We start from the raw sequence: 57671 nt of genomic DNA on the forward strand, positions 1-57671 counted from the left end.
TCTCATCTTTGTGGTGACATGTGATTTATTCTCTTTAACTCTTTACTTGTTATTCATCTTGTGTATTTCCTTTTTTTTTTTTTTTGAGATGTGTATAAGAGACAGATTTAATGGATTCCATAGCAAATGTTGAAGTCACATTAGACAGTCCCTTTACACTATTAACTAAGCGCTTATAAAACTCGTCAAAACACTTCATATCTTTGACTAGCACTTTCATCATGTAGTCATACTCGCCGGCCATACGATAAAACTCCATCACCTCAGGGAAATCACTCACTGTTGTGACAAAGTGGTGATACCAATCTTCGGAGTGATCGATGGTTTTTAGCTGAACAAAAGCGATAAAAGACAGGTCGAGTTTTTCTGCACTCAGTAACGCCACGCGCTTTTCGATGTAGCCTTCTTCTTCCAACCTTTTCAAACGCTTCCAACATGGCGTCGTTGTCAGATTTACCTGCTCTGCTAACTCATTTAATGACAAGGTGCTGTCGGTTTGTAACAACGCAAGCAGCTGTTTATCGACCCGATCCAAACTCATCCTATAAAACCCACGAAGTGTAGAAAACTTTTCTATCAAAATAGTCATTACCGGCAACTATAGCAAAGTTTTTCTCTCGTATTATAGGTAAATTATTCCCATCTAATGCTTATCTATCGATTTCCAAGGAGAGACGCCATGTGTACTGACCACAACTGGATCAACAATGCAGTGCGTAAAATTGAAGCAGACTTTCAACGTTCTGCTGATACTCATTTATTTAAACTTGAACTGCCTTCTCTTGATGGTATCGATATCTACCTAAAAGATGAGAGCACGCATCCAACAGGCTCTCTGAAACACCGATTGGCACGCTCGTTGTTTCTTTATGCGATTTGTAACGGATGGATTGGTCCTGAAACCACAGTGATTGAAGCGTCCTCAGGCAGCACTGCCGTTTCAGAAGCGTATTTTGCTCGCTTGCTTGGCTTACCGTTCATTGCTGTTATGCCGAAAACCACCGCACGTAAAAAGATTGAACAAATTGAGTTTTACGGTGGTAAAGCGCATCTTGTAGAGCGCTCAGATCAGATTTATGACGAGTCTCGACGCTTGGCTCAAGAGTTAAATGGTCACTACATGGATCAGTTTACTTATGCTGAACGTGCGACTGACTGGCGCGGCAACAACAACATTGCGAACTCTATCTTTAGCCAAATGGAACTAGAAGATCACCCAATTCCTAATTGGGTAGTAATGAGCCCAGGAACTGGTGGTACATCCGCAACCATTGGCCGTTTTATTCGTTACCAAAAATACGACACCAAACTTTGTGTCGTAGACCCTGAAAACTCGGTGTTTTACGACGCTTTCCAGTCAGGTAATCACTCATTAAAAGGTGAGACCGGCAGCAAAATTGAAGGCATTGGTCGACCACGTGTCGAGCCAAGCTTTATTGCAGGTGTCATTGATGAAATGCGCAAAATTCCAGACGCTGCCAGTGTGGCAACTGCACATTGGGTTTCTCAGCTGATTGGGCGTAAAGTAGGCGCATCAACGGGGACGAACCTCTACGGTGTGCTTCAACTGGCCTGCGAAATGAAACAACGCGGTGAAACAGGCTCTATCGTGACACTTCTATGTGACTCTGGTGAGCGTTACTTAGATACGTATTACGACTTAGCATGGGTAAAAGAGAACATCGGAGATATTCAACCTTACCTCGCGCAACTTGAAGTCATTCAAGCGAAAGGCTGTGTTGAGCCGACATGTTGCGGTCCAATTACCGTTTAAGATGCAAATTCGAATGTAAAAAACAGCCCGCTTATTTACGGGCTGTTTTTTATTGATTGGGGTTACTTTTTCTGACGCGCTTCAAACGCCGCCAATTGTTCTGGCGTTGCCGCTGGCTGATGATTTTGTTTCCATTCATCGTAAGTCATGCCGTAAACACGTTCGCGAGCGTCATCAATATCTAAATCCACACCGAGATTTTCCGCTTCAGCTTTGTACCATTTGCTAAAGCAGTTGCGACAGAAGCCCGCAAGAATCATGAGGTCGATGTTCTGCACGTCTTTATTCGCGTCTAAATGCGCCAATAAACGACGAAATGTCGCCGCGTCTAACTTATCTTGTTCTTCTTGAGTCAGATTTTTATATTTGAATTCAGCCACTTTCCTTTCCTTCTCTCTTATTTGATTGACGTTAGTCACCATACCGAATAGTAAGTTCTCCAGCCTAGGAAGTCTGCTTTAGCGCAACAATTCCCAGTCTAAATGACTACCTTTGCGCAAAAGCTGATATGATAAACGCCACCTACCTTATTGATTAAATTAATATTAACACAACTCATTACAACGATATTTTACAAAGGTTATCGTCAAGTTATGAAAAACGCCATTCTATTATTGTCTGCCTTGACCATCAGTGTGCCGACTTTTGCTGCTCAAGAACAAACTCATCAATCTTATTTTTATCTGGGTACTGGTAACGTCGGTTTTGATACACCCTATTTTGGCTCAGACAGAGACAATGAGTGGTCCACACCACATATCACTGTTGGGTGGGGCTATCATGTTAATCAATACCTTGCGTTTGAAGGTGTGCTTCGCTATTCCCAAAACGAACTGAAGAACGACAAACTGAAAACAGATTTGGATTTGCACTATTACCAAGCGGGTATGTCAGCTGTATTGACCAGTGATAACCTTGGCGATACGCCACTTTCTTTGTTTGGCCGCGTGACCGCGTTAGGGACTCAGGCAGAAATGTACGTTCCAAACCAACAAAAAGTCACAGATGATTCAGGAGCACTATTCAACATCGGTGCTGGTGTCCATTGGGATATGAGCAAAGATATCTGGTTACGCGCAGAGTACATCTATAATGTCGCAGATATGGGCTTTGAAGATTTTTACGACAGCTACGAAGGTGTGCAAGTTAGCTTAGGGAAACGCTTCTAACATTAGGTAGCACCAAGTTACCAGAATTGAAATACAAACAAGCCGAGGTTTTTACCTCGGCTTGTTTTACAATCTACGGAGTGTCATCAGTTACTGAGCGGAGAACTTTTCTGTTGTCTCTTGATTCACATGGCTACTTGGTTGACCGGCATCGAGAGAGTGTAAAATGCCATCTTGACGATCTTTTAGTGCATTCGTTAACGTCGGAAGTGCAGTGGTCGCTAACAACGCCATAACACCCGCAACTAAAACCATTTCTACCATGTAACTACCACGTACTTTTTTCAAGAGAACACCTCAAATAATAATAGGTATATGCAGCTTTCCCGGCATGAAACCTAACAAGACCCGACATTCAGTCAATACGATGAGCGAGTCCTGTGCCCCTCGAAGAAGTGGCGAAATAATAAACAAAAATAATCGTTAGATCTATAAGTAATCACTCTCAATATAAAAAAACACCGAACAAAAGTTGTTCGGTGTTTTCAATCAAAGCTTTACGTACAGCGGCTAAGGATGAGCAATACGGCCTTTTGTATCGTGGCTGAGTGCTTTGTTCAATTCTGCTTCTACATGACCTGGCGCCTGTGTTTTCGCCGAAATCAATCGGTACATAGCCGGGATGACAAATAAGGTGACCAATGTCGCAAATCCCATCCCGAAAAAGATCACGGTACCCACGGCAATACGGCTCTCATAACCAGCCCCTGTCGAAACAATCAACGGGATGGCACCAGCAAGCGTGGTAAATGCTGTCATCAAGATCGGGCGTAGACGTCGCGCAGCCGCATCAATAACCGCTTTTTCGAATTCAACACCACGGTCACGTAACTGGTTGGCAAATTCGACAATCAAAATGCCGTTTTTAGTCACCATGCCGATCAACATGATCATGCCGATCTGGCTGTAAATGTTCATGCCTTGCCCCATCACAACCAAGCCAAGGAAGCCACCAAATACGCCCATCGGTACCGTAAACATCACCACTAACGGGTTCACGAAGCTTTCAAACTGAGCCGCCAACACGAGATACGCCACAAGCAATGCCAACGCAAACACGACAGCAACACTCGCTTGGTTCTCTTTAAAGTCTTTTGACTCGCCAGAATAACTCACCGAGATGTCACCTGGTAAGTTGTCTATCGCTTGTTGATCAAGGTAATTCAGCGCGTCTCCTAATGTGTAGCCTTCTGACAAGTTGGCTGTAATAGTGATGGATTTCTGTTTGTTGTAGTGAGATAGACGAATAGAAGCTGCCACTTCTTCAATTTTAGTGACCGCGTCTAACGTCACTAACTGCCCACTATTAGTTCGCAGATAAATCTGGCTTAAATCCGCTGCATTATTAAAGCTGTTTTCATCACCACGAAGATACACATCATACTCTTCGCCACGCTCAACATAAGTCGTTTCACTTTTACCACCAAGCATGATTTCTAGCGTATCAGAAATGTCTTTGACACTGACCCCTAGTTCTGCGGCACGCTGTCTGTCGACCGTAACCAATAGCTCTGGCGTTTTCTCTGAGTAATCGATCTCAGCGCCTTCCATTATTGGCGATTCTTCTGCTTTGTTTTTAAACATTTCAGCCCAGACGAGAAGTTCATCGTAATCAGAGCCACCTAATACAAACTGAACAGGCTCACTCGAACCACCTTGGAAACCAGGCATAAATGGGAACACTCGAACATCAGGTATGCCAGCCAGTGCGCCACGCACTTTGTTAAGCGCTTCCTGAGCTGTTACATCTCGCTCGTTCCAGTCTTCTAGAATCATGATAACAAAGCCGGTTTGATCGCCTGCCTGCCCACCAAACGCTGGCGTTTGGATACTAAACGACTTCAGATACCCTTGCCCGAGTAATGGCATCAATCGGTCTTCAACAATGTCCATATTGGCTGACATACGATTGTATGACGTAGCATCAGCCCCGCGTACAAACGCAAACATCACGCCGCGATCTTCTTGAGGGGTCAACTGGGCTGGCACTTGGTTCATCAAGAAGTAACTGCCGCCCAAACACGCCAAAATCACCAGCGGTGCAGCCCAACGCATTTTCAATGCGCCTTTCAATAATGAGCGGTAACCACTCTCAAGTTTGCTAAATAGGCGATCGACCACTTGATTAAATCGATTTGGTTTTACATTCGCCTTCAAAATCTGACTACCCAATACAGGAGTTAATGTTAGGGCGATCAAAGACGAGAAAATCACAGACATCGCCAACAAGACAGAAAACTCAGTAAATAGCAGACCTACCATGCCATCCATAAAGGAAATCGGCAGGAATACCATCACCAGCACTAGCGTTGTCGCGATAACGGCAAAACCTACTTCCCGCGTGCCTTTATAGGCCGCAAGCAAAGGTGATTCACCACGTTCTATATGGTGGAAGATGTTTTCAACAACCACAATCGCGTCATCCACTACCAATCCGATAGACAGGATCAACGCCATCAAGGTGATTAAATTGATAGAAAAGCCAAAGTAATAAGCGGCAATGAATGAGGAAATCAGCGATACAGGAACCGTAACAGCTGGGATCAAGGTTGCACGAGCTTGACCAATGAAGATGTACAACACCAAAATAACCAAACCGCCCGTAATAAATAGCGTGCTATATACCTCTTCTATCGAGCGCTCGATAAACACCGTCGCATCGTAGTCGATAGCAAGCCGCGTTCCTTCCGGCAAGAACTTCTGGATGTTATCAACTTCAGCTCGAACTAATTTTGCTACTTCTAACGGGTTCGCATCAGACTGAGGAACAACCCCCAAACTAACATTGACGACGCCATCGCTTTTAAAGGTCGAGTTTTCGTTCTCTGCACCGATAAAAACATCAGCGACATCTTTCAAATAGATAGGCGTGTTGTCGCTTGCCCTTTTAATCACGAGGTACTGAAAATCTTCCGGCGTGTTATAGCTACGCGCTGTCCGTACCGACATGACTGTCGAATCATTACGAACTTCACCACCCGGACTTTCTAAGTTTTCACTTCGCAGTGCCGATGTAATGTCCGAAGCCGTGACTGAGCGCCCCGCCATCAGCTCTGGCTTAAGCTTCACGTACATCACTTTGTACAAACCACCAGAAAGATCAATGGAGCTCACCCCAGAGATCAAGCTAAAGCGATCCATCAGTACACGTTCGGCATAATCCGTCAATTGAGTGCGGTCCATCTCTGCAGAGCTGAGGTTAATATAGAGGGAGGCCTGACCTGAACCGTTATTCTTGTAGACAATTGGATCGTCCGCTTCATCAGGTAGCGAACGTTGAGCGCGAGCCACCGCGTCGCGAACATCACTAACACCCGTATTGAGATCGTAACCTAGCTCAAAAGTGATCGTGATACGCGAACTGCTGTTTCGCGTCGTCGAACTGATCTCATCTATTCCGCTGATACCTGAAAGCTGATCTTCTAATACAGAAGTAATTTGACTCTCGATGATCGTCGCGGAAGCGCCCTCGTAACGCGTACTAATAGAAACGACCGGACTTTCAATGTCCGGCATTTCTCGCACCGCTAGTTTCGTAAAGGATACAAAGCCAAATACACACAGCAGCATACTCAATACCAACGCTGCGACTGGGCGTTTTACAGAAACGTCAGAAAGTAACATTAGTTTGCTTCCTTAGCCGCTTCGTCTTGCGTGCTTTGAACACCTTGATTACCAGTTGCGTTAGCTGTTTTTGACTTTCCTGGTGCGACAATTTCCTTAACTTCAACACCATCTCGCATATTAACGATGCCCTGTACAACAATTTTGTCGCCAACTTCAACGCCTGATTCAATAACGACTTCGTTATCGACACGAGCACCGAGAATGACTTCTTGTCGAGTCGCTTTATTGTTGTCATCGATGACGTATACGTAACGCTTGGTGCCAGAGTATTCTAGTGCTTGAACCGGGATAATTGGCGCTTCAATCGCAGGGAAGGCCAATGATGCATTCATTAACATGCCCGGCTTTAAGCGGTTTTCAGGGTTCTCAAACTCAATACGCACACGCAGGTTCAGCGTTTCTGAGCTAATCCGCGTATCAATGCCTGTGACTTGACCAGTAAACGTCTGTTCACCCCATGCACTGGTTTTGGCAATGACTTCCATACCAATAGAAAGCATCGATAAATAGCGCTCCGGTACTTGTAAATCCAGCTCCATGACGGAAAGGTCATCCAAGGTCAACAGCTCTGTACCCGCGCTAACCATTTTACCGCGACTAAAGTCAATGAAACCAACAGTGCCAGAGAATGGAGCCGTAATATGAAGATCGGCCAAATTTGCTTGAGCGGCGTCCAGCCTTGCTTGTGCGATTTCAACACTTGCTTTTTGTGCGTCGATCTCAGTTTGGGTGATAGCATTTCGCTTAACCAAACGTTGAAACTCTTTTAGCTTACGTTGTTCATCTTTAAGGTACGCCTTTGCCTCAATCAAAGCGGCTTGAGCCTTATCATCATCCAACTTGATTAACAGCTGACCTTGTTGGACATTTTGATTCGCTTTAACAGCGATTTGATTCACTTTGCCGGCGACTTCCGATGCAACAACCACAGACTCCGCCGCTTCTAATTTACCGATAAGCGATAAGGATTGATTGATCTCGTGCGTTTCTACTTGCTCAGTTACGACGGTAACTGCTGAGCCTCGCATAGCTGCGAAAGCTGATGGAGAACTCATTAATATAGAAAGCGTTAAAACAGATAACGATAACGTGGCTTTCATGCTCATGATATTGACTTCTAAACGAATAAACTTATGTCATTAAACTGCTTACATTTTATCAGTAGATACGTGGTTTAACGTCAAGTAGTGTAAATTCAAGTAAAAAGAGCGTTTCTCTTCTGTTCAAAGGACACACAAAACGCTGACTTTCTACCATCTTTGCCCAAAAAGACAGCATTCAACGTAAAAACGCAAGAAAAACGCTTTACAGCCTGAGCGAGTTTGCTATGATTCGCTCCGCACTTGGGAGATGAGTTGGGAAAACATCTTACTAAGTATAAAAATCCTCTGGAGGGGTTCCCGAGTGGCCAAAGGGAGCAGACTGTAAATCTGCCGGCACTGCCTTCGATGGTTCGAATCCGTCCCCCTCCACCATATTCTTTCTTGTGTTTTTCCTTTAAACATAAGAACAACTTGGAAGCTAGGTTGGGAAACTATCTTTTAAGTATAAAACACCCTGGAGGGGTTCCCGAGTGGCCAAAGGGAGCAGACTGTAAATCTGCCGGCACTGCCTTCGATGGTTCGAATCCGTCCCCCTCCACCATATTCTTTCTTGTGTTTTTCCTTTAAACATAAGAACAACTTGGAAGCTAGGTTGGGAAACTAATTTTCAAGTATAAAACACCCTGGAGGGGTTCCCGAGTGGCCAAAGGGAGCAGACTGTAAATCTGCCGGCACTGCCTTCGATGGTTCGAATCCGTCCCCCTCCACCATATTGAAAAAGCCAGCTCATTGAGCTGGCTTTTTTCGTTTCGGATTCTTGATAAAGTAACAAGACCTTCCTTATTTAACCCAACTTCTTCGCGGTTCTCCCTCTGTTGGATCCTACTTTAACAACTGGGCCAAAGCGAATCTCCTATGGCCAAAGTTCGGATCTGGTCGTTGTAATACAAACAATGTACTAGCACTTTGTCCTTGTTTTATCGCAATGACCATAATGTGAATGCTAAAAACATTCAGTAAAGCACTTGAGGAGTAGCTAGCAAAAAAGATATTCGGCAGAGTTAAGCGCGAGCTATGATGAAGACTCCACCTGGCAGGTTTTATAAAAATATCTTTCGTAGATACAAACGACAGATACAAAAAATCCCGCAGGGGGCGCGGGATTTTTATTAGTGACTAAATTGGTTTAAAGGTGACTAGCCTTGAATACCAACAATTAACCATGGTGCATTAGGCACAGTCAGGTCACGCTCTAGGTGCCAGATATCTTCGATTTCTTCTTCAACACCTTCTACTGTGTCACGGTAACGACCGCTAAACTGCAGGCTAAGCTGTGCTTTATTTGCATCGTAATCGGCACGGACGATCTCTGCATCAACGTACATTACATCAGTATGCTGCTCACCGTCGAGCTTCGCGCGCTCTGCTTTCAGATCTTCAAACAAGCTTGGAGAAACATATTCTTCAATGGTTTCCAGTTGATTGTGATTCCACGCTCCTTGCAGGATTCGGTAGTGTTCACGAGAGCCGTTAATGAACGCTGCTTGGTCAAAGCCCGGTGGGTAGTTATGTGGTACGTCCGTTTGAGCGCCGAAACCACCAAAGCCACCATTATTTGTGTTTGGCTGTTGCTCAAAGTTTTGCATGTTTGGTTGCTCAAACTTAGATGCGTTACCACCAAATGCAGGTTGCTGGCGATGCTGGTTCATACTGCCCTGCTTCGCACCTAGCATACCGCGCATTAATTTAAAGATGACAAAGGCAATCAAACCAATAATTAGGATATCCATAAATTGGATACCTTCAAAAGCACCGCCAAAGAATGCAGCAAGTAGACCACCAGCAAGAAGTCCGCCTAGCAGACCACCCATTAAGCCTTTTTTACTTGAAGACTTTGCCGTCTGATCTTTGCCGACCGTATTGGTGTTTTGTTGCTGTTGTTTTGGTGCTGGCGCTGTTTTGTAGCTCTTACCGAAAGACTTACTGCCACCAAACTTCTTCGCTTCCGCGATAGGCGTTACAGCAACGGTAAACATCAACAGAGCAACAATAGAAAATAAACGTTTCATCGTTATCCTTAAAGTTAGCTATCTAAGATTGTGCTCTATCAGACGAAACAACGATTGTTTCAAACAGTAGCACGCCAAAGATGATTGTTACGTCATCATACTCTGTATGCCTGTTGATGAAAACAGCTTACAGAAGCTGACATGTATCAGAATATTGCCAAAGGTACTGACTGCTCTCGGTTAACTTCGAGATACTTGGTTCGTTTAGAAATGCTTGGAATGAACTCGCTACTACTCGGGGATGTTTTACTTGAATTAGAATCAGTGACACAGCTCAGAATCCTGCACCTTGACGTCACTTGAGTATATTGCCTTGTTGACGGTTAATAGGTAGCTGACTATCATATTGAACGATGTTCAATAAAGCAGTTTGAGAGTATGGCGCGCAGAAACGATCACACCAGAGAAGAGTTAGTGAATTTGACTTTAACAACAGTCAAAAACTTTTTAGATGAGAATTCTTACCACGAACTCAGTCTTCGTAAAATCGCTAACATGATTGGTTACGTGCCAAGCACATTAGTCAACATTTTTGGCAACTATAACCTGTTACTTTTACACGTAGTCGCGCAAACTTTAGACGAACTATCCCAAGAAGCACTGAAGGCGACCAATAGCAGTAAAGACGCTCATCAAGCTCTATTTGAACTGGCTTATTGCTACCACGATTTCGCTCAAAAGCACCCTTACCGTTGGCAGTTAGTTTTCGAGCACAACATGAATGGTGCAGAGCTTCCAGAATGGCATGCCAAACGTATCGACGGGATGACAGGAATGCTGGAGTCACTATTGGCTCAAATCGCACCACATCGTACCGAGTCCGAAGTGATTCAAGCGAGTCGAGTGCTTTGGTCTGGCGTACACGGTATTACTTTACTCAGTGTTGACGATAAATTTTTCTCTAGTGAACCCATTGATGGTAAAGAATTAATCAGTAACCTGCTTTCTAACTACCTCACAAACTGGTAACAAAGGATTATCCATGTCGTCCGACAGACAGCCGTCCTTACTTACACAAAGAAAGTTCCTACCCTATTTCATTACTCAGTTTTTTGGCGCTTTCAACGACAATATTTTTAAAAACGTTTTGCTGCTGTTTGTCGCCTTCGCGGGATCCAGCGCACTACCTATTTCGAGCAACTTGTTCATCAATTTAGCGGCTGGCTTGTTCATTCTACCGTTCTTTCTATTCTCCGCTTCAGCTGGCGTATTAGCCGATAAATATGAAAAATCATGGTTTATTCGCAAGGTAAAGCTGTTTGAAATCGCCATCATGCTTTTGGGCGCCATTGGTTTTATAACCGAAAGTTATGGTGTGCTTTTGCTGCTACTGTTCTTAATGGGCACACAGTCAGCATTCTTTGGACCGGTTAAATATGCCCTTTTGCCCCAAAAATTAAACGCGAAAGAGTTAGTGCCAGGCAACGCCCTTGTTGAAGCTGGTACCTTTATCGCCATCCTTATTGGTACCCTAGGTGCTGGAATTATCGCCTCAGCAGACAACGCAAAATACCTTGCCGCATTTTGTGTCGTACTCTTTGCATTGTTAGGATATTTGTCGAGCCGCTCAATACCCTTTGCAGCCGCCAGCGCACCTAATCTTTCTTTTCGTTGGCAACCGTACAAACAAACTAAACACACGCTATCCATCGCAAAATCAGATCGTGTTGTTTTTCAATGTATTATGGCGATAAGCTGGTTCTGGTTTTTAGGCGCCGCCTATCTAACCCAGTTCCCGAATTTCACCAAGACTTACTTAAATGGCACCGAGAGTGCGGTGTCTTTCTTGCTTGCTCTGTTTTCCATTGGTATCGCGCTAGGGTCGCTACTTTGCAATTGGATCTCGAATCATCGTATCGAAGTCGGTATTGTGCCTATTGGCGCACTTGGCATTACGGTATTTGGGTACTTGATGGCAACCTCCATTCCAAGTGACCTACCTATCTTCCATAACTTTGTAGACTTCGTTAGATATGAGCCTTTTTGGCCATTATTTTTCTATCTATTGATGATTGGCGCCTCTGGCGGGCTTTTTATCGTACCGCTTTACGCATTAATGCAACATAGAGCAAAGGAAACCGAGCGCGCGCAAGTCATCGCAGGGCTCAATATCTTTAACTCTCTGTTTATGGTCGGCAGTGCTGTCTTAGGTATTGTGTGCCTAAGTGTAATCAAGATGACAATTCCTCAATTGTTTGCATTGTTAGCCATTTTGAATTTCTTGGTCGCCGCTTACATTTTTTTGCAAATACCGATATTCGTTGTCCGTTTTGTGGTTTGGATGCTAACTCATACTATTTATCGAGTGAAACATAAAAACCTACATAACTTGCCAGAACAAGGCGGTGCGTTGATCGTATGTAATCACGTGAGCTATATGGACGCCTTGCTACTTAGCGCAGTATGCCCAAGGTTGATTCGTTTTGTGATGGAGGAAGATTACGCCAACCTACCGCCACTAAGACGCTTTTTACGCAGAACTGGGGTAATTCCGATTTCAGCGAGTAACAGAAACTCCATCAGGCGTGCATTTAATGATGTAGAAACCGCATTAAGCGAAGGACATATCGTCTGTATTTTCCCAGAAGGGAAATTAACCTCAGACGGTGAAATGAATGAATTCATGCGTGGCATTGATATTATTCTGCGTCGCAGCCCAGTACCTGTCATACCCGTGGCACTCAAAGGCTTATGGGGAAGCTATTTCAGCCGCGCGAAAGGCCGCGCATGTTGTGGCTTACCGGCTCGATTTTGGTCAAAGCTAGAAATTGAAGCCGGACAGCCGGTTCCACCAAATGAAGCAACGGCAAAAACGATGTTCGATAGAGTGCATCAACTTAGAGGCGACTGGCGATAAAAATACATTTGAACACATGTTTAGAATAACTGAACATGTGTTCAAATCATTAAGACAAACTGACCACACTCAGTGCGATATACTCGCGCTTTCATTCACAACAGCGAATAAAAACCTTGAATAGAAACTACCTCTTGTTTGGATTGGCGTTACTCGTTTGCTTAACCCCTTTTGTCTCCTCTCCTATTGCCCTAGTTATTGGTTTTCTACTCGCAAGTTTTGGTTTTGTGCCTTCAGAACTGCCCATTGCTTCTTTTACTAAAAAGCTGCTGTCCTACTCGATTATTGGTTTAGGCTTTGGCATCAACTTTGAGCAAGCACTCTCTGTCACGTCGGATGGTATCGGTCTGATTATCGCCACGATTGCGGGCACACTGATCATAGGCACTATCATTGCCAGAATAATTAAGTTGGAGCGAGTAACCGCATACTTAATCTCGTCAGGTACAGCAATTTGTGGTGGTAGTGCAATTGCCGCGGTGGCACCAGCGATTAAAGCAAAAGACGAACAGATTGGATTAGCACTGGCAACGGTATTTGTCCTAAACTCCATCGCACTATTCGTGTTTCCTGTGGTTGGGCATGCTTTAGGGCTAGATCAACACACATTTGGTACATGGGCCGCGATTGCTATTCATGACACTTCTTCTGTTGTTGGGGCTGCCTCAGCCTACGGTGAAGAAGCGCTAACTACAGCAACAACGTTAAAACTCGCACGAGCTTTGTGGATCATCCCTGTCGCACTGATCAGTGCCGTGATCTTTTCGAGAGACCAGAAAGAGAATGGAACGAAAAAGTTAGTTATTCCTTATTTCATTTTTTGGTACTGCGCAGCCATCGTGTTTAGCGACTTCTTCCCTCAATTTGAAATGGTCTATCACGGTATTTTCGTTGGAGCGAAACAAGCTTTGGTGGTGTGTCTGTTCCTGATTGGTTGCAGCATTTCAATTTCGAAGCTGAGGTCTGCTGGAGCCAAGCCACTGTTGTTTGGTGTAACTCTGTGGGTGTTAATTTCAACCACTTCTCTAAGTTGGTTATTGTTTAGATATTAGTGGTCTTCTCATCGTGTTGAGGTGACGACGGCTCAAGTTTGCTGTTTTTGTATGTAACGACCAATGCGATAGCGATCAAAAAGGCCGTCAGCTCTGCAAGAGAGCGGGCGAGCCCTTCACTGCTTATTGCAATACCAATTTGTAGTGCTACCGCCGCAATTAATACTAGCTTTACCATCCTGAACCTTATGCCTTTTCTCTCTTCGAAGAAGCATAATTATGATTCAGAGTTATAAGGATACGAAATTCCCTTTCTGACTAATACATAGCAAAATTGACTAATGCTGAATTGATGGCAATAGCCACTCCTTCACTGCCTTCCGAGAAACTTTGATCCCACTTTCTAGTAGCACTTGTGGCATTAAATGGTATTCCACTGGCCATTTAAACTTCTCTAATTTGGATTGCAAATGCAGGTCATATTCCGCTTTGCTGCGCAAATCATTGGTCTGAATCACAGCAACAGGGCGATGACCAAATTCCGCATCTTCGACTGGAACCACTATGCTCTGCACCACGCCATCAATTTGGTTCAATGCTGCCTCAATCTCTTCACAATGAATGTTCTCACCACCAGAGATAAATTGATTGTCGGCACGGCCGATGATCTTTAACTCGTCACCTTGCCACTCACCGAGATCCTTGCTATCGAACCAGCCTTTCTCATCCAGAAACGGAGTAACATGACCTTGATGAAAATACCCTGCCGCTAATGTTTTACCACCGACAAAAATGCGTTGGCCAACCAACTTTATCTTACGATGATTCAATACGTGTCCAGCATTACTGGTACTGTCAATTCTCTTTGCGGTAACGGTAGAGGCTGCTTCCGTCATCCCATAACCTAACCACGCCTCAATCCCTCGTCCTGTTGCTCGCAACGCCAACTCGTGAGCAACGTGGCTGCCGCCCAATAAAACATGCGTCAATGACAAGTGAGCATCATCATCCAATAGCCGTTTGAGCTGCGTTGCAACCAAAGAGGCGTGTGACACGCCCTGAATATCTTCGACAAGTTTTCCTGTACCGATTTTCAATGTCGCTCCGACATATAGCCAACGATATACAATCGCCAATCCAGAGACGTGATAAAGCGGAAGCGACAATAACCAAGAATCTTGCTGAGTGAAAATGAACTCTTGCAGCAAGCCTTCTGCGGATGCAAGGTGTTGTCGATGTGTATGAACCACAGCTTTAGGCTCTCCTGTCGAGCCAGAGGTAAATACCACTGAAGCGAGCCTGTCATGGTGATAGGCATCTTCAATCACCGCATCACGCTCTTGTTGTGAAACTAAGGGCGGTGAAAGCAATGTTGCCTTGAGTTTTTGTATATCATGTTCAGAAAAGGTCGAAGCGCACTCCTGAGAAAACCAGATAAACCGAGTTTGTTCAGGTTTATAAAGGGTCGCAAGTTTACTCTGTAACGTATCGAGTGGTTGTACCATGGTCAGCGCGGCAAGTGCGCCTAACTGCTTGGAAGCAAGATAAAACAGCAGAGTTTCGACTTGGTTTTTACCTACCAAAGTCAGCACATCTCCCCGCGTTACGCCCAAGTCATTCAAATAGTGAGCGTATTGGTCAATACGTACTGAGAGTTGTTGCCAGTTTAATGTTTCTGTTGGTGTCTTGAGTGCAATAGAAAAAGGGCTCGTTTGAGCCCAATATTTCCACGGTGCCTTCGCAACATTGTCTATGCAGAATGCCACACAATCTCCTGATCTTTCAGAGGAAGAACGGGAAGTTCACACTTAGGCCAGCCTTGCTCTAACTGAGCTTTGAATAGGCCAATCGTATCCAAACCTGGAACTTCATCAGGCAGCTGCCATTGGGCAAAGCGCGCTAATTGCGTTAAACCGAGACTGGATTCAATGCTCGAGCTAATAACCGCTTTCATCCCCAGTGACTTCGCCTTCTCTATCAGTGTAATACAAAAATCCACCGAACCAATGAGTGTGGGTTTGATGATGATCGTTTTCACACCAGTTAGATCTTCAAGACGGAAATCCTCTCGACGAACCGCATCTTGCAACGTTTCATCCCAAGCAATCGCAATACCAGTATTGATAGCAAAAGAGAGACTATCGCCAGGAGAGCAGCACGGCTCTTCCAAAAAGGTAATGCGCTGACGCAGAGACGGAGTAATGTATTTAGCAAACTGCTGCGCTTTTTCTGGTGTCCAAGCGCGGTTTGCATCAAGTCGAAGCGTTAATTGAGGGATAGATTCAAGGAAAAGGTTCACAAGCATGCCATCGCGAATTGGCTCATAAAGCCCGACTTTTACTTTCGCGACTTTCTCGCCTTCCATTTCGTTCAGCTTTGGAATGAGCTCGTCTGGGTCACCAGTACACAGCGGCGCTGTTTGATACTTACCTTGTTGGGGCAGGCCACCAGCTAACTCTAACTGTGCCATCGATAAACCAAACGCGACCGATGGATACATGTTGGCGTAATCCACATCCAATCCTGCTACCCAACGCTCCGCTTGTTCTTGTAGCTGAATACCAGCATCTTCGGTGCTCTCTAAACTAAAACCAGGAAGAGGAGCGACTTCTCCAAGCCCTATTTGGTCACCTTCAGAAAGCGCAACAACATAACCAACACGTTCAGTTAGCTTATTGTCTCGCAGGATGACACCACTATCCATGGGCAAGCTATAACGATAAATTTTCGCTTCACGCATAATTCGAGTCCTATGTAATGCCGTATATTTGAGCGCTCTGGCGAGCAATCCCACCAGCCTCCCAGAGGGCGAGGCGCTCAGGAAAAATGGAACAGAGGAGCTAAAACACTCCTCTTTTTATACGGATTATGGGTTACGAGGGAATTTGTCAAAGTCTGGGCGACGTTTCTCGTTGAATGCGTTACGACCTTCTTGTCCTTCATCGGTCATGTAGAACATCATCGTTGCGTTACCCGCAAGCTCTTGAAGACCTGCTTGACCATCACAGTCCGCATTCAATGCAGCTTTCAGGCAGCGTAGCGCCATTGGACTATGCTGAAGAACTTCACGACACCAACGAACGGTTTCTTTCTCTAGCTCTTCTAGCGGCACAACCGTGTTGACCAAGCCCATGTCTAACGCTTCTTGCGCGTTATAGAAACGACATAGGAACCAGATTTCGCGTGCTTTCTTCTGGCCTACGATACGAGCCATGTAAGACGCGCCCCAACCACCATCAAATGAACCCACTTTAGGGCCCGTTTGACCAAACTGCGCGTTGTCCGCTGCAATTGTTAGGTCACACATCATGTGCAGTACATGACCGCCGCCAACAGCCCAGCCAGCAACTGATGCGATCACAGGTTTTGGACAAGTTCGAATATCGCGTTGGAAGTCCAATGCGTTTAGGTGGTGTGTACCTTGCTCGTCTTTATAGCCGCCGTAGTCGCCACGGATCTTCTGGTCGCCGCCAGAACAGAATGCGTCTTCACCTAGACCTGTCAGAATGATCACGCCAACACCAGAGTCATAACGCGCATCTGCCAACGCATCAATCATCTCTTTTACTGTTTGAGGGCGGAATGCATTACGCACTTGTGGGCGTGCAATGGTAATTTTCGCGATACCATCTTCAGATTTATGGTAGTGAATATCCTCGTATTTCTCGCTGCAATCTTTCCATTGAACCGGAGCGTAAAGTTCTTCTTCAGAAATGCCTACTGTTTTAGCCATGGTGATTCCCATTGTTCTCGTTACTCTCACCAAAGTGAGATTGAATTATTTGCTTAATATGCATCGCAAATTGTTGGGGCTGCTCTTGATGAACGTTATGTCCTGCGCCTTCAACTTGTCGATACGCCAACCCGCTACGTTGTGCCAGTTGGCTAAATTTTTGGTCTTTCGCACCACACAAGTAATACATCGGTATATTCTGCTTTTTCAGTGTGGGCAACAAATACACCTGCTTGGCTAACGATGTTGCCATCAGCATGCTCGCGACCGCCGAGCCAAGATTATCACTTCGCTTCGCAATTAATGTTTGTCTTTGCTCATGGTTTAGTGAAGAAAACACCGCTTGCTGATACCAATCGTTCAAAACACGTTCAAGTGGTTCAGTTTTGAAACGCTTTGCCCAGCGAGCATCATTCTCCAATCTCACCTGTTTCTCTGACTCAGTTTGAAGCCCGAAGTTTCCCCCTTCAACAATTGCGCCCACAATATTGAGATCTGGGAAGCATTGATTGGCAATACCATGCATCGCAATACGACCGCCCATAGAGTAACCAATCAAAGTAAGTGGTTGTTGCGGAGGAAATAATAAAGATAGTGTGGAATTAAGAAGTTTGCAGCAATCATCGAGATCGTTGCACTTTGTAAACTGGCTACGACCATGACCAGGAAGGTCTATAACGACTCGTTCAAACTGAGTCAGCTCATCCAAACAAGCTTGCCAATCAGCACCATTTCCTAAAAAGCCATGCAAAAACACCAGAGTGGGAAGGTCGCCACTTTGGTGTTTTTCAGTTGAAGAGAGGCTCTCAGAGTGAAGCATGCAGGCTCTTATTAAATGCCTTTATCAACTCTGCGGCTTGGCTTGGTGGGGTTTGAACTTCCACCAGCAGTGTGCCTTGACCGCTCGACAGGTGCTCGGCAACCATTGCTTGATACATTTCTAACGTAGTTGGCTTCTCATACTTTAAACCAAACTGTTTGGCTGCATGTTCAAACTGATAACCGTGGGGCATTTGGTAGTACGCAGTGCGATGCTCCTGAGGCACCGGTAACATATCGAAAATTGCGCCACCATCATTGTTTGTGACCACAAGTACCGTCGGCAATTTATTGTGAGAAAACAGCGCTAGTGAATTGAGATCATACAGTGCTGATGTGTCACCAATATACATCAGTAACGGATTACCTCTTGCTCGCTGCACACCTGATGCGGTAGCAAACAAACCGTCAATTCCTGACGCGCCTCGGTTAGTGAACACTTCTACATCATCAAGTTTGCCGTACATATCGACAAGTCGAACAAACAAACTGTTACCCCAAAAGACATCAGCGTTTTTAGTGCGCTCGTTGATGTCTGCTGCCAACGCAATTTCGTCAATGGCAGACGCTGAACCAGATAGGAAAGCTTCTTCGATACGTTGATGAACTCGCTTAACTCCATTCGCTAACCTATCAGCCCACCCAGCAAATATTGGCTTCTCAAAGCTAATGCGAGAAACCCAAGTTTGAGGAAGCTCAACCCAGTGCATTTGCGCCAGATGATTTTGGTTATTACGGTCCATACACGGCGAGATATACCAGTATTGAACGTCTTTATTTTGTTGATTTTGCGAAACTTGTTTATCAATCCACTGGTTCAAACGTTTGGAGATGATTCGGCTACCAAATTGGATAATAAGTTCACAAGACTCAAGCTCGTTTACGAACTCGGGAAGTTGAAGCCATACATCATAATGCGCCCAATCCGAACTGAGACCACTTTGCGGGTCTGCAAGTACCGGCCATCCCATCTTTTGTGCAAATGCCTGCGCCGACTTCGCTTGTTCAAGCGGTAAGCTGCCAATCACAACCAAGCCTTTTTTATCCGCACAAGACGGGATTTGCGCCTGTGATAAGTGGCTAAAACGCTGGGTATAACTACCACTTCCTTTTCGCCATCCGGCTACCGAGTCTAAGTAGGTTTGATAATCCGCTTTTGCACCATTGGAATACAAAGGCTCTGGAAATGCACAGTTAATATGAACAGCACTGCCTTGCAGTTGCTGAGTAAACATCACTTCGTCAACAGAGGTCAGCAACCAATTAAGCGATGTTGTTAAAGTTGGGCTTGGTAAATTCAAGCTGGACGAGACATGATGTGAAAAAATACCCAACTGGTTAATCGCTTGGTTTGCACCACAGCCAACGAGCTCCACCGGACGATCCGCAGTGAGCAGCACCAGCTTTTCACCAGTAAGCCTAGCCTCCGCAACGGCTGGTAATAAATTCGCCACTGCCGTACCAGAAGTAACGATGATTGCCACTGGCTCTTGAGTAGCTTTCGCTAAACCAAGAGCCATAAAGCCGAGACCACGCTCATCAAAGTGAGTATGAATAGAAAAATTGGACTGTTCTGCCGCCTCTAAAGTTAAAGGAGTAGAACGAGAGCCAGGAGCGATACAAACATGCTTAACGCCAAATCGCTGAAGCTCAATCAATATGGTTTCTGACCAAATTCGATTGAGCACCGCTTGGTCATGATTCATGATGCGACTCCCAACGGAGGGTGATCAGAAATCAGCGTAAGTAACGTCGACATTTTCTTATCAAGTTCCGCCCACTCATGCTCTGCCACAGAACCTGGCACAATACCTGCGCCCGCAAACAGTTGTACTTGGTCACCGAGAACAAGCGCGCTTCTGATCGCGACACAAAACTCTGCTCGTTCATGGCTTATGTAACCCATTGACCCCGCGTACCAGCCGCGTGCAAAGGGCTCATTATCAAGAATAAACTGCATGGATTCTTGTCGAGGTAAGCCAGCAACCGCCGCCGTTGGCTGAAGCGCCGATAACAACTGAACACCGTTTATTCCCGTCTTTAGGCTCGCGTGAATATTTCGCTTGAGGTGTTGCACTTTTCGTAGCCTAACCAAACTTGCCTCGGCCTCCACTTCAACCGCTTCGGAATGTGGTGATAGGCGATCAATAATATCATCAACTACATATTGGTTTTCGTTGAGGTTCTTTTGGTCTTGGGATAACCAATTCGCCAACTCCATATCGTGAGTGGCATTGTCCCCTCGACCAATCGTGCCTGCTAACGCTTCGGTATGAAGTTCGTGCCCTACGCGAGAATACAAACGTTCTGGCGTAGAGCCCATAAAGCTGTGTTTGCTGTTTAAGCTCAGCATGAAATGGAAACTATGATGGTTATTTAAGTAACTCGCTTTCAGCAACTGTGCAGCACTTAATGTGTTATCAAGCTGCACGGTAGAGCGACGCGCCAATACCACTTTCTTAAAATCATCATTCTTTATACCAGTCAGAACTTTATGAACTAACTCATTCCATTGAGGCTGACTTGGCGTATGAACAATAGAGCGGATGTGAGAAGAAATCGGAGCTAAGGTCGCGACCTCACAAACCAGTTTATGCAGTCCTGCTAGGGTTCGCGCTTTGTCTTCTGAAATATTAACTGCGAGAGACCATTGTTGGTCAAAACGAATTAACTCAATTTGAGGCAAAAAGAAGAAAGAAGGCATACAGCGACGATTCTTCTCATGCTGGCCGTCAAAAGAGCGTCCGCCCCAGACTCGTTGCCCTTCACCTAGAATGGTATAAGCAGGGCCTGGCTCAACAAAAGCGTGTAATTGCCCTAGTGCAACGACCTCTTCACGAGTATCGCGGGACTGCCAGTAGAATTTAGGGAAAAGTGGTTGTGCATCAAGCCAATCAATAAATGAGAAATTAGGTTTCTCGCTCAGGGGCTCGACCAGACGTGTTTGATTGCCTTCCGCTTGCTGAACTCGCTCGATAATTCTCTTTACGGCTTGATGGAACTGTGACAAATCAACCTCGTAGTATGTGAGGATAAATGGTAACTGACGGCTACTCTAAGTTTAGACCCAAAGCAAATCAAGGTCGTATGCGATCTTTTGCAAAATCCTGTGATAGCAAACGAGCAAAACTTAACCAGCAAACAGATAATTTACAGATATATATTCTAATAAAAAACAAATTATTGTATTTTAATAAAGAAATTAACGAATTTTTAGGAATTATACAATGCAAAATATCGGGATGTCGTCAAAACTCGATAATGTCTGCTACGACATTAGGGGTCCTGTACTCAAACATGCTAAGCGCATGGAGGAAGAAGGGCATAAAATCCTAAAGCTAAACATTGGTAACCCTGCCCCATTTGGTTTTGACGCCCCTGATGAGATTTTAGTCGACGTGATTCGTAATCTGCCGACTTCTCAAGGCTATTGTGATTCCAAAGGCATTTACTCTGCTCGTAAAGCCGTGGTCCAACACTATCAACGTAAAGGTATCCGCTCGCTAGATGTCGAAGATGTGTATGTGGGTAACGGCGTGTCTGAGCTGATCGTGATGGCCATGCAAGCGCTGTTAAATAATGGCGACGAAATGCTAATCCCAGCTCCCGATTACCCGTTGTGGACAGCTTCAGTTGCACTATCAGGCGGTAAGCCGGTTCATTACCTATGTGATGAAGGTGCAGACTGGTACCCAGACCTTGAAGACATCAAAAAGAAAATCACACCAAAGACACGTGGCATTGTTCTGATCAACCCGAACAACCCGACAGGTGCGGTATACAGCCGTGACTTCCTACTTGAAGTGATTGAGATAGCACGCCAGCACAAACTGATCATTTTCGCAGATGAGATCTACGACAAAGTGTTGTACGACGGTGCAACACATACCTCAGTCGCAACACTCACTGAAGACGTGCTCGTCATGACATTCAATGGCCTTTCAAAAGCCTATCGTGTTTGCGGTTTCCGTGGTGGCTGGATGTTCCTAACGGGACCTAAACACCTAGCTCAAGGGTACGTGAATGGCTTGGAGCTGCTTTCATCGATGCGTTTATGTGCAAACGTACCAATGCAACATGCGATTCAAACCGCGTTAGGTGGATACCAGAGTATCAATGAACTGATTTTACCTGGCGGACGCTTATTAGAGCAGCGCAATAGAGCGTATGAACTGATCAATCAGATTCCTGGTGTTTCTTGTGTCAAACCTAAGGGTGCGATGTACCTCTTCCCGAAAATCGACACAAAAATGTACAACATCAAGAACGATCAGCAGATGGTTTTAGATTTCTTAAAACAAGAGAAGGTCTTACTGGTGCAAGGTTCCGGTTTCAACTGGCCAAAACCAGACCATTTCCGCATAGTTACACTGCCACACGTTGAAGATCTAGAAATCGCCATTGGACGTTTTGAGCGATTCCTATCAACCTACAGCCAGTAATGAATCACTGGTAGTAATTAGTGCTGATCTCTCATATGCTTAGAGGAACTCCTAGTGAGTTCCTTTTTTACACCAGAAACGGAGAAAGCCATGAAAGAAAGCCATTTTTTCGCTCACCTGGCTCGAATGAAGCTGATCCAACGCTGGCCTTTAATGCGGTCCGTCTCACCAGAAAACGTTTCAGAGCATAGCTTACAAGTTGCTTTTGTCGCTCATGCCCTTGCCCTAATTAAAAACAAAAAGTTCGGCGGCAACCTTAATCCAGAACGCATCGCGATTCTTGCTATGTACCATGACTCCAGCGAAGTATTAACGGGTGACCTTCCAACCCCAGTGAAGTATTACAATCCTGAAATTGCCAAAGAATATAAGAAGATAGAATCGGCAGCGGAACAAAAATTACTCTCAATGTTACCGGAAGAGTTCCAAGATGATTTTGCCCCCTACCTTCTTTCCCACTCTGCACACGAAGAGGACGCAAAAATCGTCAAGCAAGCCGACTCCATCTGTGCCTATTTAAAATGTCTCGAAGAACTAAGCGCAGGCAATCATGAGTTCGCTCTGGCAAAAAAACGCTTAGACATCACTTTGCAAGAACGTAGAACGCCTGAAATGGATTACTTCCTCAATACCTTTGCCCCAAGTTTCGAATTATCGTTAGATGAAATCAGTTAGCTTACGGAGATAATCGTGTCGTTTGAATTACACCCACAATGGCAAGAGCGCCATGATGATGAGCATAAAATACGTCGTGACGACCATCGAAGCCCGTACCAAAGAGACCGAGCGCGCATTCTTCACTCGGCTGCATTTCGACGCTTACAAGCAAAAACCCAAGTACACGGCAATAGCTTGGAAGACTTTCACCGCAGCCGGTTAACACACTCCTTAGAAGCGTCGCAACTCGGGACCGGTATCGTCGCCCAGTTAAAGAAAAAACAACCAGAGTTCCGTGATCTATTACCATCAGACAGCTTAATTGATTCATTATGTTTGGCGCACGACATCGGGCATCCTCCATACGGTCATGGGGGAGAAGTCGCTCTAAACTACGTAATGCGCGAACATGGCGGTTTCGAGGGGAACGCCCAAACCTTTCGTATCGTCACTAAGTTAGAGCCTTATACTGAGCATTTCGGAATGAATTTATCACGCCGCACACTGCTTGGTTTGATTAAGTACCCTGCCCTCATTAGTCAAACACGCTCCGTCAAGTTGCCTCAACCAGCTGAGCATCAACGTAAACTAAAAGCCAAAGATTGGAGCCCAGCTAAGGGCATTTATGATTGTGATAAAGACTTATTTGATTGGGTAATTGCACCGCTTTCTGACAACGACAAGGCATTGCTTAGCTTAATGCGCTCAAAACCAGAATCGGAGTTTGAACACAGTAAAACGCGTTTTAAATCACTCGATTGCTCAATCATGGAGCTAGCGGACGATATCGCCTATGGCGTTCATGATTTAGAAGATGCAATCGTGCTTGGTATGGTGACACGTCAGCAATGGCAAGAAGGCGCAGCAAGTCAATTAGCGGACTGTGGCGACCCGTGGTTTGAAGCACATATCGATTCCATCGGACAGATGCTATTTAGTGGTAAGCATCATGAACGGAAAGATGCCATCGGTGGTATGGTTAACGCCCTCCTGACCAGCATTTCAATCAAGGCGGTGGATGAGCCTTTCAATAATCCATTACTGTCTTGGAATGCGTGTTTAGAGCCACAAATGGCACGAGCACTTGACGTACTCAAACACTTTGTCAGTACTTTTGTTATCCAAGTCCCGCAGGTCCAGATCGTTGAATATAAAGGTCAGCAAATTATTATGGACATTTTTGAAGCGTTAACAGCGGACCCAGAGCGCTTGCTGCCTGTTCATACAAAAGAACTGTGGTGCCAAGCGAAAAGCGAGAGCAATAAGATGAGAGTCATCGCCGATTACATTTCTGCTATGACCGATGGACACGCGCAAAAGCTTCACCGTCAGCTATTCTCTTCCATCGTTCTTTAGTAACACTCAACCTTTCAAGTAATTCTTTTCAAATACGCCCGGCGGCATCTGGGCGATTTGGAATTCGATCATCTTTTCAAAGGCATGCATAAGCGGTGTAAAGTCTCTCTCGGGTTCAAGCAAACGAAGCGAATGATAACCCGCCTCGACTGTCGATAAGCTATTCTCAGAGGGCGCCTTACGAATGGTGTAATGCCCTTGCAATTGCTTCGGTAATTGCACGGTTGGGAGTGGATGTAAATTGCTAGAAAGCTGCCACATTTTGTACGCTTTTTTCCACGTCCCATCGAGCAAAACCAAACGTATTTTCTTAGATACACTACGGCTCACTTGATTGATTTCAGAGATGCATCGTGACTGTTCCGATGGGTAAAGAACAAAATGTTGATATGATTCATCCGCCAACAAGTGATTTAAGACATCATCACCAGAAAAGTCCTCTCCTATCAGACAAATACAGTTATCTAAACTCAAATTGAGAATCCGTGCCGTACCAAGCGGACGATGTTCTTCACTCGTGTGCTGAAGAATGATAAGTTCTACCTCGCTTGCCAACGGTACAATCCATTGGCAAATACACGCTTTTTGCGATTTTCCACAACGAGAACAATAACGAGACATAGAGTGAACCTTTATACCTTGCTGAGTATTATCAGCGTGATCTGTTTGATACTTCAATTCGAACCAATGGCAAGCCTAACCGAGTGGCACAGCTACAATATACGCCATGGCGAATGGTGGCGAATCGTAACAGGAAATCTCACACATACCAACTTTGCGCACTTAGGGATGAACCTGGCAGGATTGTGGATCATTACTTTTATTTTTCGTCCAAGCACTCGCAACTTCCTTATCGTTTTCTCACTCTTGTGTGCATTTGTTGGCGCAATGAATTTGTTTACCAATATGTCGGTGTACGTGGGATTATCTGGCGTACTACACGGTCTATTTGGATTCTGGGCACTCAGAGAAGTCTTTGAAAGCAGAAGAAGCAGCCTGTTGTTGGTCGGAGGGCTTATTGCCAAAGTAGCATGGGAGCAGATCTATGGTCCATCCAGCAGCACTGCTGCGCTTATCGGCGCAAACGTTGCTATTGATGCTCATTTATTTGGTGCGTTCGGTGGGTTAACAATGGCTCTAATGGAAAAAGGTTTTCGCCGTCGTTTATTCGGATAAAAAATCCCGAACCACGAAAGAGGGGTTGGTTCGGGAAAGCAGTAATAGGGAAACAGATATTGTTCTGAATTCAGACTCAATATCTGAAATACATCAAGCTACAGTAAAATGCGGTCTTCGTTTTTCTTAACTGTCGCTTCACCAATGCCTTTTACGCTCTTCAAATCTGCTGCCGTTTTAAAAGGGCCATGCTCCTCGCGGTAGTCCACGATACTCTGCGCTTTCTTCTCACCAATACCTTTCAACATGGTCGCTATTTCTTCAGCAGAGGCCGTGTTGATATTTACGGTAATTTCAATTCCTTCATATTTGTCAGTGGCTGAATCCGCAGCCATGCTAAAAGGCGCAAAAACAAATAAGCACAATGTCAAAATCCATTTCATATTGAACATACAATCTCCAAAATAGTAGGCTAAAACCAGTCACCAGTAGCAAGTCACTATCCAGTTAACAAACCTAGATGACCCGATATTCGCAATGACTGGTATCACTTAAACGCGCACTAATTTAAGTAATGCTTATTGATGATTGAAGTTAATAAAGACAAAAATAAAACGGACCGCTTATGCGGTCCGTTTTAGTTAACATGCAAATTACACTAATTGTGCTTAGTTGCTCACAATAAAGTACTCAATGTCAGTGTTTGCTCGCAGTACTGCTAGCACAGAGGATAGGTCTTGCTGAGAAGATGCACGCTGCATTTGCATCGCAACTTGCTCTTCTAACTCACTATCTAGCTCAGCATTTACAGCATCAAGCTCGATGATAACAATGTTACCTTCAAGATCTTTAGACTGACCATATACTGGCTTACCATCGACTGGTTTTGCCATCGCGAATACCGTTGTTGCCAACGGAGAACGGCGATCTACTGTCTCTTGTTCACCAAATGCAAGGTTGTTTTCAGTAAGCACATCTGTCTTACCTTCTTTCAATGCAGCAACAACCTGTGTACCAAGTTCCATCGCATCTTGCTCACCCTTAACGCGAGATAGCTCTGCAATAACCTGATCTTTCACTTCTTCTAGTGGAAGAACCGTCTCATCACGTGCGTCTTCAACACGAACAACAATAATATGTTCAGGTGCAACTTCGATAGCTTCAGAGTTTAAGCCATCTTCTTTTACTTCTGGGCTAAGGATAGCTTGCATTACCGCAGGGTTACGAAGCACTTCAGGTGCGTCAACTTGAGAAATAAAGTCCGTTGTCTTCACTTCTTGGTTAACCGCTTGAGAAGCGTCATACAATGAGTCTGGGTATTCAAACGCTACGCGCTCAAGCTCGCTTTGTAGCTCGTAGAATTGATCAACTGCTTGTTGGTCAACCATTTCTTGTTTGATTTCAGCGGCAACTTCTTCAAATGGCTTCGCCACAGAGTCTTTTAGCTCTTCAAGCTTGATTATATGGTAACCAAAGTCCGACTTTACTAGACCTGACGTATCGCCTGGATTCTTCAACGCAAATGCCGCTTCTTCAAAAGCAGGGTCCATCACATCACGCTCAATCCAACCTAAATCACCGCCGTTTTCAGCACTGCCAAAATCGTCAGATTTCTCTTGAGCAAGCGTCGCAAAATCTGCTCCCGCATTTAGCTCATCTAAGATAGCCTGCGCTTTTGCTTCATCGTCCCCTTCTACAAGAATATGAGCGACACGACGCTGCTCTTCTGAAGAGTATTTGTTTAAGTGCTCATCGTAGTACTTTTTCACCTCGGCATCAGAAACATTAACTTGCTCCTTTAGCGCTTCAGCAGACAGTTCGATATAAGCGACTTTAACCTGCTCTGGGCGAGTAAAGTTGTCAGGGTTTGCTTTGTAGTACTGTTGAATTTCTTCGTCAGTCAATTCAATGTTTTTCGCAAATTCTGCTAAGTCGATTTTAATCGTGCGAATATCACGAGTTTGAGTAAACAGCTTACCTTCTGCCTGTACTTCACCTGGCAGAATAAATTCACTGTTTTGTAGTGCATTCAGCAGTTGTTCACGAACCAATTCACGACGCATGTACTCAGCAAAAGAGTCTGGCGAAAAGCCTGCACGACGCAGAGAAGCTTGATAGATCTCTTGATCGAACTGACCATTAGATTGGAATTGAGGCATGTCTAGAATCATGCTGCGAACTTGGGTGTCGCTGATTCGCAGACCTAAAGCTTCTGCTTGTTGGTCAAGCAACACGTCATTGATCATTCGATCTAAAACGGATTTGCGGAAAGATTCAACATATGCAGGGTCAGCCAGCATTTGAGAGAAGTAGTCACCCAACTGAGCTTGCATACGGTTACGCTCATTTTGGTATGCCATCTCGAACTCACCACGAGGAATCTCAGTGTTACCGACTTTCGCTGCAGAGTTGTTGTTACCACTAACGATGTAGCTACCCACACCTGCAAATACGAAAGACAGGATGATAAGCCCAAGGATAATTTTGACCGCGATGCTATTCACGCCTTCGCGTAGTCGATCCATCATAATTTAACTGCTCTCCACAATTGAAGCCTACTGCTTCTATCTAATAGAAATAATGGCGCAATAATATCAGAAAAAGAAATGCGCATCAGTATGATGCGCATAATTTAAGAAAGTTCGGCTCGAAGTTTGTAAATTTTTGTTCGAAACTTATTGTTTGAGCAAAAGTTAAGCAAATGGCCGGTTACAGAATTAACGCTGTGATTAGTTACAAGCGTCTTTCAGTGCTTTACCAGCTTTAAAAGCTGGTACTTTTGCTTCTGCGATTTGGATTTCTTCACCAGTTTTTGGGTTACGACCAGTACGTGCAGCACGAGTACGAACGCTGAATGTACCAAAGCCAACTAGAGCAACTTGATCACCAGACTGAAGAGTGCCGCTTACTGCTTCGATGAATGCATCTAGAGCACGACCCGCTGACGCTTTAGAAATGTCTGCATTTTCTGCGATTTGTTCTACTAACTGAGTTTTATTCACTGTAATTTCCCCTTTGTGTCATCTGTGATTATTTTTTTGATGACTTTCGTTCCATTGTTAAGAAAATATGCTCCATCCCTTATTCGTCAAGGGCTGGCAGCTATCGAAACTAACTTAGCGCCCAAAAAAAACGCTGACAAGCCTTTTTAGACTTATCAGCGTAAACTTTTACTTATTTTTGCTGCACATCACTATTTTTGAGACTCAAACTCAACGCCCGTCGGGTCTCGCTCTAGTGCGACTTTCAGTACTTCATCAATCCATTGTACAGGGATGACTTCCAGATCAGCGATAACATTATCAGGAATCTCTTCCAAATCACGCTCGTTGTCTTTTGGAATTAGCACAGTCTTAATGCCGCCACGGTGTGCCGCAAGTAACTTCTCTTTTAGGCCACCGATAGGTAGGACTTCACCACGCAGTGTGATTTCACCCGTCATCGCTACCTCTGCTTTCACAGGGTTACCTGTCAGAGCTGAAACCAAAGCAGTACACATTGCAGTACCCGCACTTGGGCCATCTTTTGGCGTCGCGCCTTCCGGTACGTGCACGTGAATATCTTTCTTCTCGTAGAAGTCAGTATTGATACCCAGTTTTTCTGCACGAGAGCGAACTACTGTCATTGCAGCTTGGATAGACTCTTGCATCACGTCACCAAGAGAACCCGTTTGCGTCAGCTTACCTTTACCTGGCATGGATTGAGTTTCAATCGTTAGCAGATCGCCACCCACTTCTGTCCAAGCTAGACCTGTCACTTGACCAATTCGGTTACTTTCATCCGCTTTACCGTAATCGAAACGTTGAACACCCAAGTACTCTTTTAGGTTGTCCATCGTTACCGTTACTGACTTGATGTCTTTATCCAACAAGATGTTCTTCACGGCTTTACGGCAGATCTTAGAAATCTCACGCTCTAAGTTACGAACACCCGCTTCACGAGTGTAGTAACGGATGATGCCAATAATCGCAGAGTCTTCAATGATGATTTCATCCGGTTTTAGACCATTGCGCTTCACTTGCTTATCAACAAGGTGACGTTTTGCAATGTTCAGCTTCTCATCTTCGGTGTAACCAGATAAACGAATAACTTCCATACGGTCTAACAATGGACCTGGAATGTTCATTGAGTTCGAGGTTGCAACGAACATAACGTCAGAAAGGTCGTAATCCACTTCTAAGTAGTGATCGTTGAACGAGTTATTCTGTTCAGGATCAAGTACTTCTAGTAGCGCTGATGCCGGATCGCCGCGCATATCTGAAGACATTTTGTCGATTTCGTCCAATAAGAACAATGGGTTCTTCACGCCAACTTTCGACATCTTCTGGATTAATTTACCTGGCAATGAGCCAATGTAAGTACGACGGTGACCGCGGATTTCTGCTTCATCACGTACACCACCCAGCGCCATACGAACGTACTTACGACCTGTAGCAGAAGCAATTGAACGACCAAGAGACGTTTTACCCACACCTGGAGGACCAACAAGACAAAGGATTGGACCTTTTAACTTATTGATTCGGTTTTGAACCGCCAAGTATTCAAGAATACGCTCTTTTACGCGCTCTAGACCGTAGTGGTCTTCATTAAGAATCTCTTCTGCTTTCGCTAAATTTTTCTTAACTTTTGAGCGTTTAGCCCAAGGCACGCTGACCATCCAATCGATGTAGCTACGAACCACTGTTGCTTCGGCAGACATTGGAGACATCATCTTAAGCTTTTGCAGCTCTTGCTCAGTCTTTTCACGTGCCTCTTGAGGCATTTTTGATTCGTCAATCTTCTTCTGCAGCGTTTCGAACTCGTCTGGTGCGTCTTCCATCTCACCAAGTTCTTTCTGAATCGCTTTCATTTGCTCATTCAGATAGTACTCACGCTGAGATTTTTCCATTTGCTTTTTAACGCGACCACGAATGCGTTTTTCAACTTGCAGCAAATCGATCTCTGATTCCATCTGGCCCATTAGGAATTCCAGACGCTCAGTGACATCAACAATTTCAAGTACTTGCTGCTTATCCACCAGCTTCAACGGCATATGAGCTGCAATGGTATCCGCTAAGCGTGCTGCTTCGTCGATGCCGTTGAGTGAGGTTAGAACTTCTGGTGGAATCTTCTTGTTTAGCTTAATGAAGCCTTCAAACTGATTAATCGCACTGCGAACAATCACTTCTTGCTCACGCTCATCCAATTCTGGCGTAACCACAAATTCCGCTTCCGCTAGGAAGAAGTCACTCTCTTTAAAGTGATTAATTTTCGCACGTTGCTGGCCTTCAACCAGTACTTTTACTGTGCCATCCGGAAGCTTCAGTAGCTGGAGAATGGTGGCTACCGTACCTACTTCAAATAGGTCGTCAACCGTAGGCTCGTCAGTATCAGCTTGCTTTTGTGCCACAAGAAGAACTTGTTTGTTGGTTTCCATCGCCGTTTCTAAACAGCTAATCGATTTCTCACGACCAACAAACAATGGAATAACCATGTGCGGGTAGACCACTACGTCACGTAGAGGTAGTACCGGGATCTCGATACGCTCGGAACGTTCCAAGTTCATATAATTCTCTCTTCCGCTTTCACGTTTACGTATTACTTATCGATTTATATGGGGGCTAATTGTTTGGATTCAATAAGAGAAATAAAAAAAGGAGGTAATTACTTACCTCCTTTTTCATTACGGCTGAATTTATTCTGCTCCAGCGGCCTGATTGTCTGAGTTGCTATAAATAAGCAATGGCTCTGACTCACCATTGATGACGGACTCATCAATCACGACCTTACTTACGTCTGTCGCAGATGGCAGTTCGTACATGGTTTCCAGTAATACGCCTTCAAGGATCGAGCGTAAACCACGAGCACCTGTCTTACGCTCCATTGCTTTCTTAGCGATAGCGCGCAGCGCATCTTCTCGGAACTCAAGTTCAGCGTTTTCAAGCTCAAACAATGCTGCGTATTGCTTGGTTAATGCGTTCTTCGGTTCACATAGGATCTGAATCAACGCTTCTTCATCAAGCTCAGTAAGTGTTGTTGTCACAGGAAGACGACCAATGAATTCTGGAATGAGTCCGTACTTCACTAAATCCTCAGGCTCAACCTGAGTAAATAGCTCACCCACGGTCTTCGATTCGTTTTTAGAACGAACTTCAGCACCGAAGCCAATACCTGTACCTGTTGCAACACGCTGCTCAATCACCTTATCTAGGCCAGCAAATGCACCACCACAGATGAACAGGATCTTCGACGTGTCCACTTGTAGGAATTCTTGCTGAGGGTGCTTACGACCACCTTGAGGTGGAACCGATGCAACCGTGCCTTCGATAAGTTTTAGTAGCGCCTGCTGAACACCTTCACCAGATACGTCACGCGTAATAGATGGGTTTTCAGCTTTGCGTGAAATTTTATCAATTTCATCAATGTAAACGATGCCGCGTTCAGCTTTAGCTACATCGTAATCACATTTTTGCAGAAGCTTTTGGATGATGTTTTCAACGTCTTCACCCACATAACCAGCCTCGGTTAGTGTGGTTGCGTCTGCCATTGTAAATGGCACATCCAAGAATCGAGCTAATGTCTCAGCAAGTAGTGTTTTACCGCTACCTGTTGGGCCAATTAGAAGGATGTTACTTTTACCAAGCTCCACACCTTCACTCGTTGTATCACCATTGCGTAAACGCTTGTAGTGGTTATATACCGCAACTGCGAGCACTTTTTTCGCGTAATCTTGCCCGATCACATAGTCATCAAGGTGTTCACGGATCTGTTTTGGCGTTGGTAACGCTTCAGATTCTTTCTTAGGGAGAACATCCTTGATTTCTTCGCGAATAATATCGTTACATAAGTCGACACACTCGTCGCAAATGTACACTGACGGACCTGCGATTAGCTTGCGAACTTCGTGCTGACTTTTGCCGCAGAAAGAACAGTACAGCAATTTACCGCTGCCACTTTCTTTGCTTTTATCTGTCATTCGCTAACCTCTTAGCCTTTACTCTTCATGAATGAGTGTATATCAATTTTTGCCAAAATGCGCTGGCTAATTACTCGCCGCGGTGGCTTAACACTGCATCCACGATACCGTATTCCACAGCCTGCTCTGATGACATGAAGTTATCACGATCAGTATCGCGCTCAATGACTTCAAGAGGTTGGCCAGTATGTTCTGCTAACAACTTGTTTAGCTTCTGCTTAATGGTCAGGATTTCCTGAGCATGGATTTGGATATCAGAAGCTTGACCCTGGAAACCACCCAATGGTTGGTGGATCATTACACGAGAGTTAGGCAGTACGTAGCGCTTACCTGGCGCACCACCTGCTAACAGGAAGGCACCCATTGAACATGCTTGACCCATACATACAGTGCTCACATTTGGCTTAATAAACTGCATGGTATCGTAGATAGACATACCAGCTGTTACGCTGCCGCCTGGCGAGTTGATGTATAGGAAAATATCTTTATCTGGATTTTCAGATTCTAGGAAAAGTAGCTGAGCCACGACAAGGTTTGCCATGTGGTCTTCCACTTGACCCGTTAAAAAAATCACGCGCTCTTTCAGCAGACGTGAGTAGATGTCGTAAGAGCGTTCGCCGCGGGAAGTTTGTTCAACCACCATTGGTACTAGCGCGTCCATAATTGGCGACATTGCATTTTTTTCTTGGTAGCTCATATTCTTATGTCCCTAAAATAAATGGCCCGGATGATGACTATCATACGGACCATTGTTAGCAGAATAGTTAACGTTAAGTCAACCTTCTACGCAAGATATTGCTTATTAAGCAGCAGGTTGTTGTTGGTTAAGTAGCTCGTTGAAGCCTACTTCTTTCTCAGAAACCTGTGCTTTAGCGATGATCGCGTCGATTGCTTGCTCTTCTAGAGCTACATTGCGCATGTTGTTCATCATTTCTTCGTTTTGCTCGTAGTAAGCAATAACTTCTGATGGATCTTCGTATGCAGTAGCCATTTCTTCAATTAGAGCTTTAACTTTCTCGTCGTCCGCTTTTAGCTCTTCAGACTTGATTACTTCACCTAGTAGAAGACCAACTACTACGCGACGTTTAGCTTGCTCTTCGAACAGCTCACGTGGAAGCTGAGCAGCAGCTTCTGGGTTACCACCGAAGCGTTGTGCAGCTTGTTGACGTAGAACTTGGATTTCTTGCTCGATAAGCGCTGATGGTACGTTGATGTCGTTTTGCTCAACTAGACCGTCAATCGCTTGCTCTTTGATGCGGTTCTTAACAGCTTGCTTAAGCTCGCGTTCCATGTTTTTACGAACTTCAGCTTTAAGTGCTTCAACACCGCCTTCAACAACACCGAACTTAGCAACGAACTCGTCGTTTAGTTCTGGTAGTTCACGAGCTTCAACTTTGTTCACTTTGATTGCGAACTTAGCTGCTTTACCTTTTAGGTTTTCAGCGTGGTAATCTTCTGGGAAAGTCACGTCGATGTCGAATTCCATACCTGCAGTTTTACCTGCAATACCGTCTTCGAAACCAGGAATCATGCGACCAGCGCCCATTTCTAGTGGGAAGTTCTCAGCTTTACCGCCTTCGAATTCTTCACCGTCGATAGAACCAACGAAGTCAATGCTTACGCGTTTGCCATCTTCTGCTGCTTCTTCAACTTCAACCCAAGTAGCTTGTTGCTTACGTAGAGTATCGATCATCTCTTCTACGTCTGCGTCTTTAACTTCAGTTAGCGGTTTTTCAACAGTGATGTTTTCTAGGCCTTTAAGCTCAACTTCTGGGTAAACTTCAAAAGTTGCAGTGAAAACTAGGTCTGAACCTTCTTTGTTTTCTACAGGAGCGAAAGTTGGAGCGCCAGCTGGGTTGATTTTCTCTTTAACGATAGCTTCGATGAAGTGGCGTTGCATAACTTCACCAAGAACGTCTTGACGTACTGCTTTGCCGTACATCTTAGCAACCATTTTTAGAGGCACTTTACCCTTACGGAAACCATCGAAACGACGGTTTTTAGCGATGTTGCGTAGTTCAGCTGTTACAGCGTCTTCGATGTTTGCAGCTGGAACAGTAATGTTTAGACGGCGCTCTAGGCCCTCTAGCGTTTCAACAGTAACTTGCATTATATATAAACCTCTAAAGTGGCTCGGTTTTCCGAGCGTATGAGCGAAACTCAGCGGAGCTTACGCTTCATCCTTGTGTAGTGTTCTGTCCGAACACCTAATTTAAATCGAGTATCGATACTGTTTGTCAGTACCGGACTAATCAGTGATATCTTCGATAAAATTACCAAAGGTATCTCCTATTAGCCTCAGGACAGAATTTTTAGACGCGACATTCTAGCGATCTGTCGCAACCCTGTCGAGCCAATAGCCACTATGTGGACATTGTCTGCGCTAAATTCTCGAATGCTGACCCATTTTTTCTTCAAAAATGCGATTCAAACACCGTCTAAGTATCGTCAGCATATCTAGAATGGGGACAATAGCGACTTTTTCAAGAGAATCGACCGGTTTTTTTATCGAAAAGCCTAAAAAGAGATCTTGCTCTTGTTTTACTCCACAGAGTTGAAAACTAAATCCCTAATCCTCCCTACAAACTATTAACATTTTCTTACGTGACCAAAGGAAAGGTTTAAGGAGTGTAAGGATGTCGCAAAAAAACCGGATTCTGCTGACTTTTTTTGCCTTCTATTTCCTTTGCGCAATCATAGGTGGTCATTGGGTTTGGCAGACTAGTTATCAATCATTGCTTGATAAACACCAGTCCCAACTTGAGCAATTTTCTAGTCATATTAAAAACAAACTCGATAAATACGCCCATATCCCTAATCTTCTGGCTAAAGATGACCCTCTCCATCAAGCGTTACTGCATCCAAATAACAGTGCCCAACTGGAACTCACCAATCGGTATTTAGAATCCGTTAATGACGTGATTGAAGCGGCAGATACCTATTTAATCGATCAATGGGGTACGACGGTCGCGGCCAGCAACTGGCGTAAAGAGCGATCTTTTATTGGACGAAATTTTGCGTTCCGCCCTTATTTCAAACAAGCAATCGTTGGGGAACGAAGCCAATACTACGCGCTGGGTTCGACTTCGGGTAAGCGTGGCTACTACTATTCTTATCCGATCATATATGCGGGCGGCGTCCTTGGTGTGGTCGTGGTTAAGATGGACTTGAGTAAGATAGAAGACAACTGGCAGCAGCCAAATAGTGTGTTCGTCGCGAGCGATCCGCACGGGATTGTTTTCATGAGCAGCCGAAGCGATTGGCTACTCAAAAGCTTACAACCACTGACTGAGAATGAAAGAAAACAAGTTTGGGCAAGCCGACAATATCTTGATGAGCCAATTGAAACTCTAGGATTGGTGGGCAATGTGGAGGAAACGCATTCTGAGCTAAAACAAGGTTACCCATATAACAAAGGGACCTTGGTGGTCTCTTCGTTGCTCCTACCAGAGCTCAAGCTGACCATCCGTGTACTATCTCCCAAGCAGTCTATCGTCTGGCTTACGATGGGTTACATTTTTGTACTTACTCTTGCATTCACCGTGTTGTTTTTAATTGGCCAGCTCATCTATCACCGTCAACAACGCCACTTACAACTTGAGAGGATTCAGCAAGAGGCCAATCAAAAACTTGAATATCAAGTCATGGCTCGCACCGCAGAATTGCAAGCAGAAATCGCCCAGAGAATTGAAACCGAACAAACACTTCGCCTAACGCAAGACGAGCTCGTTCAAGCTGCGAAACTAGCAGTATTAGGGCAAATGTCAGCCAGTATCAGTCATGAACTGAATAATCCACTTGCGGCCATTCGCAGCTTTGCTGAAAACGGCAAGCTGTTCCTCCAAAAAGAAAAATATGAGCGAGTGGAAGATAATCTAACTCGCATCTCAGCCCTCACTGATCGTATGGCAAACATCAGTCAGCAGCTTCGTTCTTTCGCTAAAAAAACCAGTGGAAACGAGCTGGCTCAATCTCGTTTGTTTCCAGTAATTGCCTCAGTCAAAGAGCTGATGAAACCCGCACTTAAATCTGCACGTGTCACGCTAGAAACGCAGGTACCAGAGCATGATGTTGAAGTTCAGATCAATATCATTCAACTTGAACAAGTGTTGGTTAATTTGCTGACCAATGCGATAGAGGCTCTCAAAGAGCAACGAGACAAACAAGTACAGTTATCCGTAGAGCAAGACGAACATGCCGGTTTGGTTTGGATTCATGTAGATGACAATGGTCCTGGGCTTGGAGATTTCTCACTTTCGGACTTATGTGAGCCTTTCCTAACTACCAAACAAAATGGGTTAGGTTTAGGACTCTCTATCTCGCAACAAATCTTAGCCAGTATGAACGGAAGATTATGTGCCCAAAATCGAGAACAAGGCGGAGCTCGATTTTCATTGTGTTTACCTATCGCTCCTAACAACACAGAACAATCAAAAGGATGAGATCATGTGTCAGGTGTTTTTTATTGATGATGAAGCCGATCTTAGACTGGCAATAGAACAAACGTTTGAATTGGCAGATATCGATGCCACATTCTTTCCAGACGCTGAATCTGCCTTACTCGCCATTAAGCAGGGAGCCGAGCCAGGTGTGGTGATTACCGATATTTGCTTACCCGGTATTTCAGGGATGGATTTACTGAATACCCTTGTGCGCAAAGACACCCATCTTCCCGTGATTATGATTACTGGTCATGGCGATATCTCAATGGCGGTTAATGCGTTACACCAAGGAGCGTATGATTTTATCGAAAAGCCATTCCCACCTGAGCACCTAGTTGAAACCGTCAAGCGCGCCATTGAGAAGCGCCAATTAACGGTTGAAAACGAGAAGTTACGCCTGTCTCTCAAGGCAAGTAAAACGCTCGGACCTCGTGTTATCGGAGAAACGTCTAGCATTCAAATGTTACGCGAAACCATTGCTCACATCGCCGATACTGATGCAGATATCTTATTGTTTGGCGAGACTGGTACAGGTAAAGAGTTAATCGCCCGCTCTTTGCATGAGCAAAGCTCTCGACGGAACCAAAACTTTGTCGCAGTAAATTGTGGTGCAGTACCAGAGAATTTGATTGAGAGCGAACTCTACGGGCATGAAAAAGGCGCATTTACTGGCGCAGAAAGCCGCCGTATCGGTAAGTTTGAATTTGCTCAAGGCGGTACACTTTTCTTGGATGAAATCGAGTCAATGCCAATCCAAGCCCAAATCCGTTTACTGAGAGTACTGCAAGAGCGTGTGATTGAGCGTGTCGGCTCGAATGAACTCTTGCCCTTAGATATTCGAGTAATTGCCGCAACCAAAGTCGATTTGAAACGCGCTGCTGAAGAGGGAACCTTTCGCCAAGATCTTTACTATCGACTGAATGTGGTTACCTTAGACCTCCCGCCACTGCGTGAACGGAAAGAAGACATCCCTGCCCTCTTCCATCATTTCCTATTGGTAGCGGCTTCACGTTACGGTAAAAGCTCTCCTAGCTTGTCATCCCACGACCTCGCCCAACTGATGAACCATGACTGGCCAGGCAATGTTCGCGAGCTAAGAAATGCAGCAGAGCGTTTCGTGCTATTGGGTAAATTAATTCAGTTAGGAGAATCGACTCCAGTTGCCAAGCCTTCTTCAAGTCTTGCAGAACAAGTAGCAGAGTTCGAGAGAGCAGCCATTGAAGGCGCATTACTGGAAAATAACGGCAGCATTAAACAGACAATGGCGCAATTGAATGTGCCTCGAAAAACTCTGTATGACAAAATGCAACGCTATCAAATAGATAAAGAGCTCTATAAATAAAACGATTCTCAAGGATTGGTATTATATCCAACTTGAATCATAATTTTTAATAACTGATTCATCATGGTTGTTACGGATATGAACGAGAAAGTGAGAATACCGATCATTACAGATACCGTGATGGTAGACGGGCAATATCAAGAAGAGAGACGTTCAGGCGAGGAGCGGCGCAAGAATAAAAAGAAGTGGCGAAGCTACGAGCGGCGAGTCCACCCAGACCCTCGTAGGCCTAGCTACAAACCCATAGACGAAGAGGTGTGAATCATCACACCTCTTTTGTTTTTCTTCAAATATCTGGTGCCATTACTTAGTAATGATTTCTGGCCCCATCAAGGTCGTTGGTAACCAAGTCGACACCCATGGCACGTACGTTACAATAATGAGGAATAGGAACATCACCGCCACCCATGGCAGTGCGGCTTTTACTACATTCATCATCGACATTTTGGCGACACCTGCAGTAACAAATAAGTTAAGCCCAACAGGTGGTGTTATCATACCTATCTCCATATTCACCACCATCATAATACCTAAGTGAATTGGGTCGATCCCCAGTGCTATCGCAATCGGGAACACCAGTGGTGCAACAATGATCAATAAGCCTGATGGTTCCATAAACTGACCACCAATCAACAGCAATACGTTCACCACAATCAAGAAGGTGATTGGTCCTAGACCAGCTGACATCATCGACTCTGTGATCATTTGCGGGATGCGTTCTTCCGTTAGAACGTGCTTCAAAATTAACGCATTGGCAATAATGAAAAGCAGCATGATGGTGAGTTTACCCGCTTCATACAGCGTGTGTTTGGTGTCTTTATGAACGAAGGTTTGGAAGATTTTAACGAGCGCAGGTTTAGTGTTTTTCTTGTCTGCAAATGGCCCCATGTCTTTGTATACAAAGTTGGCAATAAAGAACGAGTACACAGCAGCAACTGCAGCGGCTTCTGTTGGGGTGAAAATACCGCCATAAATACCACCGAGAATGATCACCACCAGCAACAAGCCCCAGCTTGCATCCTTAGCTGCATCAAACGTCTCTTTCCAACCGACAAATGGTTGTTTTGGCAGGTTCTTAATACGGGCAGCAATATAGATCGCTATCATCAACATGACACCCGCTAGTAAACCGGGAATCACACCACCGAGAAACATGCGTCCAACTGACACATCGGTCGCGGCAGCGTAAACTACCATAACGATAGACGGCGGAATCAAAATCCCTAGCGTACCTGCGTTACAAATTACGCCGGCCGCAAACTCTTTTGAGTAACCGTTTTTGATCATACCTGCGATAACGATGCTACCTATGGCAACAACCGTTGCTGGAGATGAACCTGATAGCGCGGCAAACATCATACACGCGACAACCGAAGCCATCGCTAAACCACCACGGAACCAGCCTACAATCGCAATCGCGAAACGAATGATCCGTTTTGCTACACCACCTGTCGACATAAAGCTTGAAGCTAAAATGAAGAATGGAATTGCTAATAGAGTGTAGTGTCCAGCAAATGCATTAAACAACGTTTGAGCAACAGACGCCAAAGACGCATCCGAATGAATCAAAAGGAAAAGAATACTGGAAAGACCCAGAGAAACTGCGATTGGCACGCCGACAAGCATGAAACCAATCACCATCAAAAATAGAAATAAGATATCCATGGCTTATTGCTCCTTGCTCTTAGAATTGTCTGAGGCCTTTGGAGCCATAAGATCACCGGCATCACTCATCTCTTCTTGAAGCGCCTCTAGCTCTTCTTCCGCTTCATGCCCTGCAATCAGTCGGTCGAGCTTTCCGGTAGCAATTTGCCATGTTGCCTGAGCAAATCTCAGCGTTAGCAACGCCATACCAAGCGGTAAAGCGAAATAAGGAATAAAACGTGGCAGCTTTTCGTAACGCTCTCCCTCGTTTAACCAACCCGCCATAAACTGAAGCATTTCCGGCATTGGAATATCATCCGTTTCATACCACGCTCGGTCTGTGGCGAACGGATACCAGTAGTTCCAAGAGCCAATTAAAAGCAAAATAGAGAAGGCTAAACAGCATATTGCAGCGAATAACGCCAAGGCTTTTCGTTTGCCCTCTGGCACTATGTTGATGATCACATCAACACCAATATGAAAGTGTTTTTTTACACCGTAAGAAGCGCCGACCAACACCATCCATGCGAACATAAAGACGGTGAGCTCAAGCGCCCAAAGAATATTGTCGTTAAAGACATAACGAAAGATGACATTGGCAAAGGTTAACAAGGTCATGGCACCTAAGAAGAAAGCAATCAAAGTCTCTTCAATGGCATCGGTGATTCGTCCAGCCTTGGCAAAAAAAGTCTGTTCCATAATTACATCACGTCGTCTGTAGGGGAAAAGAGCCCCCTCTAATCGAGAGGGCTAAGCGTGCTAGGCGTTATTATTTTTGGTTAGAAGCCAAAGCGGCTTCAATTAGGTCAGAACCAATGTCTTTTTCAAACTTCTTCCATACTGGCTGAAGTGCAGTGACCCATTCTTGGCGCTGTTCTGGCGTTAACGTGCGAACCACACCACCAGCTTCGATGATGTTGTTTTTGTTCGCAAGGTTCACTTTGGTCGACTCAGCATTACGCTGCGCTGTCACCTCTTGGATGATTGTGTTTAGCTGCTCGCGCTGATCGTCTGGTAAGTTTTCCCAGAAGTCGTTTGACGTCACCACTAGGTAATCCAGAATCCCGTGGTTCGTTTCCGTAATACCATCTTGAACTTCGAAGAACTTTTTGCCGTAGATGTTTGACCAAGTATTTTCTTGACCATCAATAACCTTAGTTTGCAGGCCACCGTACACTTCTTTGAATGACATTTTTTGCGGGTTTGCACCTAGCTGTTCAAACTGAGCAACGAGAACGTCAGAAGCTTGAACACGGAACTTAAGCCCTTCAGCATCGGCTGGAGAAATGAGCGGCTTGTTGGCTGACATTTGCTTCATGCCATTATGCCAAAACGCAATACCTTGTAGGCCACGTCGTTTCATTGAGTTTTTCAGCTTTTCACCGGCTTCAGAGTTTTGGAAGCGGTCAACAGCGTCGACATCGTCGAATAAGAAAGGCAGATCGAAAAGGCGGTACTTTTTGGTGAATTTCTCAAACTTAGAAAGAGAAGGTGCAGCGAGTTGAACATCACCATTTAGTAGTGCTTCCAACACCTTATCATCATCGTAAAGCGTTGAGTTCGGAAACACCTGCATACAGACTTTACCGTTCATTTCTTCGTTGACACGTTTTTCAAGCAACGAAGCCGCAATACCTTTTGGGTGTTTGTCCGCGTTCGTTACATGGCTGAACTTGATGACCGTTTCACCTGGATCACAATTCGCGGCAGCGTTAAAGCTCGTTACAGCAAGCGCAGAGACAGATAGTAGAGTTAGAGGCTTAAACATTATTATTCTCCTTGTTGAATCACATCCCATCCCGTCCATGAATAACTAGGTATTAGGCGATGGGTACGGATGTTCAACAAAGAGCAATTAATGGACCATGTTAAAATTCATATACATTTCAATAAATTAACAAAGCCCATCAACATGAACACAGAGTATAACGAGTGAATTCCACCCAAGAAAAAGACTCAAATGGGTGGGAAATGACCCATTTATGAAGAACAGCTTATCTCCATTTTCTTCCCCCATTCTGGTGGCAATTTCGCGTAATCATCAAACTCGGGTTGCTCATCAAATGGGCGCTTTAACAGTTCGGCCAATCGGTGTAATTCGCTAAAGTCCCCTTCTTCCGCTTTATCAATCGCCAACTGAGCCAAGTAGTTACGCAAGATGTATTTGGGATTGGCTTGACGCATCTGTTCGCAACGTTGTTCGGCTGAAATCAGATCCCCTAGTTCATCAACCTCTAGTTCACATCGAGCTAAGTACAGATCAAGCCAAGCTCGCGCAGCTTCTCGGTCGAGAAATAAATCGATTACGGCTTGAGAAGAATCAGTATCAAGATTTGAAAGCGTTCTAAAGAAGCGAGTGTAATCCGTGTTATTTTGGTGAAGGAGCTCAAACATTGCTTCAAATAAACGTCCATCTTCCGCGATCTTGGTTTTTAAACCCAACTTCTCACGCATTAGGCGGCTGAACTGCTGACTCAACCGGACTTCAAATTGACTCAACGACGCTTCTAAATCTTCTCGCTCAACGAGTGGCGATAGCGCATGCGCGAGTGCTGATAGGTTCCAAAGCGCAATTCTTGGCTGTTGGTCAAATGCATAACGGCCTTGGTAGTCGGAATGATTACAAATATATCCCGGCTCATAATCATCAAGAAAACCAAACGGGCCGTAATCAAACGTTTGACCAAGGATCGACATGTTGTCGGTGTTCATTACCCCATGAGCAAACCCATACGCTTGCCAATAAGCAATCATGTCCGCTGTTTTCTGAACAATTTCACCAAACATTGCAGCGTATGGCTTCTCTGCCGATGCACAATCAGCAAAGTGCCACTCGATCACTTTGTCCGCCAGCAACTTCTGCTCTGCCAATTGATTGGTATAGAAAAAATGCTCGAAATGGCCAAAACGCACGTGGGTCTCCGCCATACGAATCAACATTGCGCCGAATTCTGTTTTCTCGCGATAAACCGGCGTGTCACTGACCATCATGCCAAGAGCACGAGTCGTCGGGATCCCAAGCCCTGCCATGGCTTCACTACATAGATACTCACGAATGGTTGAGCGCAACACCGCCCTGCCGTCCCCCATTCGCGAGTAGGGGGTTAGCCCCGCGCCTTTAAGGTGAATATCAAACCAAGTGCCATCTTGATGCTCAATTTCCGCCAACAGCAATCCACGTCCATCGCCCAAGTCTGGGTTGTAAACGCCAAACTGATGTCCTGCGTATTTCATCGCCAGAGGGCGAAACGGTTCGAATTCGCTTTGCCCAGAAAAAACCGCCAATAGCTCATCGCTTTGCTTTGCTGGTAAACCAAACTGCTGCGCAAACTCACCATTCCAAGCGACCCAACGAGTATTATCCAAGGGTTGCGGCTCGACCAAAGTATAGAAAGCTGACGGTAATTGACTAAAGCGATGGGTGAAACTGACCCGTTGCCAAATGGACATGTGGGGTTCCTTAATAAAAAGAAGTACTGCTGTCAGTATACGTGTGAACGTCACTGTCATTCAGCCATGAAATGGGCATGGGTATTTTGCGTGAATAACGCGAAGGCGATAGGAAGGTGTTAACCCGCTGCATACCACCTCACAAACGGAAGTGGTATGTAAAAGCGATCAAATGATTAAGCGGAAAACTCTTCACCCGTTTTTGGTGGCTCTGATGTTGTATCAAAACGAGCGCGTTCAATGTCCACGACCGTTTTATAGCTCAACGATAACAAAGCCAACTGGTACGCACCGAAAATACCATAGGCAACACCCACAAGACTCAGCATGAAGAGGTTAGTAAAGTGACTAAAGATAAGCTGACTGAGCAATCCCGCGCCCAATGGAATTAAGCCCATCAAAATGAATACTTGTTTGTTGTATGGTCTGCTTTGGTTCCACGAACGACGCAAGCTGCGCGGCTGATGATCCATTGCGGTCGCTGGCAACACGAACGACCAGCGCGCCATCACCCAATAGCCCGGAATGCTTGCAACCGTTGTGATAAACGCCATGGCGACAAAATCGGGTTCACCACTTTCTGCAATATAGAGAAACGACAACACAAAGATCGGGATACCAATGACGAGCATCATCATCAACCCAAATAATATCCACCAGCCAATGAAACGGAATTCTCTGGCTGACAAGCGAAATACATCCAACGCTGAGTGCATGTAATCGCCAACCAAATAAATTCGGTGTACACGCACAGCCGCCATCGCGGCAACAAGTGGGTATAAAATGATTGTGACGAAATAAAATCCCGCGATGTTTCCTTCTTGAGCGTTCGCTTGATCTTGCCCCGTCATTTCAGGATACATAAACACAAAAATTGAGTGCACGATGATCAATGGAATACAAGCAATGACAATTGCGAGTAGGTTCCTTCTGACCATCACTGCTGCTTCTCGGCATATTGCCGAAACAGAAAAGTCCTCGGTTGACATACAACATCCTTAATTTATAAAAATCTGCCCATAGGGTAACCGCTGAATAGAAAAATCGCTTTAAAAATAATGAGAAACACATCTCATAAGATAATTAGAGGTACTAGGAAGCAAAACGGGTACAAAAATAAGCCACTCAATGTGAGTGGCTTATACCGTAATTCGATATCGTTTTAGATGCGGCGTCGCCAGCCCAATGCAACGAGTAACATCAGAACCCAATAAGAAACACTGCCGCTACCTTCAGAGTTCTTGAATGTCGTTGTTTTCAAGGAAGCGACAACCGTAACGGTCACTTCACCTATTGCGGTAGCACCGTTGCCATCTGAGACCGTGTATTGCAGCTTGATGTTATCAACCGCACTATCCGGAGCTTGAAAACGAATTTTACCATTCTCTACACTCGCACTTCCCACGCCCGTTAGGTTCTGTACGCTTTCTACAACCAGTTTATCGCCATTCACATCCGAATCATTGCCAGCAGCATCAATCACAATGCTTTCACCAACGGCAACGGTCGCCGTATCTGCTAACGTGACTGGCGCTGCGTTTTGCATGGTTAAATTGACGGTAGCACTGGAGGTTTCATTACTTGGATCAGTAACAGTTAGACGGAATGTCAGAACCTCACCCGCTTTTATACCTTGAGGCACTGTAAAGCTTGCCGTAGCACTGGCCGAATTTCCGATAGAAACTGAAGTACCAGCCAATTGCTCCCATCGGTAGTTCAACACATCGCCATCCGCATCTGTGCTGTTTGCCGCCGACAATGTTACTTTCTTTCCAGCAGTAATCTTTTGGCTATCCACATCGATGAGCGCTTTTGGTGCTTCATTACTACCAAGTACTTCGACCTGCACGCTCACAACCGAAGACGAATACACGCCGTCCGTAGACAGCAAACGATATTGGAAGCTGTCCAAACCAACAAAGTTAGCTTCAGGTTGGTATTGGTTGCCAGAAATGGTGCCGTGCTCAGGCTTCTGCACAATGTCCACATTGAACTGATACCCTATGGCCATGAAATCATTGTCCATCAGGTTCAGATCGACTGGCGTATTCTTATCGGTTTGCAGTGAATCAGCTTTCGCTTCAACAATGTTGTTCGCCTCCACATTCAACAGTGCTGCGAACGGAACATAAGAGAACCCGGCTTGCTCTAAACCAAACGTACCTATCTCGTTGTAATTACCAGTCCACATTACGGGCAGGGATGATTTTTCAGTTTTTAGTAAGCGGCCAAAGTCAAAGTTCGATTCAAATTCACCGCCTTCTAATTCCACTACTAACAGGTGCTGACCCGCACTTAATTGGCTAGGTTGAGGGAATAAAATTCGGGATGGCTTTTGGAAGCTACCTTGCTGTAAAAGTTCAGCATTGTTCTGATCCAATATTAATCGGTAGCCCACGTTACCTGAGAATGGGAATCGCCATACTCGATAAGTCATGTCACTTTGAGTGCTATTGCTTTGCGCGTAAAGTTGAAGACCATCAAGCTTTGTCTCTGCATTCAAATCCAATGATACCGCCAGGGTGTTACTGCCACTTGCGTACACATAACCTTGGTGAAGAGAGTTCAACCATGCCGATTTATTTGGCTCGTTTATATGCTCAAGAGAAAAACTGCCGCCGTTGGTGTTGCTGGCAATGTTGGAAATACGAACCCCAGTATCAAACCCGGCGATCGCTCTCAGACCTGGGGTCGATGTATCTGAAATGACATTGCCACCATTAGGATACAAATCGCCAGCATCACTGCTTCCATCATGTTCTAACTCATTCAGACCATCGGCCTGCATGATTTGAACCTGCATCGCGCCAACATCGTTAAAGCGATTTTGGACATTAACCGACGTCGCTAGTATGCCTTCTGCCGCCAATGATCGGTCGTAACCGCTAAAGGTACGGTTTTCCAAATAAACGCGTGGGCCAAACTCTTTCAAGTATGGGTCGAGATACACCAGTTTGACATCGTCGTTATTCACGGAAATAGGCATCGGGCTTTCATGAGTGATCGTTGGTACAACGAAACCAGCGGCGTGTTTACTCCACGCGCTCATGTTCACTGGCGTGTCTCCTGCGTATGAGTCTCCCGGTTTCTGTGCCCATGAACCACCACCCATCACGCCCCAAGAACCGATCGAGGCATCACTGTTCCTTGCGTACAAATCCGGCAAGCCAAGCATTAAGTGGCCAAGCTCATGTACGATCACGCCTAACGTCGCTTGATGATCAACTTGGTAGTCAGCAAACACACAGTAATCGGCAATTTTTTTGCCATCTAGTGTCACATCGTCGTGAGAGAATTTATGAGGCCAAATAGAAGGACGATCAAGGAATCCGGTTGAACGGTCGCCACCCGCAAAAATAAACATAACTGAGAGTTCTGACGGTTCTACGGTACCATTTTGATTGCTGTCGTAAGCCGAAAGATTAAAGTACGGATCCAGTTTTTGATATGCTTCGGTGAAGACCGCATTCAACTTGGCAGTGCAAGTCTTGTCTGTTGAGCTAGAGTGGCAATTTGGGTGGCTTTGCGCCACGCTCACATTGATCACACCATCATTCGCGGTACCATAACTCTCAATCGCAGGGACAACTTTGAATTTCCCTTGAGAGTTTTTATCAAAATAATCGACAACGCTTTGGCCATCGGTATTAAACACACGTTGTTCGAAGTCATGCACCATTGCTTGGTCATCAAAGGAGACTTGCACAACCAACAGTGGTTGCTGCTTCACCGATGAGCTACTCATCGCCTGATAACCTTGCGTCGAACGCAATAGATTTTGGCGCGCCATCGGTTCAATGGTTTTTAGAGAAGATAACTGCGGCTTAACTTGTAGATCCGGGCGAAACTTCGCCGATTCAGGCGCATCACTAGATTGAGTTTTAGCAACACCCGTCGAGCGCAACGTTGGGATGTCTGACTCGCGCTGAATCTGTGCAAAAAACCAAATGCCATCTTCATGAACCAAGGCATTACCTTGTTTATCTTCAAACCAGTGGAAATCGGCAGTGCCGCGTAAGATTGCCTCACTAGAGGTACCATCGCTCAACGCAATAGTATGCCAAACTGGTGATGGCGGAGTAGTTGCCATGCTCTTACCTGCAAGAAGCGCAGTTAGCATAGTCAAGGCGAGTGTGTTGAATTTCAAAGTACGGCTCCATCTTTTCGATTCGTTTAATACCAAGCACGGCCAGTACACAATCGCCCATAAACATAGAATGAGGTTGAGTGGCTAACGACTAAGGCTGGTATCAATTCGCTCAGATAACACAATATTATTTAGCATCACGTTACAAAAGCGTCGGATGCCCAAATACTTTTGTAAGTGTGGCTTCCGAGGGTATAAATTGAGTGAATGAATAGTATCGAAACAAAAGGAAGAAGAAATAAACTTCTGCGACTTTGTAGATAAAATTGGGCAACGTCCCACATATTTTATAAATGTACGAGCACTGCTATTAATCAGTGCTCGTTATGGTCGGTGGGGTGCAGATAAACGCTACTTTAACCTGTAAGAACGGCGTCTTCTGGGTACTTGATTAAGGTAGGTTCAGGGCGGGCTAACATGTAGGCAAGCGTGAGTGGCCCGATACGACCAATGATCATCACCACGATCATAATGTACTTGCCAGGTTCAGAAAGCTCTGCCGTCAAACCAGCGGTAAGTCCTACCGTCGCAAATGCGGAAATGGTTTCAAACATGACCTTATCAAAGCTTGCCTTCTCTGTGAGCATCAATAAAAACATCGCGCTTGTCAGAATGGCGCCGCTCACAACGATAATGGCGAGTGACTTAGTCACGGTTTGCCAGTTTACGGTTCGTTTAAACATAACCACGTGTTTCTTTTGGCGCAAAAAGGTCCACGTAGCCATGAACGCAACGGCAAATGTGGAAACCTTAATACCGCCCCCTGTTGAGGTGGACCCAGCACCAATCAACATCAAAACAATCATGATCAATAAAGCTGGCTGGGTAAACTGCGCCAAGTCGACACTGTTGAATCCGGCCGTTCGAGCACTAGCTGATTGGAAGAATGCCGCCAACCATTGACCCGCCAAAGGTAACGATTCCATTGTATTTGGATTACTCCGCTCGAGTAACCAAAACATCACCGTCCCAACGAGGAGCAATATCGGTGTCGCGATAAGCATGATTTTGGTATGAAGATGCAAAAAGTGGAAACCTTTACGCCAGTTCAGCCAGATGTCACCCACAACAGTAAAACCAAGCCCACCAAAAATGAATAACCCGGCCAGGGTAAAGATGACCAGCGGGTCATTCACAAAGCTCATCATACTGTCTGAAAACAGAGCAAACCCTGCGTTGTTAAACGCAGAAATCGCATGAAATAACGCGTAAAACATGCCGGTTTGCCAGCCCATTTCAGGAACCCAACGAACGGAAAGGAAAATAAACCCAATAGATTCCGCGACAAGTGCAAAAATCACAATCCGCTTCACCAGTCGGTTTAAATTGACCTGTCGGTCTTGCCCTAGCGCTTCTTTCGCTAACGCCTGCTGGCGTAAGCTTAAACGCACACCAAACATATAGAGTAAAACCGCCGACAACGTCATCTGTCCCAACCCACCGATTTGCATTAAAAACATCAGCAAGATCTTCCCGGCTAACGTAAAGTGTTGCCCGGTATCGACAACACCAAGCCCTGTCACACTGATGGCGGATGTTGCGGTAAACAAAGCGTCCGTTATCGAAAGGCCTGTAACAGAAAAAACTGGCAAGGTTAACAGCACGGCAGAAGGCAGCAACACACCGAGAAAACTCAGCAATATAATCCGCGGCTCGTTACCCTTACCTTTTTCTCGTTTACCATCTGGCGCGTAAAAAACGCCTTTTTGATGAAACTGCGTCATAGTGATTTTAATTTATTTGCCAGCGCATCTTGCGGGCCAACCACAATAATGAGATCGCCAATTTCCAGCTTGGTATTAAGGTCTGGCGCCTTGGTAATTTCTGGGCCCCGTTTAAACCCGAGTACTTGCACACCGTCGACTTTGCACAGTGCGAGGTCACTTAATGTCTTACCCATCCAACGAGATCCAATCACAAACTCCGTCATGGCTAAACCACTACCTAAAGGGTGGAACTCAAGAACCCGTTTATCGAGCATTTTACGCGCGACACGTATCCCCATGTCACGTTCAGGCATGATAATGTGGTCCGCACCAATCTTTTGCAGGACACGCGCTTGAAATCGATCGTTGGCTTTAACCCATACTGACTTCACTCCCGCTTCTTTGGCGATCAGTGTGGCGAGAATACTGGCGTTAACGTCCGCTCCGATAGCAATCATCACCATGTCGTAATCATCAAGCTTAAGCTCAGCAACCGTCTCTTCGTGAGTACAATTAGCCACAATTGCCTGACTAACAAAACTGGCAGCTTCTTTAACTCTGTCTTCGTTGATATCAACCGCTAAAACTTGAGCTCCTGAATCTTGTAGCTCTTTACACACTGCCAAACCAAATCGGCCAAGACCAATAACGGCGAATTGCTTATCACCTGTTTTCATTTATGCCTCATCCTATGCATTCACTAGCAAGCAAAAAAGTCTGCGCCCATTCCTAAACTTGTGCAAACCTGAAGACAGAGAATTGACAAAAGCTTTACGAAAGCTGACTCACTTTGAGTGTTAAGCGTATGACATAAATTAACTTTTTTCCTCATTACGGCATAAAAGCCAACACTGTAAACCCATGAGTGAATCTCCCTAAAACGCAAAAAGCCGCAACAATGCGGCTTTTGGATCGTAGAGATAAAACAGGCTATTTTGATTCGCGCTTATCGTGCGGTTTACGCTTGTTCTTAGGTACGTAATTTAAAATAGAAATCGGCACTGGCTTTCTTGGTGCAAAGCCGTCAATTTCCACTCGCTCTAGCAAGTGCCCTAAACGGCTCTCGATCATACAAAGGTTTTTAAAGTCATCTTTTGAGACTAATGAGATCGCTTCACCTTGTGCGCCAGCACGACCAGTACGACCAATACGGTGTACATATTCATCCGCTGGATACGGTAAGTCGTAGTTAATAACAACGGGCAAGTTATCGATATCAATACCGCGTGCTGCAACACCAGTTGCGACTAGGTACTGGATTTCACCGGCTTTGAACTTTTCTATTAATTCTTGGCGAACACGCTGATTACGGCCACTGTGAAACGCTTCAGCCACAATGCCGCGCTTTTCAAGTTGGCTAACAAGCTTGGCAGCACCGTGTTTGGTTTCAATAAATACCAGTACTTGTGACCAGTCGTTTTCTTTGAGCATGTGACTTAACAGCGACGACTTCATGTCCTTATCGACGGTGGTGATCCACTGCTTGATGTTCGACTTAGATGCACTGTGTTTTGCAATCGTGATCTCTTCAGGATCAATAATCGCGTTTTTCGCCAAATCACGAACAGGATTAGATAGCGTTGCCGAGAACAGCAGACTTTGAACATGTTCTGGCATGCAATCAACGATCTTATCGATCGCATCGATGAATCCCATGTCCAACATTTTGTCCGCTTCATCAAGCACTAGCATTTCCACTTCATCAAAGTGAATGGCGCGTTGACCGTACAGGTCAATCAAACGTCCCGGCGTACTTACCACAATATCGACACCCTCGATCAAGGCTTGTTTTTGTGGCGCATAATCCACACCACCAAACATCGCCATTGAGCGCAGCGGTAAGTTTTTACCATAAGCTTCAATGCTTTGATGAACCTGAAGCGCAAGTTCGCGTGTGGGCGTAAGAATAATAGCGCGAGCGCGTTTTTTACGTTGCGTTTCGCCTTGACTAAGCTTTTCTAAGATTGGTAGAACAAAACTGGCCGTTTTACCTGTCCCCGTTTGTGCTGCAGCAATTAAGTTGCTACCACGCAGTACGATTGGAATGGCTTTTTGTTGGATAGAGGTCGGTTTTTCATAACCTAGCGCTTTTACTGCATCAGTAATCGATGCGCTTAAACCAAGCTTAGAAAATGGCATAGAAACGTCTCAACAGAAGAAATGGGCGCGTAGTGTATCAGAATCCCAGTGAAGTAACAGAAGGATTCATGCGCGTAGAGCCCGATAATAGAGCGCTGCATGATTTACTCGCAACATCACATTTCTTGCGCGTGAATCTAGTTATGCTGCTAACGTGTACATTACTGGGAAACGTTATGGACGTATTACTGCTGGTTGGATTAATCGCACTCAATGGTGCGTTTGCTATGTCAGAGATCGCTCTAGTCGCAGCCAAAAGCGGAAGGCTAAAATTAATTGCAGAACACAACGCCTCTGCCGCTTTAGCGCTCGAACTAAAAAACAATCCGACTCAGTTTCTTTCCACGATCCAAATAGGCATTACCGTCATCGGGCTATTAAGTGGTATTTTTGGTGAAGCAACGCTTTCAGTACCATTCGAAAATTGGTTAGTAACCCAAGGGCTAGAAAGAGAGATAGCCACGGTACTTTCAACGATGAGCGTCGTGCTCATGATCACCTACTTCGCGATTGTGGTGGGAGAACTCGTTCCCAAGCGCTTTGCACAAAACAACGCAGAAACCATCGCTATTATCGTAGCTTATCCGATCCACTGGCTCGCCAAGCTCACCACTCCTTTTGTCTTCTTATTGACGTTTTCAACCGATACTTTTCTCCGATTATTGCGCCAAAACGACAGCAACGGTGAGATTGTTACCGAGGAGGATATTTTTGCTATTGTTAGCGAAGGCTCTGAGTCCGGTGCGATTGAGCCACAAGAGCAATTGATGATTCGCAACTTACTCCACCTTAACGATCGTTTAGCATTATCGTTAATGACACCACGGTGCGATATCCATTACCTGGATGCCAACCAACCTATTGATGTCATCCTTACTGACCTTCGCCAAACCCAACACTCCGTATGGCCAGTCTGTAAGGGTAGTTTGGACAATATTATTGGCACCATTTCATCCAAAGTCCTGCTCGATGAATATGACGAATTGTCTATCAGTAAACTGGCTAAACAGCTCAAGCGTCCACGTTTTGTACCCGAGTCCATGAAAGGGTTACCTCTCCTTAACTACATGCAACAAACCAGTGCGGAAATGGTCTTTATTGTCGATGAGTATGGTGATGTACAAGGCCTAGTAACCCTATACGACTTGTTAAAGTCGATTGCTGGAGAACTGGGCATGGCGCCACAGCAAGTGTGGGCCAAGCAACAAAAAGATGGCAGCTGGTTGATGGACGCGTTGATCCCGCTCAATGAGCTCAAGAATAAACTCGAACTGAGCAGCATAGAAGGCGAAGAGCGAGAAGGCTTTCAAACATTAAATGGGCTTTTGACATGGCTTTATGGTCGAGTCCCAAATGTTGGGGAGCACATTCACTACCAAGGTTGGCGATTTGACATACTCCTCATTAAAAAACATCGCATTATGCAAGTCAGAGCCACCAAAGACACCGATACACCAACCAACAATAGCGAAGTGGAATAAAGCGCGGCCCTATCCCATCAAATTGGGCTGTAAACCTTTCTCTAGTTTTTTCCTCACTTTATAGGAAACATCATTAAGCGTGATTTTTCCTGTATTGTGACGATCGATACCCGCATTTTGTCGGTATGCAATCGAGCCTTGCTTGAACAAAACGAAAGAAGACGGTTTGCCAATCGCAGCAGGATAGAGAATTGCCATATACGCATCTTCCAGGCTATTGATTTTATGGCGATATGGCCAGTAATAGGCTTTTACATAGTCAAGTTGCTCGACCGCGCTCATCCTCGCAAGAGTTTTCGTACTCACTCCTAATGACTCAGCGGTAGAGGGCATAAATTGAATTAACCCTGTCGCCCCACTTCCTGAACCATTTTTGATGCTTGGACTGAAGGTTTCAGCGGTTTCAAATGCCATGCAGGCCATCAGATGATTAGGGTTGATCTCCAGCTCTTCACTAATACGAATGACTTTGCGTTTGAACTCTGGAGAAACTTTGCCTCCCCACGCCACCGCGTTCTCGGGATCAACAACCGAAGAGACTGTTGACGCGTCGTGTTCTTTGACAATTCGAGAAAGTAAAGGAAGTGTTTGGCGCAGTCGATGGTTCGAACTCACCAAGCGAATTGATTTGGCAAGAAACTTATCTTTTTTTTGGTGCAGTTTTTGGAACTTTACTAATTTATACAGTTGCTTATAAACCGTTTTCACAACGAAGCCGGATTTAGGGAACACTCCCAAAATGTAATCCATTTCCTACACGTTTAATATAAATATCAGCAACAATGAGTATGTATGTGATCATAATCACTATAAATTTTCTCAAATTCGATACACCTCGAAACAAGTGGTCAAGATGTCTCCAGTAAGCTCGAAGTACAAATAAAAAGGTATTGTCGAGAATAAAAAAGGTCTTACCAATTTCTCGGTAAGACCTAGGTTTACGCATCCTCAGCTAAGAGAATTTATACTCTTACAGTTCCGCTTCTCGAACCAGCTCAGCGAGCGTCGACAAACGTTGTTCGCTTTGTTTTACGTAAGGGTTGTTTGTATCCCAAGCGTACCCAGCCAAAATCGCGCTAATCATCTGCTTAATACGTGGATTCGGGTTTTGGTAGAAAATCACATCTTGCAATGTGCCGTTGTACCACCCCTCCACATAAGTACGGAATGTGTTCACCCCCACCATCAAGCGTTCCGAATACTCTTCTTGCCAGTCAACCACTTCACCATTTAATTGACGAGCTACGCAATCGGCCGCAAATTCCGCTGACTTCATGGCAATAGTAACGCCAGATGAAAACACAGGATCAAGAAACTCCCCGGCATTACCAAGCAGTGCGTAGTTTTCTGTCGCTAAACGTTTGACGTTCGCTGAATAGCCACCCAACTCTCCTGTTGGATTTGGGTACTTCGCGTTTCGCAACAAAGAAGCCAACCCCGGCTCTTCATTCGCCAACTGCTGCAAAGCTGCAAGCTTATCCTCTGAGTATCGCTCAAAAAACTCAGGCTCACCCACTACACCAAACGAACATGTACCATTCGAGAATGGAATTAGCCAGTACCATACATCGTGATTTTCAGGATGCACGGAAATCAGAATTTTATTACGATCGTACTCTAGCTCTTGTGGAGAGATATGATCTTCAATGTGAGTAAATATCGCTTTTCTTGGAGGAAGACAAGAAGGCTCTTCAAGATCCAACAAGCGTGGCAAAACACGGCCAAAACCACTCGCATCCAAAACAAAATCAGCTTCGATTTGATAGGTCTGTTTATCCGGCCCAACAACTTCTAAGCGCGATTTTTTGCCTTCAAACGCCAAGCTAACTAGCTCATGTTGATAACGAATATCGACGCCCTGCTCTGCGGCACTGTCGGCGAGCACTTTATCAAAACTGGCACGTTGCACCTGAAACGTCGTACCCGGCCCTGGGCTATATTTGTCCGTAAAATCGAACTGGGTGTAAACACCATTGCGACGAAATGCAGCACCATCTTTATATTGGAAGCCAAACTGCTTTACCGCATTGGTCATTCCGGCTTGCTCGACAACTTCCATACATGCAGGAAGCAGGCTTTCTCCGATAGAGAAACGTGGAAAGGTGGCTTTTTCTATGACAACGACATCTATGCCACGCGATTTTAATAACGCAGAAACGGTGGAGCCAGATGGGCCCGCTCCTACGACGACAACTTGCTTGAGCTCTGTTTTCATTCTGAATTTAGTTTGCTTGTAGTTTTAATAAGGTGTGACCAAGGCCAATGTTGTCGGTTCTTTCGACGACAGATAAACCTGCCGCTTCGACAATTTCTAAGAAATCATCACTGCGATAAAAACGACTATTGCCGTTGGCTAAACAGGTAAAGTAGAGAGAGGTTGCATTAAGGCTATAAGAAGCACCCGCGTATTTTTGGGCATCCCAAAATAGCTCCAATACGTAAATAGTATCTCCCTTCGTTAACTGGGCTTTGACTTTTTTAAGGATATTTAGGATCTCAATTGGTGAAAAGCAATCCAAGAACTGGCTCATCCACCATACGTCAGCATGCTCAGGCAATGTTTGTGCTTTATCAAGCATGTTAGCAGGGTATGGACGTACACGCTCGGCGAACTGGTTTTCTGAGACATTTGACATCGCCACTTCTAATTGCTGCGGCAAATCGACAATAGTAACTTCAACATCAGGATCATGCTTACAACACTGAATAGCCCATTTCCCGGTATTTCCACCAATATCCACTAGGTGCTTTGGCTTGCTTGCAAACACTTCTTTAAGCAGTAATGGAAACGAGCGATCCGAATAGAAGTGATCGAACTTAAACCAACTCTGTTTGGCTTGATCTGGCAGCGTCGACAGACCTTGATAAATCGTCTCCCAATTGCCCAACTCTTTCAAACCTGAAGGCTTACCTTCTTTAATCGCTTCCGTCAGATGCATCATCGCGGCGTAACAGACATCAGCCGTAAAATCCATGTTTGCGTTCGTCATACCATCGTGAAGAAGGTAAAAACCAAGGTTCGCAAGCGAATAGTTAGGTCTTTCCCATAAAACAATATGTGCGCTAATCGCCATATCCAACAATACTTTGACACCATATTCTGACACGCCCGTTTTCTCGGCAATGTCCGTGGCACTCATGCCTTGTGAACCGGCGCTGTCTAGCGCGGCTAAAATACCTAAATCTCGGAGCGTTCTGGCGGTCTGGAACACGATTGGTGCAAAAGATAACTTCTGAGCTTCTGTTTTTGCTTCAAAAGCATTAAAAGGGTCATTATTTTGATTTAACACGGAAAAACCTAACTGCAATTAATATTTTTATTGTTTAGACTGAGAGCCTAACAATGCAATAGCTCGTTGAATATCAACATTCAAGTTGTTTATCCAACGATTGTAATTGCGATGGATTTTGCCATCACTGGCTTTTAGATTTACTGAGTTGAGATAAATAATTGAGTAATATTTGTTGTTATATGGAATTTTTACTTCTGCAAAGTGTTTACGAACGTGAATTTTTGCAATAAGAACGCCTGGGCTTACTTCTTCAATCGTCCAACCTCGGTTGGTTGCCGATTGCACAATGGCCATTTTTACTTGTTTATTTTGAAGATCATAAGCAACTGGAGTATCCTCCACATTCATTACAGGTTGTACTCGTCCACAACCGACAAGAAGCAAAGTTAATAATAACGAGACATACAGCTTAAAACGCGACATGATAATTTCCTTTTTTATTATGACTTTGGGTAAAGCCCAATTTGTATCGAGCTGTAAAATAAACAATTTAACCCAATATGCCAAACTCGAAGATCAACATTTCGTTCAATATTGATGCGTGGACAGCGAATTCATTCGGTTTATCCGAATCCAATGAATGGAAACAATGGGCAACAGAGATAAAATGGCCAGAAGATGGCAAAATCAATGTTGCAGATATTCCTGCGATGATGCGCAGAAGAATGAGTCCACTTAGCAAACTGGCAGTGCAAACGGCAATCGAATTGCTTAATCAACATCAGGTTGATTACCTCGTATTTTCGAGTCGTCATGGCGAATTGCATCGCAGTGTTGCGTTAGTTAAAGATATTATTAACGGTGAAGAAGCGTCTCCGATGGCTTTTTCTCAGTCAGTGCATAATACCGCCGCAGGGCTTGCCACTATTGCAACCAAACAGCCCATCCCCCTAACTTCGATCGCTGCGGCAGAAAACACATTCCAAAGTGCAATATTAGAAGCATGGCTGTTTTTGTCCGACAATCCTGACAAAAAAGTCCTGCTTGTTGATTTTGATGAGCCTATGCCTGACTCTTATTTAGAATATGAAAACCAACAATACCAAGGGTTTGGACTCGGCTTGATACTTTCTCATGGAGATGGCTTCACGGTGCAAAGCGGCATCAGTGCAAAATGCTCAAACCACCCGTTGCCACAAGGCTTAGCGTTTTTGCAACACTACTTGTCAGATGAAAATCAGTGGACTATTCACGCTCCGCAACAAATTTGGGAATGGCAAAAGCAATGAGTCGCTTAAATCAGTATTGGCGTGTGCTAGCAACCGGCTTTTGTTTTTCAGTATTTGGGTTAGGTGGTTTAGCACTAAGCTTCATTGTTATTCCGACCATTCGTATTTTCGTTTCGGATCAAACGGAACGTGAATATAAAGTTCAAGGTGCCATTCGATATTCATTCAACACCTTTTGTAAATTGATGA

General features: G+C 44.9%; 49 protein-coding genes, 3 tRNA genes and 1 pseudogene (1 of these 53 running past the window's edge). 18 read left to right on the top strand and 35 right to left on the bottom strand.

Features of this window, described 5'->3' with window-relative positions; all coding sequences use genetic code 11:
• Positions 1 to 49: 49 nt before the first annotated feature.
• Complete coding sequence (locus EX191_RS12650; protein WP_193447852.1) at positions 50 to 541, bottom strand: Lrp/AsnC family transcriptional regulator; 492 nt, start codon at positions 539 to 541, stop codon at positions 50 to 52.
• A gap of 138 nt (positions 542 to 679) precedes the next feature.
• On the opposite strand from EX191_RS12650, the gene EX191_RS12655 reads away from it, so the two are divergent.
• A complete protein-coding gene (locus tag EX191_RS12655) occupies positions 680 to 1774 on the top strand; it encodes a PLP-dependent cysteine synthase family protein (protein WP_193447853.1) in 1095 nt (364 codons plus the stop codon).
• A 62-nt stretch (positions 1775 to 1836) separates the two neighbouring features.
• Here EX191_RS12655 and EX191_RS12660 read toward each other — a convergent pair whose 3' ends face one another.
• Positions 1837 to 2154 carry a DUF1244 domain-containing protein gene (locus tag EX191_RS12660; RefSeq protein WP_005390574.1) on the bottom strand — a complete coding sequence of 106 codons (318 nt, stop codon included), beginning with the start codon at positions 2152 to 2154 and terminating at the stop codon, positions 1837 to 1839.
• Between the two features lie 213 nt (positions 2155 to 2367).
• Between EX191_RS12660 and EX191_RS12665 the strand changes: the two genes are divergently transcribed.
• Entirely contained in the window at positions 2368 to 2943 is a 576-nt protein-coding gene (locus tag EX191_RS12665) for a porin family protein (protein WP_012842010.1), read from the top strand.
• A 90-nt stretch (positions 2944 to 3033) separates the two neighbouring features.
• Here the strand turns inward: EX191_RS12665 and EX191_RS12670 are convergent, their stop codons facing one another.
• The 3 genes from EX191_RS12670 to EX191_RS12680 form a co-directional block, all read right to left on the bottom strand.
• On the bottom strand, positions 3034 to 3231 hold the full coding sequence (locus EX191_RS12670; protein WP_005390570.1) for a type II secretion system protein: 198 nt from the start codon (positions 3229 to 3231) through the stop codon (positions 3034 to 3036).
• A 222-nt stretch (positions 3232 to 3453) separates the two neighbouring features.
• A complete protein-coding gene (vmeF, locus tag EX191_RS12675) occupies positions 3454 to 6567 on the bottom strand; it encodes a multidrug efflux RND transporter permease subunit VmeF (protein WP_193447854.1) in 3114 nt (1037 codons plus the stop codon).
• Positions 6567 to 7676: an efflux RND transporter periplasmic adaptor subunit gene (locus EX191_RS12680; protein WP_134646979.1), complete on the bottom strand. Its 1110-nt coding sequence runs from the start codon at positions 7674 to 7676 to the stop codon at positions 6567 to 6569. Before EX191_RS12680 ends, vmeF begins: the two co-directional genes overlap by 1 nt.
• Before the next feature lie 284 nt (positions 7677 to 7960).
• Here EX191_RS12680 and EX191_RS12685 point away from each other — a divergent pair.
• From EX191_RS12685 to EX191_RS12695, 3 genes are all read left to right on the top strand, one after another.
• Positions 7961 to 8045: transfer RNA gene (locus tag EX191_RS12685), tRNA-Tyr, on the top strand.
• An 84-nt stretch (positions 8046 to 8129) separates the two neighbouring features.
• Positions 8130 to 8214 (top strand) — tRNA-Tyr (locus EX191_RS12690).
• An 84-nt stretch (positions 8215 to 8298) separates the two neighbouring features.
• A tRNA-Tyr gene (locus EX191_RS12695) sits at positions 8299 to 8383 on the top strand.
• Between the two features lie 426 nt (positions 8384 to 8809).
• Here the strand turns inward: EX191_RS12695 and EX191_RS12700 are convergent.
• Entirely contained in the window at positions 8810 to 9682 is an 873-nt protein-coding gene (locus EX191_RS12700; protein WP_046874203.1) for a Tim44 domain-containing protein, read from the bottom strand.
• A 378-nt stretch (positions 9683 to 10060) separates the two neighbouring features.
• Here EX191_RS12700 and EX191_RS12705 point away from each other — a divergent pair, with 378 nt between their 5' ends.
• The 3 genes from EX191_RS12705 (at position 10061) to EX191_RS12715 (ending at position 13591) form a co-directional block, all read left to right on the top strand.
• Positions 10061 to 10651, top strand: coding sequence for a TetR/AcrR family transcriptional regulator (locus EX191_RS12705; protein ID WP_006743255.1), 591 nt, complete (start codon positions 10061 to 10063; stop codon positions 10649 to 10651).
• 13 nt (positions 10652 to 10664) lie between these two features.
• Positions 10665 to 12539 (top strand): MFS transporter, encoded by a 1875-nt coding sequence (locus EX191_RS12710; RefSeq protein ID WP_193447855.1) that lies wholly within the window; start codon positions 10665 to 10667, stop codon positions 12537 to 12539.
• Positions 12540 to 12655: 116 nt separating this feature from the next.
• Complete coding sequence (locus tag EX191_RS12715) at positions 12656 to 13591, top strand: YeiH family protein (protein ID WP_193447856.1); 936 nt, start codon at positions 12656 to 12658, stop codon at positions 13589 to 13591.
• On the opposite strand, the gene EX191_RS12720 is transcribed toward EX191_RS12715, so the two are convergent.
• The 7 genes from EX191_RS12720 to EX191_RS12750 form a co-directional block, all read right to left on the bottom strand.
• Positions 13581 to 13769: a hypothetical protein gene (locus EX191_RS12720; protein ID WP_164666886.1), complete on the bottom strand. Its 189-nt coding sequence runs from the start codon at positions 13767 to 13769 to the stop codon at positions 13581 to 13583. The genes EX191_RS12715 and EX191_RS12720 overlap by 11 nt on opposite strands.
• A 100-nt stretch (positions 13770 to 13869) precedes the next feature.
• The gene (gene menE, locus EX191_RS12725) at positions 13870 to 15297 is read right to left on the bottom strand and encodes an o-succinylbenzoate--CoA ligase (protein ID WP_193447857.1); all 1428 of its coding nucleotides are present in this window, start codon (positions 15295 to 15297) and stop codon (positions 13870 to 13872) included.
• Positions 15282 to 16271: an o-succinylbenzoate synthase gene (gene menC, locus EX191_RS12730; RefSeq protein ID WP_193447858.1), complete on the bottom strand. Its 990-nt coding sequence runs from the start codon at positions 16269 to 16271 to the stop codon at positions 15282 to 15284. Before menC ends, menE begins: the two co-directional genes overlap by 16 nt.
• A gap of 126 nt (positions 16272 to 16397) precedes the next feature.
• Positions 16398 to 17264, bottom strand: coding sequence for a 1,4-dihydroxy-2-naphthoyl-CoA synthase (menB, locus tag EX191_RS12735; protein ID WP_193447859.1), 867 nt, complete (start codon positions 17262 to 17264; stop codon positions 16398 to 16400).
• A complete protein-coding gene (menH, locus tag EX191_RS12740) occupies positions 17257 to 18084 on the bottom strand; it encodes a 2-succinyl-6-hydroxy-2,4-cyclohexadiene-1-carboxylate synthase (RefSeq protein WP_193447860.1) in 828 nt (275 codons plus the stop codon). The genes menB and menH overlap by 8 nt, the downstream gene beginning before the upstream one ends.
• Complete coding sequence (gene menD, locus EX191_RS12745; protein WP_193447861.1) at positions 18071 to 19789, bottom strand: 2-succinyl-5-enolpyruvyl-6-hydroxy-3-cyclohexene-1-carboxylic-acid synthase; 1719 nt, start codon at positions 19787 to 19789, stop codon at positions 18071 to 18073. The genes menH and menD overlap by 14 nt, the downstream gene beginning before the upstream one ends.
• On the bottom strand, positions 19786 to 21093 hold the full coding sequence (locus EX191_RS12750) for an isochorismate synthase (protein ID WP_193447862.1): 1308 nt from the start codon (positions 21091 to 21093) through the stop codon (positions 19786 to 19788). Before EX191_RS12750 ends, menD begins: the two co-directional genes overlap by 4 nt.
• A 217-nt stretch (positions 21094 to 21310) precedes the next feature.
• On the opposite strand from EX191_RS12750, the gene EX191_RS12755 reads away from it, so the two are divergent.
• The 3 genes from EX191_RS12755 (at position 21311) to EX191_RS12765 (ending at position 24538) form a co-directional block, all read left to right on the top strand.
• Positions 21311 to 22525: a pyridoxal phosphate-dependent aminotransferase gene (locus EX191_RS12755; RefSeq protein ID WP_005390543.1), complete on the top strand. Its 1215-nt coding sequence runs from the start codon at positions 21311 to 21313 to the stop codon at positions 22523 to 22525.
• A 90-nt stretch (positions 22526 to 22615) separates the two neighbouring features.
• Entirely contained in the window at positions 22616 to 23200 is a 585-nt protein-coding gene (gene yfbR / locus EX191_RS12760; protein WP_047009477.1) for a 5'-deoxynucleotidase, read from the top strand.
• A gap of 15 nt (positions 23201 to 23215) precedes the next feature.
• A complete protein-coding gene (locus EX191_RS12765; RefSeq protein ID WP_005390538.1) occupies positions 23216 to 24538 on the top strand; it encodes an anti-phage deoxyguanosine triphosphatase in 1323 nt (440 codons plus the stop codon).
• A gap of 6 nt (positions 24539 to 24544) precedes the next feature.
• On the opposite strand, the gene EX191_RS12770 is transcribed toward EX191_RS12765, so the two are convergent.
• On the bottom strand, positions 24545 to 25159 hold the full coding sequence (locus EX191_RS12770; RefSeq protein WP_047009479.1) for a tRNA-uridine aminocarboxypropyltransferase: 615 nt from the start codon (positions 25157 to 25159) through the stop codon (positions 24545 to 24547).
• Positions 25160 to 25162: 3 nt separating this feature from the next.
• On the opposite strand from EX191_RS12770, the gene rrtA reads away from it, so the two are divergent.
• The gene (rrtA, locus tag EX191_RS12775) at positions 25163 to 25714 is read left to right on the top strand and encodes a rhombosortase (RefSeq protein ID WP_047009480.1); all 552 of its coding nucleotides are present in this window, start codon (positions 25163 to 25165) and stop codon (positions 25712 to 25714) included.
• 98 nt (positions 25715 to 25812) lie between these two features.
• Here rrtA and EX191_RS12780 read toward each other — a convergent pair whose 3' ends face one another.
• The 8 genes and pseudogenes from EX191_RS12780 to EX191_RS22930 form a co-directional block, all read right to left on the bottom strand.
• Positions 25813 to 26097, bottom strand: coding sequence for a ComEA family DNA-binding protein (locus EX191_RS12780; protein WP_031780151.1), 285 nt, complete (start codon positions 26095 to 26097; stop codon positions 25813 to 25815).
• Between the two features lie 225 nt (positions 26098 to 26322).
• Positions 26323 to 28182 carry a peptidylprolyl isomerase gene (gene ppiD, locus EX191_RS12785; protein ID WP_005390530.1) on the bottom strand — a complete coding sequence of 620 codons (1860 nt, stop codon included), beginning with the start codon at positions 28180 to 28182 and terminating at the stop codon, positions 26323 to 26325.
• Between the two features lie 201 nt (positions 28183 to 28383).
• A complete protein-coding gene (locus EX191_RS12790) occupies positions 28384 to 28656 on the bottom strand; it encodes an HU family DNA-binding protein (protein WP_005382341.1) in 273 nt (90 codons plus the stop codon).
• A 191-nt stretch (positions 28657 to 28847) separates the two neighbouring features.
• Positions 28848 to 31199 (bottom strand): endopeptidase La, encoded by a 2352-nt coding sequence (gene lon / locus EX191_RS12795; protein WP_005390529.1) that lies wholly within the window; start codon positions 31197 to 31199, stop codon positions 28848 to 28850.
• A gap of 129 nt (positions 31200 to 31328) precedes the next feature.
• Entirely contained in the window at positions 31329 to 32609 is a 1281-nt protein-coding gene (gene clpX / locus EX191_RS12800; protein ID WP_005390528.1) for an ATP-dependent protease ATP-binding subunit ClpX, read from the bottom strand.
• 70 nt (positions 32610 to 32679) lie between these two features.
• Positions 32680 to 33306, bottom strand: coding sequence for an ATP-dependent Clp endopeptidase proteolytic subunit ClpP (gene clpP / locus EX191_RS12805; RefSeq protein ID WP_005382347.1), 627 nt, complete (start codon positions 33304 to 33306; stop codon positions 32680 to 32682).
• A 105-nt stretch (positions 33307 to 33411) separates the two neighbouring features.
• Entirely contained in the window at positions 33412 to 34719 is a 1308-nt protein-coding gene (gene tig, locus EX191_RS12810) for a trigger factor (protein ID WP_005390526.1), read from the bottom strand.
• A gap of 273 nt (positions 34720 to 34992) precedes the next feature.
• Positions 34993 to 35205 (bottom strand): annotated as a pseudogene (locus EX191_RS22930) (hypothetical protein).
• Positions 35206 to 35245: 40 nt separating this feature from the next.
• Here EX191_RS22930 and EX191_RS12815 point away from each other — a divergent pair.
• The 3 genes from EX191_RS12815 (at position 35246) to EX191_RS22935 (ending at position 38654) form a co-directional block, all read left to right on the top strand.
• On the top strand, positions 35246 to 37051 hold the full coding sequence (locus EX191_RS12815) for a sensor histidine kinase (RefSeq protein ID WP_046874213.1): 1806 nt from the start codon (positions 35246 to 35248) through the stop codon (positions 37049 to 37051).
• Positions 37052 to 37055: 4 nt separating this feature from the next.
• Complete coding sequence (locus tag EX191_RS12820; protein ID WP_005390512.1) at positions 37056 to 38393, top strand: sigma-54-dependent transcriptional regulator; 1338 nt, start codon at positions 37056 to 37058, stop codon at positions 38391 to 38393.
• 78 nt (positions 38394 to 38471) lie between these two features.
• Positions 38472 to 38654, top strand: coding sequence for a hypothetical protein (locus EX191_RS22935; protein ID WP_041853050.1), 183 nt, complete (start codon positions 38472 to 38474; stop codon positions 38652 to 38654).
• A 42-nt stretch (positions 38655 to 38696) separates the two neighbouring features.
• Here EX191_RS22935 and EX191_RS12825 read toward each other — a convergent pair whose 3' ends face one another.
• The 9 genes from EX191_RS12825 to EX191_RS12865 form a co-directional block, all read right to left on the bottom strand.
• Positions 38697 to 40058 (bottom strand): TRAP transporter large permease, encoded by a 1362-nt coding sequence (locus tag EX191_RS12825; protein ID WP_047009484.1) that lies wholly within the window; start codon positions 40056 to 40058, stop codon positions 38697 to 38699.
• A 3-nt stretch (positions 40059 to 40061) separates the two neighbouring features.
• Entirely contained in the window at positions 40062 to 40736 is a 675-nt protein-coding gene (locus EX191_RS12830) for a TRAP transporter small permease (protein ID WP_193447863.1), read from the bottom strand.
• Positions 40737 to 40806: 70 nt separating this feature from the next.
• Positions 40807 to 41805: a TRAP transporter substrate-binding protein gene (locus EX191_RS12835; RefSeq protein ID WP_065645432.1), complete on the bottom strand. Its 999-nt coding sequence runs from the start codon at positions 41803 to 41805 to the stop codon at positions 40807 to 40809.
• Between the two features lie 212 nt (positions 41806 to 42017).
• A complete protein-coding gene (locus EX191_RS12840; protein ID WP_193447864.1) occupies positions 42018 to 43487 on the bottom strand; it encodes a protein adenylyltransferase SelO in 1470 nt (489 codons plus the stop codon).
• A gap of 176 nt (positions 43488 to 43663) precedes the next feature.
• The gene (locus tag EX191_RS12845; RefSeq protein ID WP_193447865.1) at positions 43664 to 44476 is read right to left on the bottom strand and encodes a sugar transporter; all 813 of its coding nucleotides are present in this window, start codon (positions 44474 to 44476) and stop codon (positions 43664 to 43666) included.
• A 173-nt stretch (positions 44477 to 44649) separates the two neighbouring features.
• A complete protein-coding gene (locus tag EX191_RS12850; RefSeq protein ID WP_193447866.1) occupies positions 44650 to 47634 on the bottom strand; it encodes a M6 family metalloprotease domain-containing protein in 2985 nt (994 codons plus the stop codon).
• A 356-nt stretch (positions 47635 to 47990) separates the two neighbouring features.
• The gene (locus tag EX191_RS12855) at positions 47991 to 49358 is read right to left on the bottom strand and encodes a TrkH family potassium uptake protein (RefSeq protein WP_193447867.1); all 1368 of its coding nucleotides are present in this window, start codon (positions 49356 to 49358) and stop codon (positions 47991 to 47993) included.
• On the bottom strand, positions 49355 to 50017 hold the full coding sequence (locus EX191_RS12860) for a potassium channel family protein (protein ID WP_006742864.1): 663 nt from the start codon (positions 50015 to 50017) through the stop codon (positions 49355 to 49357). Before EX191_RS12860 ends, EX191_RS12855 begins: the two co-directional genes overlap by 4 nt.
• Positions 50018 to 50270: 253 nt before the next feature.
• Complete coding sequence (locus EX191_RS12865; RefSeq protein WP_046874220.1) at positions 50271 to 51479, bottom strand: DEAD/DEAH box helicase; 1209 nt, start codon at positions 51477 to 51479, stop codon at positions 50271 to 50273.
• Positions 51480 to 51655: 176 nt separating this feature from the next.
• Here EX191_RS12865 and EX191_RS12870 point away from each other — a divergent pair, with 176 nt between their 5' ends.
• Positions 51656 to 52960, top strand: coding sequence for a hemolysin family protein (locus EX191_RS12870; RefSeq protein WP_193447868.1), 1305 nt, complete (start codon positions 51656 to 51658; stop codon positions 52958 to 52960).
• A 9-nt stretch (positions 52961 to 52969) separates the two neighbouring features.
• Here EX191_RS12870 and EX191_RS12875 read toward each other — a convergent pair whose 3' ends face one another.
• The 4 genes from EX191_RS12875 to EX191_RS12890 form a co-directional block, all read right to left on the bottom strand.
• Positions 52970 to 53710 (bottom strand): transglycosylase SLT domain-containing protein, encoded by a 741-nt coding sequence (locus EX191_RS12875; RefSeq protein ID WP_176320290.1) that lies wholly within the window; start codon positions 53708 to 53710, stop codon positions 52970 to 52972.
• A gap of 220 nt (positions 53711 to 53930) precedes the next feature.
• A complete protein-coding gene (locus tag EX191_RS12880) occupies positions 53931 to 55175 on the bottom strand; it encodes an NAD(P)/FAD-dependent oxidoreductase (protein ID WP_193447869.1) in 1245 nt (414 codons plus the stop codon).
• A gap of 7 nt (positions 55176 to 55182) precedes the next feature.
• The gene (locus tag EX191_RS12885) at positions 55183 to 56250 is read right to left on the bottom strand and encodes a methyltransferase (protein WP_005390460.1); all 1068 of its coding nucleotides are present in this window, start codon (positions 56248 to 56250) and stop codon (positions 55183 to 55185) included.
• A 27-nt stretch (positions 56251 to 56277) separates the two neighbouring features.
• A complete protein-coding gene (locus EX191_RS12890; RefSeq protein WP_005390458.1) occupies positions 56278 to 56676 on the bottom strand; it encodes a hypothetical protein in 399 nt (132 codons plus the stop codon).
• A gap of 77 nt (positions 56677 to 56753) precedes the next feature.
• Here EX191_RS12890 and EX191_RS12895 point away from each other — a divergent pair, with 77 nt between their 5' ends.
• Both EX191_RS12895 and EX191_RS12900 read left to right on the top strand, forming a co-directional pair.
• Complete coding sequence (locus EX191_RS12895; protein ID WP_193447870.1) at positions 56754 to 57482, top strand: beta-ketoacyl synthase chain length factor; 729 nt, start codon at positions 56754 to 56756, stop codon at positions 57480 to 57482.
• Positions 57479 to 57671 carry the start of a lysophospholipid acyltransferase family protein gene (locus EX191_RS12900; RefSeq protein ID WP_193447892.1) on the top strand. Its footprint extends 575 nt past the window's final position, so 193 of the gene's 768 nt are visible here — the first part of the coding sequence; the start codon lies at positions 57479 to 57481; its stop codon lies off the right edge, out of view. Before EX191_RS12895 ends, EX191_RS12900 begins: the two co-directional genes overlap by 4 nt.

The organism is Vibrio chemaguriensis (assembly GCF_012275705.1).
Taxonomy (GTDB): domain Bacteria; phylum Pseudomonadota; class Gammaproteobacteria; order Enterobacterales; family Vibrionaceae; genus Vibrio; species Vibrio diabolicus.

Coding starts and splice junctions, on each gene's coding strand:
- ppiD (WP_005390530.1), bottom strand. CDS start 28,182: ATGATGGATCGACTACGCGAAGGCGTGAATAGCATCGCGGTCAAAATT.
- menC (WP_193447858.1), bottom strand. CDS start 16,271: ATGCGTGAAGCGAAAATTTATCGTTATAGCTTGCCCATGGATAGTGGT.
- menD (WP_193447861.1), bottom strand. CDS start 19,789: ATGAATCATGACCAAGCGGTGCTCAATCGAATTTGGTCAGAAACCATA.
- vmeF (WP_193447854.1), bottom strand. CDS start 6,567: ATGTTACTTTCTGACGTTTCTGTAAAACGCCCAGTCGCAGCGTTGGTA.
- tig (WP_005390526.1), bottom strand. CDS start 34,719: ATGCAAGTTACTGTTGAAACGCTAGAGGGCCTAGAGCGCCGTCTAAAC.
- EX191_RS12780 (WP_031780151.1), bottom strand. CDS start 26,097: ATGAAATGGATTTTGACATTGTGCTTATTTGTTTTTGCGCCTTTTAGC.
- EX191_RS12865 (WP_046874220.1), bottom strand. CDS start 51,479: ATGCCATTTTCTAAGCTTGGTTTAAGCGCATCGATTACTGATGCAGTA.
- EX191_RS12875 (WP_176320290.1), bottom strand. CDS start 53,710: ATGGATTACATTTTGGGAGTGTTCCCTAAATCCGGCTTCGTTGTGAAA.
- EX191_RS12825 (WP_047009484.1), bottom strand. CDS start 40,058: ATGGATATCTTATTTCTATTTTTGATGGTGATTGGTTTCATGCTTGTC.
- EX191_RS12710 (WP_193447855.1), top strand. CDS start 10,665: ATGTCGTCCGACAGACAGCCGTCCTTACTTACACAAAGAAAGTTCCTA.
- EX191_RS22935 (WP_041853050.1), top strand. CDS start 38,472: ATGAACGAGAAAGTGAGAATACCGATCATTACAGATACCGTGATGGTA.
- clpP (WP_005382347.1), bottom strand. CDS start 33,306: ATGAGCTACCAAGAAAAAAATGCAATGTCGCCAATTATGGACGCGCTA.
- EX191_RS12700 (WP_046874203.1), bottom strand. CDS start 9,682: ATGAAACGTTTATTTTCTATTGTTGCTCTGTTGATGTTTACCGTTGCT.
- EX191_RS12720 (WP_164666886.1), bottom strand. CDS start 13,769: ATGGTAAAGCTAGTATTAATTGCGGCGGTAGCACTACAAATTGGTATT.
- EX191_RS12830 (WP_193447863.1), bottom strand. CDS start 40,736: ATGGAACAGACTTTTTTTGCCAAGGCTGGACGAATCACCGATGCCATT.
- EX191_RS12770 (WP_047009479.1), bottom strand. CDS start 25,159: ATGTCTCGTTATTGTTCTCGTTGTGGAAAATCGCAAAAAGCGTGTATT.
- EX191_RS12845 (WP_193447865.1), bottom strand. CDS start 44,476: ATGTCAACCGAGGACTTTTCTGTTTCGGCAATATGCCGAGAAGCAGCA.
- menB (WP_193447859.1), bottom strand. CDS start 17,264: ATGGCTAAAACAGTAGGCATTTCTGAAGAAGAACTTTACGCTCCGGTT.
- EX191_RS12880 (WP_193447869.1), bottom strand. CDS start 55,175: ATGAAAACAGAGCTCAAGCAAGTTGTCGTCGTAGGAGCGGGCCCATCT.
- EX191_RS12815 (WP_046874213.1), top strand. CDS start 35,246: ATGTCGCAAAAAAACCGGATTCTGCTGACTTTTTTTGCCTTCTATTTC.
- EX191_RS12895 (WP_193447870.1), top strand. CDS start 56,754: ATGCCAAACTCGAAGATCAACATTTCGTTCAATATTGATGCGTGGACA.
- EX191_RS12855 (WP_193447867.1), bottom strand. CDS start 49,358: ATGACGCAGTTTCATCAAAAAGGCGTTTTTTACGCGCCAGATGGTAAA.
- EX191_RS12835 (WP_065645432.1), bottom strand. CDS start 41,805: ATGTTTAAGCCTCTAACTCTACTATCTGTCTCTGCGCTTGCTGTAACG.
- clpX (WP_005390528.1), bottom strand. CDS start 32,609: ATGACAGATAAAAGCAAAGAAAGTGGCAGCGGTAAATTGCTGTACTGT.
- yfbR (WP_047009477.1), top strand. CDS start 22,616: ATGAAAGAAAGCCATTTTTTCGCTCACCTGGCTCGAATGAAGCTGATC.
- EX191_RS12665 (WP_012842010.1), top strand. CDS start 2,368: ATGAAAAACGCCATTCTATTATTGTCTGCCTTGACCATCAGTGTGCCG.
- EX191_RS12890 (WP_005390458.1), bottom strand. CDS start 56,676: ATGTCGCGTTTTAAGCTGTATGTCTCGTTATTATTAACTTTGCTTCTT.
- lon (WP_005390529.1), bottom strand. CDS start 31,199: ATGAACTTGGAACGTTCCGAGCGTATCGAGATCCCGGTACTACCTCTA.
- EX191_RS12680 (WP_134646979.1), bottom strand. CDS start 7,676: ATGAGCATGAAAGCCACGTTATCGTTATCTGTTTTAACGCTTTCTATA.
- EX191_RS12860 (WP_006742864.1), bottom strand. CDS start 50,017: ATGAAAACAGGTGATAAGCAATTCGCCGTTATTGGTCTTGGCCGATTT.
- EX191_RS12755 (WP_005390543.1), top strand. CDS start 21,311: ATGCAAAATATCGGGATGTCGTCAAAACTCGATAATGTCTGCTACGAC.
- EX191_RS12840 (WP_193447864.1), bottom strand. CDS start 43,487: ATGTCCATTTGGCAACGGGTCAGTTTCACCCATCGCTTTAGTCAATTA.
- EX191_RS12655 (WP_193447853.1), top strand. CDS start 680: ATGTGTACTGACCACAACTGGATCAACAATGCAGTGCGTAAAATTGAA.
- EX191_RS12705 (WP_006743255.1), top strand. CDS start 10,061: ATGGCGCGCAGAAACGATCACACCAGAGAAGAGTTAGTGAATTTGACT.
- EX191_RS12870 (WP_193447868.1), top strand. CDS start 51,656: ATGGACGTATTACTGCTGGTTGGATTAATCGCACTCAATGGTGCGTTT.
- EX191_RS12650 (WP_193447852.1), bottom strand. CDS start 541: ATGAGTTTGGATCGGGTCGATAAACAGCTGCTTGCGTTGTTACAAACC.
- EX191_RS12820 (WP_005390512.1), top strand. CDS start 37,056: ATGTGTCAGGTGTTTTTTATTGATGATGAAGCCGATCTTAGACTGGCA.
- menH (WP_193447860.1), bottom strand. CDS start 18,084: ATGCTTCACTCTGAGAGCCTCTCTTCAACTGAAAAACACCAAAGTGGC.